Annotated in this window: 46 protein-coding genes, 1 tRNA gene and 2 pseudogenes; 20 read left to right on the forward strand and 29 right to left on the reverse strand. The window is 61.9% G+C overall.

What is annotated here, in order from left to right:
- A pseudogene (locus CKW40_RS36060) lies at window positions 1–127 on the forward strand (IS5/IS1182 family transposase); the annotation flags it as partial.
- A 197-nt stretch (window positions 128–324) separates the two neighbouring features.
- On the opposite strand, the gene CKW40_RS45800 reads toward CKW40_RS36060, so the two are convergent.
- The gene (locus CKW40_RS45800) at window positions 325–684 is read right to left on the reverse strand and encodes a DUF6634 family protein (protein WP_369333062.1); all 360 of its coding nucleotides are present in this window, start codon (window positions 682–684) and stop codon (window positions 325–327) included.
- 248 nt (window positions 685–932) lie between these two features.
- On the opposite strand from CKW40_RS45800, the gene CKW40_RS36065 reads away from it, so the two are divergent.
- Entirely contained in the window at window positions 933–1,226 is a 294-nt protein-coding gene (locus tag CKW40_RS36065) for a helix-turn-helix domain-containing protein (protein ID WP_095204466.1), read from the forward strand.
- Between the two features lie 139 nt (window positions 1,227–1,365).
- Here the strand turns inward: CKW40_RS36065 and CKW40_RS36070 are convergent, their stop codons facing one another.
- The 6 genes from CKW40_RS36070 to CKW40_RS36095 form a co-directional block, all read right to left on the reverse strand.
- A complete protein-coding gene (locus CKW40_RS36070; protein WP_244571423.1) occupies window positions 1,366–3,723 on the reverse strand; it encodes a hypothetical protein in 2,358 nt (785 codons plus the stop codon).
- Between the two features lie 381 nt (window positions 3,724–4,104).
- A complete protein-coding gene (locus tag CKW40_RS36075; protein ID WP_095204468.1) occupies window positions 4,105–7,878 on the reverse strand; it encodes a vitamin B12-dependent ribonucleotide reductase in 3,774 nt (1,257 codons plus the stop codon).
- 673 nt (window positions 7,879–8,551) lie between these two features.
- Entirely contained in the window at window positions 8,552–8,863 is a 312-nt protein-coding gene (locus tag CKW40_RS36080) for a PilZ domain-containing protein (protein ID WP_095204469.1), read from the reverse strand.
- Between the two features lie 114 nt (window positions 8,864–8,977).
- Complete coding sequence (locus tag CKW40_RS36085; protein ID WP_095204470.1) at window positions 8,978–9,466, reverse strand: NUDIX hydrolase; 489 nt, start codon at window positions 9,464–9,466, stop codon at window positions 8,978–8,980.
- Between the two features lie 211 nt (window positions 9,467–9,677).
- Window positions 9,678–10,178: a xanthine phosphoribosyltransferase gene (gene gpt / locus CKW40_RS36090; RefSeq protein ID WP_095204471.1), complete on the reverse strand. Its 501-nt coding sequence runs from the start codon at window positions 10,176–10,178 to the stop codon at window positions 9,678–9,680.
- Window positions 10,179–10,279: 101 nt separating this feature from the next.
- Complete coding sequence (locus CKW40_RS36095) at window positions 10,280–11,686, reverse strand: pyridoxal phosphate-dependent decarboxylase family protein (protein ID WP_095204472.1); 1,407 nt, start codon at window positions 11,684–11,686, stop codon at window positions 10,280–10,282.
- Window positions 11,687–11,859: 173 nt separating this feature from the next.
- Here CKW40_RS36095 and CKW40_RS36100 point away from each other — a divergent pair, with 173 nt between their 5' ends.
- Window positions 11,860–12,780: a LysR family transcriptional regulator gene (locus CKW40_RS36100; RefSeq protein ID WP_143748442.1), complete on the forward strand. Its 921-nt coding sequence runs from the start codon at window positions 11,860–11,862 to the stop codon at window positions 12,778–12,780.
- On the opposite strand, the gene CKW40_RS36105 is transcribed toward CKW40_RS36100, so the two are convergent.
- Both CKW40_RS36105 and CKW40_RS36110 read right to left on the reverse strand, forming a co-directional pair.
- The gene (locus CKW40_RS36105) at window positions 12,777–13,610 is read right to left on the reverse strand and encodes a universal stress protein (protein ID WP_095204474.1); all 834 of its coding nucleotides are present in this window, start codon (window positions 13,608–13,610) and stop codon (window positions 12,777–12,779) included. The genes CKW40_RS36100 and CKW40_RS36105 overlap by 4 nt on opposite strands.
- Window positions 13,611–13,752: 142 nt before the next feature.
- Window positions 13,753–14,496 (reverse strand): competence/damage-inducible protein A, encoded by a 744-nt coding sequence (locus tag CKW40_RS36110; protein ID WP_095204475.1) that lies wholly within the window; start codon window positions 14,494–14,496, stop codon window positions 13,753–13,755.
- A gap of 163 nt (window positions 14,497–14,659) precedes the next feature.
- Here CKW40_RS36110 and CKW40_RS36115 point away from each other — a divergent pair, with 163 nt between their 5' ends.
- Window positions 14,660–15,664 carry an alpha/beta fold hydrolase gene (locus CKW40_RS36115; RefSeq protein WP_095204476.1) on the forward strand — a complete coding sequence of 335 codons (1,005 nt, stop codon included), beginning with the start codon at window positions 14,660–14,662 and terminating at the stop codon, window positions 15,662–15,664.
- 54 nt (window positions 15,665–15,718) lie between these two features.
- Window positions 15,719–15,991 carry a hypothetical protein gene (locus CKW40_RS36120; RefSeq protein ID WP_095204477.1) on the forward strand — a complete coding sequence of 91 codons (273 nt, stop codon included), beginning with the start codon at window positions 15,719–15,721 and terminating at the stop codon, window positions 15,989–15,991.
- 204 nt (window positions 15,992–16,195) lie between these two features.
- On the opposite strand, the gene CKW40_RS36125 is transcribed toward CKW40_RS36120, so the two are convergent.
- The 4 genes from CKW40_RS36125 to CKW40_RS36140 form a co-directional block, all read right to left on the reverse strand.
- A complete protein-coding gene (locus CKW40_RS36125; protein ID WP_019857848.1) occupies window positions 16,196–16,435 on the reverse strand; it encodes a DUF2188 domain-containing protein in 240 nt (79 codons plus the stop codon).
- Between the two features lie 29 nt (window positions 16,436–16,464).
- The gene (locus tag CKW40_RS36130) at window positions 16,465–16,743 is read right to left on the reverse strand and encodes a DUF982 domain-containing protein (RefSeq protein WP_019857850.1); all 279 of its coding nucleotides are present in this window, start codon (window positions 16,741–16,743) and stop codon (window positions 16,465–16,467) included.
- 143 nt (window positions 16,744–16,886) lie between these two features.
- A complete protein-coding gene (locus tag CKW40_RS36135; RefSeq protein WP_095204478.1) occupies window positions 16,887–17,204 on the reverse strand; it encodes an SH3 domain-containing protein in 318 nt (105 codons plus the stop codon).
- Window positions 17,205–17,347: 143 nt separating this feature from the next.
- Window positions 17,348–18,451, reverse strand: coding sequence for an NADH:flavin oxidoreductase/NADH oxidase (locus tag CKW40_RS36140; RefSeq protein ID WP_095204479.1), 1,104 nt, complete (start codon window positions 18,449–18,451; stop codon window positions 17,348–17,350).
- A gap of 160 nt (window positions 18,452–18,611) precedes the next feature.
- On the opposite strand from CKW40_RS36140, the gene CKW40_RS36145 reads away from it, so the two are divergent.
- Window positions 18,612–19,190 carry an NUDIX domain-containing protein gene (locus CKW40_RS36145; RefSeq protein ID WP_095204480.1) on the forward strand — a complete coding sequence of 193 codons (579 nt, stop codon included), beginning with the start codon at window positions 18,612–18,614 and terminating at the stop codon, window positions 19,188–19,190.
- 27 nt (window positions 19,191–19,217) lie between these two features.
- Here CKW40_RS36145 and CKW40_RS36150 read toward each other — a convergent pair whose 3' ends face one another.
- On the reverse strand, window positions 19,218–20,717 hold the full coding sequence (locus tag CKW40_RS36150) for an HAL/PAL/TAL family ammonia-lyase (protein ID WP_095204481.1): 1,500 nt from the start codon (window positions 20,715–20,717) through the stop codon (window positions 19,218–19,220).
- 479 nt (window positions 20,718–21,196) lie between these two features.
- Here CKW40_RS36150 and CKW40_RS36155 point away from each other — a divergent pair, with 479 nt between their 5' ends.
- Window positions 21,197–21,508, forward strand: coding sequence for a hypothetical protein (locus CKW40_RS36155; RefSeq protein WP_095204482.1), 312 nt, complete (start codon window positions 21,197–21,199; stop codon window positions 21,506–21,508).
- Window positions 21,509–21,551: 43 nt separating this feature from the next.
- On the opposite strand, the gene CKW40_RS36160 is transcribed toward CKW40_RS36155, so the two are convergent.
- From CKW40_RS36160 to CKW40_RS36170, 3 genes are all read right to left on the reverse strand, one after another.
- Complete coding sequence (locus CKW40_RS36160) at window positions 21,552–21,845, reverse strand: hypothetical protein (RefSeq protein ID WP_095204483.1); 294 nt, start codon at window positions 21,843–21,845, stop codon at window positions 21,552–21,554.
- Window positions 21,846–22,077: 232 nt separating this feature from the next.
- Window positions 22,078–22,164, reverse strand: a tRNA-Leu gene (locus CKW40_RS36165).
- 791 nt (window positions 22,165–22,955) lie between these two features.
- Window positions 22,956–23,621, reverse strand: coding sequence for an outer membrane protein (locus CKW40_RS36170; protein ID WP_095204484.1), 666 nt, complete (start codon window positions 23,619–23,621; stop codon window positions 22,956–22,958).
- Window positions 23,622–23,808: 187 nt separating this feature from the next.
- On the opposite strand from CKW40_RS36170, the gene CKW40_RS36175 reads away from it, so the two are divergent.
- From CKW40_RS36175 to CKW40_RS36185, 3 genes are all read left to right on the forward strand, one after another.
- A complete protein-coding gene (locus tag CKW40_RS36175) occupies window positions 23,809–24,195 on the forward strand; it encodes a SecDF P1 head subdomain-containing protein (protein WP_095204485.1) in 387 nt (128 codons plus the stop codon).
- A gap of 80 nt (window positions 24,196–24,275) precedes the next feature.
- The gene (gene ade, locus CKW40_RS36180) at window positions 24,276–26,093 is read left to right on the forward strand and encodes an adenine deaminase (RefSeq protein ID WP_095204486.1); all 1,818 of its coding nucleotides are present in this window, start codon (window positions 24,276–24,278) and stop codon (window positions 26,091–26,093) included.
- A 56-nt stretch (window positions 26,094–26,149) separates the two neighbouring features.
- Window positions 26,150–26,755, forward strand: coding sequence for a TetR/AcrR family transcriptional regulator (locus CKW40_RS36185; protein WP_244571422.1), 606 nt, complete (start codon window positions 26,150–26,152; stop codon window positions 26,753–26,755).
- On the opposite strand, the gene CKW40_RS36190 is transcribed toward CKW40_RS36185, so the two are convergent.
- The 5 genes from CKW40_RS36190 to CKW40_RS36210 all read right to left on the reverse strand — a co-directional run bounded on the left by CKW40_RS36190 (window position 26,752) and on the right by CKW40_RS36210 (window position 32,804).
- Window positions 26,752–27,624, reverse strand: a complete 873-nt coding sequence (locus tag CKW40_RS36190) for an NAD(P)H-binding protein (protein WP_095204488.1) — start codon at window positions 27,622–27,624, stop codon at window positions 26,752–26,754. The genes CKW40_RS36185 and CKW40_RS36190 overlap by 4 nt on opposite strands.
- Window positions 27,621–28,454, reverse strand: coding sequence for an SGNH/GDSL hydrolase family protein (locus CKW40_RS36195; RefSeq protein WP_095204489.1), 834 nt, complete (start codon window positions 28,452–28,454; stop codon window positions 27,621–27,623). The genes CKW40_RS36190 and CKW40_RS36195 overlap by 4 nt, the downstream gene beginning before the upstream one ends.
- Before the next feature lie 469 nt (window positions 28,455–28,923).
- Window positions 28,924–30,084 carry an alpha/beta hydrolase gene (locus CKW40_RS36200; protein ID WP_095204490.1) on the reverse strand — a complete coding sequence of 387 codons (1,161 nt, stop codon included), beginning with the start codon at window positions 30,082–30,084 and terminating at the stop codon, window positions 28,924–28,926.
- Between the two features lie 142 nt (window positions 30,085–30,226).
- Entirely contained in the window at window positions 30,227–31,300 is a 1,074-nt protein-coding gene (locus CKW40_RS36205; RefSeq protein ID WP_095204491.1) for an alpha/beta hydrolase, read from the reverse strand.
- A 100-nt stretch (window positions 31,301–31,400) separates the two neighbouring features.
- Window positions 31,401–32,804 carry an aminopeptidase P family N-terminal domain-containing protein gene (locus CKW40_RS36210; protein WP_095204492.1) on the reverse strand — a complete coding sequence of 468 codons (1,404 nt, stop codon included), beginning with the start codon at window positions 32,802–32,804 and terminating at the stop codon, window positions 31,401–31,403.
- Between the two features lie 193 nt (window positions 32,805–32,997).
- Here CKW40_RS36210 and ilvA point away from each other — a divergent pair, with 193 nt between their 5' ends.
- Both ilvA and CKW40_RS36220 read left to right on the forward strand, forming a co-directional pair.
- The gene (gene ilvA / locus CKW40_RS36215) at window positions 32,998–34,254 is read left to right on the forward strand and encodes a threonine ammonia-lyase IlvA (protein ID WP_095204493.1); all 1,257 of its coding nucleotides are present in this window, start codon (window positions 32,998–33,000) and stop codon (window positions 34,252–34,254) included.
- Window positions 34,251–34,805, forward strand: a complete 555-nt coding sequence (locus CKW40_RS36220) for a DUF1697 domain-containing protein (RefSeq protein WP_095204494.1) — start codon at window positions 34,251–34,253, stop codon at window positions 34,803–34,805. The genes ilvA and CKW40_RS36220 overlap by 4 nt, the downstream gene beginning before the upstream one ends.
- 5 nt (window positions 34,806–34,810) lie before the next feature.
- On the opposite strand, the gene CKW40_RS36225 is transcribed toward CKW40_RS36220, so the two are convergent.
- Window positions 34,811–35,107, reverse strand: a complete 297-nt coding sequence (locus CKW40_RS36225; RefSeq protein ID WP_095204495.1) for a DUF2218 domain-containing protein — start codon at window positions 35,105–35,107, stop codon at window positions 34,811–34,813.
- A gap of 132 nt (window positions 35,108–35,239) precedes the next feature.
- Window positions 35,240–35,680 carry a VOC family protein gene (locus CKW40_RS36230; protein ID WP_095204496.1) on the reverse strand — a complete coding sequence of 147 codons (441 nt, stop codon included), beginning with the start codon at window positions 35,678–35,680 and terminating at the stop codon, window positions 35,240–35,242.
- A 217-nt stretch (window positions 35,681–35,897) separates the two neighbouring features.
- Here CKW40_RS36230 and CKW40_RS36235 point away from each other — a divergent pair, with 217 nt between their 5' ends.
- The 3 genes from CKW40_RS36235 to CKW40_RS36245 all read left to right on the forward strand — a co-directional run bounded on the left by CKW40_RS36235 (window position 35,898) and on the right by CKW40_RS36245 (window position 37,975).
- A complete protein-coding gene (locus tag CKW40_RS36235; protein WP_091578390.1) occupies window positions 35,898–36,494 on the forward strand; it encodes a cold-shock protein in 597 nt (198 codons plus the stop codon).
- A 129-nt stretch (window positions 36,495–36,623) separates the two neighbouring features.
- Complete coding sequence (locus tag CKW40_RS36240; RefSeq protein WP_095204497.1) at window positions 36,624–37,187, forward strand: DUF192 domain-containing protein; 564 nt, start codon at window positions 36,624–36,626, stop codon at window positions 37,185–37,187.
- A gap of 20 nt (window positions 37,188–37,207) precedes the next feature.
- The gene (locus tag CKW40_RS36245) at window positions 37,208–37,975 is read left to right on the forward strand and encodes an alpha/beta fold hydrolase (protein ID WP_095204498.1); all 768 of its coding nucleotides are present in this window, start codon (window positions 37,208–37,210) and stop codon (window positions 37,973–37,975) included.
- 22 nt (window positions 37,976–37,997) lie between these two features.
- Here CKW40_RS36245 and speB read toward each other — a convergent pair whose 3' ends face one another.
- Both speB and CKW40_RS36255 read right to left on the reverse strand, forming a co-directional pair.
- Entirely contained in the window at window positions 37,998–38,963 is a 966-nt protein-coding gene (speB, locus tag CKW40_RS36250; protein ID WP_095204499.1) for an agmatinase, read from the reverse strand.
- 47 nt (window positions 38,964–39,010) lie between these two features.
- On the reverse strand, window positions 39,011–39,616 hold the full coding sequence (locus CKW40_RS36255; RefSeq protein WP_095204500.1) for an HD domain-containing protein: 606 nt from the start codon (window positions 39,614–39,616) through the stop codon (window positions 39,011–39,013).
- A gap of 129 nt (window positions 39,617–39,745) precedes the next feature.
- Between CKW40_RS36255 and CKW40_RS36260 the strand changes: the two genes are divergently transcribed.
- The 3 genes from CKW40_RS36260 to CKW40_RS36270 all read left to right on the forward strand — a co-directional run bounded on the left by CKW40_RS36260 (window position 39,746) and on the right by CKW40_RS36270 (window position 41,866).
- On the forward strand, window positions 39,746–40,390 hold the full coding sequence (locus tag CKW40_RS36260) for a VOC family protein (protein WP_095204505.1): 645 nt from the start codon (window positions 39,746–39,748) through the stop codon (window positions 40,388–40,390).
- A 270-nt stretch (window positions 40,391–40,660) separates the two neighbouring features.
- Window positions 40,661–41,509: a serine O-acetyltransferase gene (cysE, locus tag CKW40_RS36265; RefSeq protein WP_095204501.1), complete on the forward strand. Its 849-nt coding sequence runs from the start codon at window positions 40,661–40,663 to the stop codon at window positions 41,507–41,509.
- 153 nt (window positions 41,510–41,662) lie between these two features.
- A complete protein-coding gene (locus CKW40_RS36270; protein ID WP_006200852.1) occupies window positions 41,663–41,866 on the forward strand; it encodes a DUF3126 family protein in 204 nt (67 codons plus the stop codon).
- 55 nt (window positions 41,867–41,921) lie between these two features.
- On the opposite strand, the gene CKW40_RS36275 is transcribed toward CKW40_RS36270, so the two are convergent.
- Window positions 41,922–42,653 carry a hypothetical protein gene (locus tag CKW40_RS36275; RefSeq protein WP_095204506.1) on the reverse strand — a complete coding sequence of 244 codons (732 nt, stop codon included), beginning with the start codon at window positions 42,651–42,653 and terminating at the stop codon, window positions 41,922–41,924.
- Window positions 42,654–42,770: 117 nt separating this feature from the next.
- Between CKW40_RS36275 and CKW40_RS36280 the strand changes: the two genes are divergently transcribed.
- A complete protein-coding gene (locus tag CKW40_RS36280) occupies window positions 42,771–43,106 on the forward strand; it encodes a DUF6949 family protein (RefSeq protein ID WP_095204502.1) in 336 nt (111 codons plus the stop codon).
- 19 nt (window positions 43,107–43,125) lie between these two features.
- Window positions 43,126–43,653: a gamma carbonic anhydrase family protein gene (locus CKW40_RS36285; protein ID WP_095204503.1), complete on the forward strand. Its 528-nt coding sequence runs from the start codon at window positions 43,126–43,128 to the stop codon at window positions 43,651–43,653.
- 52 nt (window positions 43,654–43,705) lie between these two features.
- Here CKW40_RS36285 and CKW40_RS36290 read toward each other — a convergent pair whose 3' ends face one another.
- Together CKW40_RS36290 and CKW40_RS36295 are read right to left on the reverse strand one after the other, a co-directional pair.
- Window positions 43,706–44,263 (reverse strand): ankyrin repeat domain-containing protein, encoded by a 558-nt coding sequence (locus CKW40_RS36290; RefSeq protein WP_095204504.1) that lies wholly within the window; start codon window positions 44,261–44,263, stop codon window positions 43,706–43,708.
- Window positions 44,264–44,293: 30 nt separating this feature from the next.
- Window positions 44,294–45,141 (reverse strand): annotated as a pseudogene (locus CKW40_RS36295) (NYN domain-containing protein).
- Window positions 45,142–45,289 lie beyond the last annotated feature (148 nt).

Consider the following 45,289-nt stretch of genomic DNA (forward strand, 5'->3'; position numbering starts at 1 on the left):
CTTCAATAAGGCCAAGCAGTTCCGCCGTATTGCCACCCGCTACGACAAGCTGGCTGAGAACTATCTTGCCGCCCTCAAGCTCGTTACAATCCGCATCTGGCTACGCGGTAATGAGTCTACGTCCTAGGATGCCACCGTGTTGCTGTGTCATTGCTTGCAGGCTCTTCCACGAGCTGGCTGCTCTTGAAGAGTCTTGGACTGCGGCATCGGGGGAATCCAAGGACTCCTGCTCGCGCCTGGCCTTGCGCTCTCGAGGCAAAGCGATGGGGGCGGCCGTGGGAAGAAATGAGGAGGACGGTGAGCCTCGTCTGAGAGTCGCCCATATCATGAGTCCTTCGGTGCATGGCAGGCTGGCTGCCCGAGTCGGAACCATCTGGACAGCGATCGAGCCAAACCGAGTTCCGTCGAGAAAAGCCAGAGATCCGAGGTCACGATCGGTCGTCGAGAGCCAGGGAGTAACGGGTGTCCTGTCGCGAAACCCTCGAGACACGGCATCGGGCGGACAACAAGCCTCCAGTCATCGATGAGTGGAGCACTGGCCATTGCACGGCTGTTGTAAATCCGACGACAATCAAAAGGGGACGAGACTACCCACAGATCGGCGACCAAGGCCTCTAGTCGGTCGATGTCTCGAGTGATGGCGTCGTAGTCGACGTCGCCTTTCGCACTTCCAAAACGGTGCATGACGGTTTCCTTATCTTAGCACGCCTACGTCCCTGTACCCTGACTGAGCTTCCCCCGGACACGACATCATCCATTCGGCCAACGCGTGATTCGAATCCTAGCGGGTCTCATTCCGATGTAACGACAAGGGTCATACCATTCTCGCGAGTGATTCGCGAGTCCTTACGGTAAAGTCGCTCGATATTGCGATTAATTCGCAAATTGTTGACAACCTAGCGCTCAAGGCAGCGGTCTCATAAAAATACGGGATGAATTTTCCGATCCAGCCGATCCCCATTCCCGCCTTGCGGGCGGCACGTGCTGCTCTCGGGCTTAAGCAGCACGAGTTGGCCAAGCTCGCAGGTGTCAGTCCCCGCACCATCTTCAAAATAGAGAAGGAGGGCGATGCCAGGATGGAGTCGGTTTTCCGGGTACAGCAGGCATTCGAGAAGCTCGGCGTGAACTTTTCGTGGAACAAGCGAACGCACAGAATGTCGATTGAGTTGCCGGCCGCTTTAGTGGGGTGGTCTCCATCTGGAGAAGACACGAAAGTTTCTAAATGATTTCGTGCCCAGAATGCGAAGACGGGGTTGAGGAGTATTGCGTTGGCGCAGTAGATTCGTCGACACGCTGACGGCCATTCTCACCATTGCCGTAACCTGGACGCGCCTCTCTCTCCATCGGGAAATGCAAGAGATGCGACTAGGCCACTGCTTCCCAGACTTGATTGAGAATCCGTGCCGCCAGCGCCGCCTTGTCCTGCGGCAGAAATCGACCGTAGTGCTTGGCGACCATTTCCGGAGTGTCTTGGATCGCGTAGCTCGCTTGCTCGTACGAGCCGGTCTTCTTGAGGATGTGGGTCGCAAGCACATCACGAATGTTGTGCGGGCCGTGAGGCAGAAGACCCTTGACGACGCCGCGTCCGGTGTAGGGATTGTAGATGCCATAGCGCTGGATGATTAGCCGCCATGCCTCAAAGAACGTGTTCTGGTCGTAGGCTGCCGATATGCTGGTGACCTTTACAGTCTTGACGAAGAAGGTTCCCGGATCGGGGGTACTCCTGAGAAGTCGGGCACGGTGGCGTTCGACGTAGGCGTCGATGTATAGGTAGAGGTTGCCGATGTTCGGCAGAATGAGCCGAAACGGCTTGTCGCCGAAGTAGGAAGAGTTCGCGTTCTTGAATGCAATGGAGGGTATGAACACCTCCCAGCCATGATCTCGTTCGCTCCAGCGTAGTTCCCCGACCTTCATGTCAGCCAGTTGTCGTTCGGACGTTGGCAGTTTCCCCTTCGGACAAACGAGCATCTGTCTGAGATTCTTCTGCCTCAAGCCGGTATGGAGTCCAAACCGAATGAGGAGGAATGAGCGCACTGCCTCTGCAGCGGCCGAGGGATAGCTCTGTTCATCCGGCATCGTGCTGATGATCTCGTCGGCAATCTTCCGGTATTCGCCGACTGGGCTGTCCGCTTCGAGGATCGGCATGATCGGTTCGAACGGATCGCGGTGGACCTTGGCCACTCGCTGGATTTCCTTCACGCGACCGGTGCAATGCTTATGGCAGATGTCGCAGGTTTCGTTCCAGTTCGCACGGGCCGCGACGATCTGCTCCTCGGTGACAAGGCCGCGAATAGGGTCAAGGTGCTCACTGAGCTCTGGGTGCTGCCTGAGCCAGCCTGTCTCAACGCGCGTCAACGCCAAAGCAATTCGCAGCATATCGACTTCCCACGCGGTATAGAAGCCGCGACGCCGCTCACGCCATCGCAGGTACCAATCCCACACCGACGGAAACACCAGCATGGCAAAGGTGAGTGACGTGCCTGGTACTCCCACACCTCTGATTGCGCTCTTCGGTGGAGCTGCCAGTGCACCGAACAGGAGTCCGAAGTGCTCGATCTTCTGGGCGGCGGTTTCTTCTCCCCAAACCCCAACGCGCTGGTATCCGAAGGCGGTCAGGGTAGCGGTTTTGAAGTCGAGAAGCTGGGCCATCTCTTTCCAAAGCCGCTTCGGAGAATCGATGGCTGTGTTGGTCGCGTCGATGAAGTCGTCTTCCTCCACGTCAACGACATAGTCCAACTGGTGCGCGGTACCTCGGAAGCTTGGCCCATCGAGAATGCCGGGAAAGCGAACGGCATAGCGATTTCGAAGCGCCAATGCCTGGAAACGGCGGTAGTCCGTCCCACCGGATACTATCACGCGCTGGACCCATTCCAAGATTTCCTCACGTTCCCTGGGAGAGCGGCGGTCGAAGTCGTCGGGCAGATGCCATGCAAGGCGGCGGCGTTGCGAAGGCGTTGTGTCGGAGGGTCGATGACCGGTGGCGGCACGTGCAGGGTGAGCTGATTTTGCCTTGAAGTAGCCTTCGGGCAGGCGATACCTTGTCTCTATCCGGCTGAGAATCTGGAAGCTTGAAACGGAGCGCGGGGCCTTTGTGCCTTGAAGCCAAGTGAGCAGGGTCCTGCGGTCGAAGTTCTCGTCAGCCCGCGCGATCGCTCGATACAGATGCCAACATGTATCACCATGGCGATCCATATGGAGCTTCAGCGCGTCCTTGAAGGCCTCAGGTTCCTCCCACATCGTCCAGAGCGGCTTCGGAAACTCGACGACCGGTTTCGGTTTCATTCCCCGCGTGCGTCGCGGTGCAGCGCCGGTAGAATAGGCGGCAGAAGCAGTTGGCTTGGGCGCGCGCCTATCATGTGTCTCAAGAGCCGCTAACGGTTTGGATTTCGTTTCGCCAGAAGCTAAACGGTGCCGTCGGGAGCTTGGGTTCGCTTTCTGATCACACCTGATATCACGCTTCGGCCTTTTCTTGCATTTCGTAGCCCTGGGCCCAACGAAGCGGGTTATGGCATCAATGCCAGGTCCGAGAATACCACTAGCACGCTCGAGCGCCTCCACAGCGATGCCGCATCCCTGCGCGATTTCCGACCAATCTGGTCGACCGTCAGATCTCGGAGGCAACCGGTGACTGGCAATAAGCGAATGAAAATATGCCCTAAGTCGTTCGAGTTCCCGCGGGGGGAATGCCTCGGCAACTCGTTGGCGGAGAAACTGATCGATCATGCGGGGAAACGATGCCCGCCCGGCACTGCTGGTCATTGCAATCTCTATTGGACACAACGACCCAGTGCCGCTGCCGGCCAACATCCCTAGCCGGCAATGACCTTGGCGTCACCGGCCAACATTACCGAAGTAGGTGCCCTGTGGAAAAGCTGGCCCCGAGATGTCGCTCTCAAGGCCCGGCCTGCGGCCAGGTCCAGGAGCGCTGCACCAACGGAATCCGCCAACCCATCTACGACATGCCACGCAGCCGCAGTCGGGGGCGGCTACGGCGCTATTGAATGGCGCGCCGCCCCCGACTGCTAACAGGCTGCATAATTTGCAGAGCTGGCCTGCGGCAGCAGCAAGCAAGCACGCCACATGCACACACGAGTAGCATTAGTATCAAGAGCACCCACTTGTACTTCCGCACGTATCGCACTTCTCACACGTCCCGTTCCGCACCATGGTGAAATTCTGGCACTCGGAGCAGGAATTGCCGGTGTAGCCTTGCAGCAGTGACTTGGCGCGGCGGTCGGCGGCGAGTTTCTTCGCTTCGGCCGCCTCATTGGCTGCGGCGTCGGTGAACAGCGCCGCCGTGGTGTCGGAAGCAGAGCCGGCCACTTCCTCGAAGGCGATGTCCTCGGCCAATTCCTTGGCCCGCTCCTCATAGTCGCGCTTGTAGGCGATCGCCTCGTCGCTGGACGGCTTCAGCGCCAGCACGTTGGAGCCGGAGAAGGCGGTCGGCGCCGAGCGGGCAGGGGTGCCGGCGCCGGCAAAGCCCTTCGGCTCGTTGCCAATTGCCCTCGACACCAGCTTCACCGGCGAACCACGGGTCAGGCCCTTGGAGACGGCGTCGGTCTTGCCTTCGCTGATGCCGCGGCCGAGCGCGGTGTTGGAGAAGTCCGACTGGTCGACATGCGCGAGGTCGTTGCGGCCGAGATAGGAGATGGCGAGTTCGCGGAACACGTAGTCGAGGATCGACGTCGCGCTCTTGATGGCGTCATTGCCGATCACCATGCCGGCCGGCTCGAACTTGGTGAAGGTGAAGGCATGCACATATTCGTCGAGCGGCACGCCGTACTGCAGGCCGAGCGAAATCGCGATGGCGAAGTTGTTGAGAAGACCACGCAGGGTGGCGCCTTCCTTGTTCATGTCGATGAAGATCTCGCCGAGGCGGCCATCATCATATTCGCCGGTGCGCAGGAAGATGGTGTTGCCACCGATCTTGGCCTTCTGGGTATAACCCTTGCGGCGGCCGGGCAGCTTTTCCTGCTCGCGCGACACGCGTTCGATGATGCGCTCGACGATCCGCTCGGTGATCTGCGCCGCGCGCGCTGCCGCCGGGGCCGCGATCAGCTGTTCGACCGCATCGTCCTCGTCCTCCTCGCCGTCGGCGAGCAGCGAGGCATTCAGCGGCTGCGACAGTTTTGAGCCATCGCGGTAAAGCGCGTTGGCCTTCAGCGCCAGCTTCCACGACAGCATGTAGGCGCCCTTGGCGTCTTCCACCGTCGCATCGTTGGGCATGTTGATGGTCTTGGAAATCGCGCCCGAGATGAAGGGCTGTGCCGCCGCCATCATCTGGATGTGGCTGTTGATCGAAAGCGAACGCTTGCCGATCTTGCCGCAGGGGCTGGCGCAATCGAACACGGCGAGATGTTCGGCCTTGAGGAAGGGCGCGCCTTCCAGCGTCATCGCACCGCAGACATGGATGTTGGCGGCCTCGATGTCCTTCCTGGAGAAGCCCATCGCCGGCAGCATCTCGAACGAGAAGTCGTTGAGCTGCTCGTCGGTGAAGCCGAAGGTTTCCTTCACCCAGTCGGCGCCGAGCGTCCACTGGTTGAAGACGAACTTGATGTCGAAGGCCGACTTCAGCGCCGCATTGAGCGCCGCGATCTTGTCGTCGCTGAAACCCTTGGCCTTGAGCGAGCCGGGATTGATGCCGGGCGCCTGGTTGAGGTTGCCGTGGCCGACGGCGTAAGCCTCGATCTCGGCGAGCTGGCTCTCGGAATAGCCGAGCGTGCGCAGCGCCTCCGGCACGGCGCGGTTGATGATCTTGAAGTAGCCACCGCCGGCGAGCTTCTTGAACTTCACCAGCGCGAAGTCGGGCTCGATGCCGGTGGTGTCGCAATCCATGACCAGGCCGATCGTGCCGGTCGGCGCGATCACGGTTGCCTGCGCATTGCGGTAGCCATGCTCCTCGCCAAGCTCGATGGCGCGGTCCCAGGCGGCTTTCGCATGTTCGGCAAGCGCCTGCTGCTTGAGGTCGGAGGCGACCAGCGGCACCGGGTTGACGGCGAGCTTCTCGTAGCCGTCCTTGTCGCCATAGGCGGCGCGGCGATGGTTGCGCATGACGCGCAGCATGTTCTGGGCGTTGCGGTCATAGTCCGGGAAGGCGCCGAGCTCGGAGGCCATTTCCGCCGAGGTGGCGTAGGCGACGCCGGTCATGATCGCGGTGAGTGCTGCGCAGATGGCGCGGCCCTCGTCGGAGTCATAGGGAATGCCCGAGGTCATCAGCAGGCCGCCAATATTGGCGTAGCCGAGGCCGAGCGTGCGGTATTCGTAGGAGAGCTTGGCGATCTCCTTCGACGGGAACTGCGCCATCATCACAGAGATTTCGAGGACGATGGTCCACAGCCGCACCGTATGCTCGTAAGCCGCGATATCGATCGTGCCGTCGGCATTGCGGTAGGGCAGCAGGTTGATCGAGGCGAGGTTGCAGGCCGTGTCGTCGAGGAACATGTATTCCGAGCACGGATTGGAGGCCCGGATCGCACCGGCCGAAGCGCAGGTGTGCCAGTCGTTCATCGTCGTGTTGAAATGCAGGCCCGGATCAGCCGACGCCCAGGCGGCGTAGCCGATCTTTTCCCAGAGATCCCTGGCCTTCAGCGTCTTCAGCACCTTGCCGTCCTTGCGGGCGGTCAGGTGCCAGTCGGCGTCGTCCTCGACGGCGCGCAGGAAATTGTCCTTCAGCGACACCGAATTGTTGGAGTTCTGGCCCGAAACGGTCAGGTAGGCATCCGAATCCCAGTCGGTGTCGTAGGTCTTGAACGACATCGAGGTGTAGCCCTGCTTGGCGAACTGGATGACGCGGTAGATGTAGTTCTCCGGCACGGCCGACTTTTTGGCCGCCTTGATCTCGCGCTTCAGCGCCGTGTTGATGGCCGGATCGAAGCAATCGTCGTCATGGCCTTCGCAGTTGACGCAGGCCTTCATGATGGCTTCGAGATGCTTCTTGACGATCTTGGAGCCGGTCACCAGCGAGGCGACCTTCTGCTCTTCATTGACCTTCCAGTCGATGAATTCCTCGATATCGGGATGGTCGGCGTCGACGATGACCATTTTCGCCGCACGGCGCGTCGTGCCGCCCGACTTGATGGCGCCGGCGGCGCGATCGCCGATCTTGAGGAAGCTCATCAGGCCGGACGAACGGCCGCCGCCCGACAGCTTTTCGCCTTCGCCGCGCAGCAGCGAGAAGTTCGAGCCTGTGCCGGAGCCATATTTGAACAGGCGGGCTTCACGCACCCACAGATCCATGATGCCGCCCTCGTTGACGAGGTCGTCCTGCACGCCCTGGATGAAGCAGGCATGCGGCTGCGGGTGCTCGTAGGAGGATTTCGACTTGGTCAGCTTGCCGGTGAAGGGGTCGACATAGAAGTGGCCCTGGCTCGGACCGTCAATGCCGTATGCCCAGTGCAACCCAGTGTTGAACCATTGCGGCGAATTGGGCGCGACGCGCTGCGTGGCCAGCATATAGGCGAGCTCGTCGCGGAAGGTGCGCGCGTCTTCCTCCGACTTGAAGTAGCCGCCCTTGTAGCCCCAATAGGTCCAGGTGCCGGCGAGGCGGTCAAAGACCTGACGGGCGTCGATCTCGGAGCCATAGCGCTCGGCTTCCGGCAGCTTGGCCAGTTCGGCTTCGTCGGCGACGGAGCGCCACAGGAAGGAGGGGACGTCGTTCTCCTCGACCTTCTTCAGCCGCGCAGGGACGCCGGCCTTGCGGAAATACTTCTGCGCCAGGATGTCGGCGGCGACCTGGCTGAACTGTGCCGGCACATCGATGTTGTCGAGACGGAACACCACCGAGCCATCCGGATTCTTGATCTCGGAAAGTGCCTTGCGGAATTCGATCTCCGCATAAGCAGATTGGCCTGGCTTGGTGAAGCGACGCTCGATGCGCATTGGTCCGGTCCCTTTTGTCTATATATAGCGCTTTCGTCAGGGGATTTCTGCCCCCCAGGGCGAAAAGCGCAGCCCGCCGTTTGCCGGCGTTCGAAAACGCCGGCTCTCCATTTCGCGGGTCCCGCCGGCCTCTGCTGGTCGAGCTCCTTGCGAAGCTTCAGTCCAGCGCGCCGACGAACCCCGCGGGTCCCTCAAATCTGAATTTTTTCCGAGTCCCTCACTCGAGGGAAATTCACACTATCTAGCGTCGAACCTACCTGCAAACACTAAATATAGTATTAACAGACAATTTATTCCAGTCCGACAATTCTCCCTTTCGTCGCCCCACCGCCCCACAATCCCAACGCTTCCGCCGGCCTCGTAAACAGGCGGAAATGCGGGAAAAAACGCACATAATCCGGGAAAAAGACCGGGCTCAGAACTTTCCGGTCGCACTCTCAACAGGAGCGCATGGCCTATAAAAGGCGACTCGTTTTGCGCCGTCAAGGATTCGTTTGCGTAGCTTTTGTGACCCCAACATCTTGTGTGTCACACATGTGGATAACGGGGATAGAAATGCGCCGCTGCGATTGCCAATTGCAGCAGCGGGTTTGCGCGCCGTTGACGTTCAGCAGGCGCCCGTCCGAGGTAATCTGGGTGGCAGCGAAAGCCTGTCAGGCCGATATGCCAGATATCAACCGTAGTGCAGCTTCGGCTTGGGCTCGGTGCCGGTGAACTGCACACCGACCCGATCGTTGCGGCGCCAGCGGACCTCGCAGCGATAGGCGACGCCGTCGAGCGGCACATAGAGAAGGAAACGATCGGGAACCCGCGCCTCGAGCGGAACTTTCAATTCGGCGCCACCCGCATGCTGGTTGCGCAGCGTAACGGCGACTTCCGAGTTCTGAATCCCGGTGATGACGGAACCGCCCTTGAGCACGCGTGGACGGTGCTCACGCTGCGGTTCGCCAGGATCTTGCCGAAGTGGGTCTACAGGATTTGCCATCGATCAAACGCCAGATTGGCCAATTTCTAGCGAAAAAAAATTAGCAAACCATTCACGCACCACGTCTCGGGGTTGTGAATCGGCAAGACGCCTACGGAGGAGACCGGTGGTGGCTCACGAGAATCTGCGTGGGTCGGCACAGAAATAGGCAATGATCTGGCAAAGGTCCGGTTCATTGACCATGCGCACCGCTTCGCTGGAACTGACCCATTTGCGGGTGCGGGAATGCTTTTCCTTCCAGCGGTCGGCGATCTTGTCGACATGCAGCGGAAACACCAGCACCTCGCAAGGCACTTCTTCGCCTGATGCCAGCACCTTGGCGTAGAAGTAACGGCCGGCTTCGAGATGGGAGACGCTTCCACGCAATCCGGCTTCCTCGCCAGCCTCACGTGCCGCCGCCTCGCAGAGCGGCTCCCTGGCCTCCGGCCAGCCCTTCGGCAACACCCAGCGGCCAGTATCACGGCTGGTGATCAGCATGATCTCGACGCCATTCCCGGTATCGCGCCAGGGCAGCGCGGCAACCTGCAGACGACACGGCGCGGTGCCGAAGAGCCGCCGGACCCTTTCAGCCAAATGGTTGTGCGTCGTTGGCCTTGTCAACATCGGAGAAGCTAGCCCCAGCCTCCAGAATCGTTTGCCGCCTCATGAATCTTACGGCTAATTGTGACCAATAAAAGTAAAAACTTTGATCAGGCTGGCCGATTTCCGCCAGCAAGGGTCGATTTCACAGGATAACGTGCCCCGCGGCCCCGCCCTCGGAAGCAAATATTGTCATTGGTGACGGCTTAACTGGAAAAAATCGACCTGTTGCGAATCAGCCGGCGTGGTCGTCGGCGATCGGCTTCTGATAGGTGAAGCCCATGTCCCAGGGGAAATAGATCCAGGTGTCCTGACTGACCTCGGTGACGAAAGTGTCAACCAGCGGGCGTCCTTTCGGCTTGGCGTAGACGGTGGCGAAATGCGCCTTGGGCATCATCGCGCGCACGATGCCGGCGGTCTTGCCGGTGTCGGTCAGGTCGTCGATGATCAGCACGCCGGCGCCGTCGTCGGCGAGCAGCGCGGGCGTGATTTCCTTCAGCACCTGCAACTGCCCCTGGCTGATGTAGTCGTGATAGGAGGCGACGCAGACCGTCTCGATGACACGGATGCCGAGCTCGCGCGCGATGATCGCCGCCGGAACCAGTCCGCCGCGGGTGATGCAGACGATCGCTCTCCATTGACCCTTGTTGGCGCCTGAAAGCCGCCAGGAAAGCGCGCGGGCGTCACGATGGAACTGGTCCCAGGAGACCGGGAAGGCTTTTTCGGGAAGGGACATTTTTCGCGCACTCCGCAGCACGCGAAGGCCGCGTGCAAGAAAACAGGGGAATGCGCGCGGAATTAACTGGAAAACCTTGGGCTTGGCAAGTGGCGGGACCTTCAGTCGACAGGCGTGGCTGCTTCCGACTTCAGCACGGAAGTCGCGGCCGCGATTGCCCGCTTGACGTCCTGGTCGCTGGTGCGCCAGTTGACCACGCTGACGCGCATGGCACGGCGGCTGCGCCATGTCGTGCCGGAGAAGAAGGCTTCGCCCGTGGCATTGATTCTTTGAATCGTCTCGTCGGTAAAGACATCGTTTTCGCCAGGTGATGCGCCTGGCCGAACGAAACGGAGCAGGCCCTGATTGAGCGTTGGCCTTGCCAGGATCTCGGCACCCGGCAGTTTACCTATCCCCTCGACGATGCTGGCGCAATGCGCACAGCAGCGATCCACCAGAGCCTCTACGCCGTTGCGGCCAAGTTCCTTGAGCGCGGCGTAGACGGGAACGCCGCGTGCCCGGCGAGAGTATTCCGGATTCCAGTCCAGTTGGTCCCGCGCGATTGTTACCGGCGCGACATAGGAGGCGTTCGATGTCATCGCAGTCCGATGCGCGTTGCGATCCGCGACGACAGCGATACCGCAGTCGAAGGGAACGTTCAGCCATTTGTGGCCGTCGGTCGCCCAGCTGTCAGCCGTTTCCACGCCGTCGAGCAGGTGGCGGTACGTTCGGCTCGCGCGTGCGAAGAGACCGAAGGCGCCGTCGATGTGAACCCAGGCACCGGCCGAATGTGCCATTGGGATCAAGTCCTTGAACGGGTCGCATGCGCCGATGTTCAAGTCGGCGGCATTGAGCACGAGTATGGTCGGCGTGGAGTTTTCGGAAAGCGCACCGTCGAGAACCGCAGGAGAGACTCGCCCGTCCCCGTCCGTTTTCAATTGTTCAATGGCATTGTGGCCGATCCCCAGAAAGCGCACCGCGCGGTCTATGGTGACGTGCCGCTGGTCACTCGTGAGGACTCTGATTTCAGGGGCTCCAAACAGCCCGTCCTCTTCCACACTCCAGCCGACGCGCTTGAGGAGCGCGGCTCGCGCAGCCGCAAGGCTCGTCATGTGCGCCATCTGGCAGCCGCTGGTGAAAGCAAAGGAGGCGTCCCGCGGCAGATCGAGCAGTTCCTTGATCCATTCGCCAGCTGTCTCTTCGATTACCGCGGATGCAGGACTGGCCGAATAGAGCGCTGCGTTCTGATCCCAGGTGGCAACGAGCCAGTCGGCCGCGAGTGCGGATTCCAGCCCACCGCCAATCACCCAGGCGAAGAAGCGTCCACCCGCGCTGCCATGCATGCCTGCATCGGCGTCTCGGACAAGTGCACGGATCACGTCCTGCGCACTGCTGCCATCGGGCGGCAATGGACCGGCGAAGCATTGCTTGAGGTCCGATAGGCCGGCCGTGGCGGCCACCGAACGATCGTCCAGTCCGTCGATCCATGCTCGTGCAGCGTGGTATGCAAGATTGAGCGCCGTATTCATTGAATGGACCTCTCCAAGCAATAGCGATGCACGGGCGCCGATAGCCGCCCACCTGTCCGTCGAGCCGGATCGGTCCGGTTGGATCACTCAGTTTGGCCGATGCTGATTGCTCCGAGAAACGAAAAGGATTTACATTCATCGTCAGCTAAATTGGCGAATTGGGGCTGCCACTCATGTCGAACAACGCACGGCCGGACGCGGGTGTTCTGTTAGCGCTGGACAATGTGCTCCTGCGTACTCTGATGGCAGTTGTCGACACCGGCAGCTTCGTCGGCGCTGCCCGAATAGTGCATCGCACGCCGTCGGCCGTCAGCATGCAAATGAAGCGACTCGAGGCGCAGATCGGACAGCAGGTCTTCGTGCATCAGGGGCGATCCATAGCGCTGACACCAGCAGGAGAAGCGCTTCTGACCTACGCGCGGCGCGTCCTTGGGATCGCTGAAGAAGCGGTGGCGCGGTTCAACCGCCTGTCGCAGGGGCGCGCAGTGCGACTGGGAATGACGGAAGAATATGCCGTTGCGTTCCTTCCCTCGGTTCTCGCCAGCTATGCGACCGCGTACCCCCTGGCGGAAATCAACGTGACCTGCCGCGTGAGCAGCTTGGTGTCGCGGATGCTGGATGAAGGCGAACTGGATGTTGCGCTCGTGACCGCCGGCGCGACAGGTCGAACTGGATCACCCGAGACGGCTATCCACAGAGACCGGCTTGTATGGACCGGCCTTGCGCATGGGAGTGCCCACTTGCGTCGTCCGCTGGCAGTCGCCGCAGGTCCGACGAGTTGCGTGTGGCGCAAGGTAGCCATCGACGCGCTCGACGCAGCCGGCATCTCTTATCACATCGTTTGTACAAGCGAGAACCTTACTGGTCAGCTCGCCCCGGTGCTGGCTGGGTTGGCGGTCGCGCCGCTGCCGATTGCGGCCTTGTCGGGCGAACTGGCGCCGTTCGGGCCGGAGCATGGTCTTCCATCCATCGGTTACTACGATGTCGCTTTGCGACGCAGCCCTCACGCGGCAGATGACCTGACGTCCGCCGTTATCGACCATGTCGGGGCGTACTTCGCCGCGCGCCAGAGATCCTCGAACCACGCAACCTAACGCGACAGGAAGGCCGCCACCTGTGCCGTGCGCAGCACCGTGCGCGTCACCCCGCCGAACAGCAGCTGGCGCAGCCAGGAATGGCTGTAGGCACCAAGCACCAGGAGATCGGCACCGCTCTCGGCGACCCGGTTCTGGATCATGTCATCGACCGAGGTGCCGCCCGATTGCTGCACCGAGACGCTGACATTGGCGCCGTGGCGCGACAGCGCCGATGCGATTTCGGCGCCGGCGGCCTCCGGGCTTTCCTCTAGCGTGTCGGGCGGATCGATGACCAATATGTCGGTTTTCTCGGCCTCGATGATGAAGGGCAGGGCGTCGAAGGCGGCGCGCGCGGCCTCCTTGCTGCCGTTCCAGGCTAGCAGTACCCGCTTGAAAGTGGTGACCAGCGGACCCGCGCTCGGCACCACCAGCACCGGGCGGCCGGCATCATAGACCAGCGTGTCGACATCGGCGCTCGGGTCGCCACCGGTCTCGCGCTGGGCGGCGATGATGAGATCGGCGGCGCGCACGCTGGAAATGCCGGTCAGCGCGCTGTCGCCGGAAAAGCTCTCCAGGCTGCGCCACTCGAAGGAGAGTCCGGAATCCTCGATGCGCCGGAGAAAGACGGCCTGCAGCTTGTCGGCCCGCTCCCGGTTCATGTCGGCCGACACCTGCAGGAACTCGGTGTCCGGGAAGCCGGTCGCCGATGTGTAGGGCACCGGAAGCGCCTCGGCATGGATGCCGATCAGATGGCTCTCGAAGCGGCCGGCGAGCGGAATGGCGCAGTCGAGCACGCGTTCGGCGTCCTGCTCGTTCTGCAGAATGGCAACGATGGTCTTGAAGCGCATGATGATCCCTCAATCTGGCGAGCCTTGGAGCCCGCGTGCAGGGAAACGTTGCGGCGCCGTGCTTGGTTCCGGGTAGAGCAATTCCAGGAAAAGTGTGAAGCGGTTTTCCGTCCGGAATTGCGTCAACTGCTCTAGGAGCGGCTCAACTCGCCTTGGCGGCGAAACCCGCCACCATCGCCTCGACGTCGGCGCGCGCGGCGTCAAGCGCCTCCTGGCTGCGGGCGCGAACGACCAGTTCGGTCCAGAACTTGCCGTCGCCATATTTCGGATAGGAGCCGATGATCGTGTCCGGATGCGCCTTCTGGATCTCACCCAGAGGTCCGCCGACGAGGCCTTCGCCGAACGGACAGTGCACCGTCGCCGACAGCATCTTCGTGCCGGTCTTCAGCGTCGGCACGACATTGTCGAGCATGGCCTGGAAAATCGAGGGCACACCGGCCATGACATGGACATTGCCGATGCGAAAACCGGGCGCCACGGATACCGGGTTGTCGATATGGTCGGCGCCGCGCGGCATCCGCGCCATGCGCTTGCGCGCCTCGGTGTATTCGATGCCGCGCGCCGCATAGCTCTCGCCCAGCATCGCATAGGCCTTGGCATCGTATTCGCAGGGAACGCCGAACGCCTTGGCAATCGAATCGGCGGTGATGTCGTCATGGGTCGGACCGATGCCGCCGGTGGTGAACACATAGCTGTAGCGTGCGCGCACGGCATTCACCGCAGCTATGATCTCGTCTTCCTCGTCGGGAACGATGCGCACTTCCTTCAGGTCGATGCCTACAGCGGTCATTATGTCGGCGAGATGGCCGATATTCTTATCCTTGGTGCGGCCGGAGAGAATCTCATCGCCGATGACGAGCATGGCGGCGGTAACGATTTCAGGCATGGGAGGCTCCGGCAGGACGGGTCGCCTGAGATAGCGCGGCGCGTGGCTGTCGGCAATGCCGTCCGGGTGGTGAGCATTTGCACTTGGCCCCGCCCGTTGCTATGCGAGGTTGCAGCGCAAACGGATGCGGGTAAGCTCAAACCGGTTCTGGTCCGGGTGAACAATGCTGATATCGATCCTGTCGTGGCTGCTGGCCCTGTTGTTGCTGCTGGCGGTCCTGGGGATCGCCTGCCTTGTGCTGGCAACGCTGTGGATCGCGGCGAAGGCACAAAGGCTGGTGCCGCCGGTTGGTAAATTCGTCGAGATCGACGGCAACCGCATCCATTATGTCGATGTCGGCGAGGGCAGACCGATCGTCTTCCTGCACGGGCTTGGTGCGCAACTCCATCACTTCCGGCACACTTTGTTCGGACATTTCGGCCCGGGCTACCGGCTGATCGCGCTCGATCGTCCGGGATCGGGCTATTCGGTGCGCGCGAACGGTGCCACCGGCCGGTTGCCCGAACAGGCAGAATTGGTACGCCGCTTCATCGAAAGATTGGGGCTGGAAAGGCCGCTGGTGGTGGGCCACTCGCTGGGTGGCGCCATCACGCTGACCCTGGCCGTGGAACATCCCGAGGTGATTTCGGGCATCGTCTTGCTGGCGCCGTTGACGCATCTGGAAACCAGGGCACGCCAGCGGTTTGACCTGCTCTACATTCCCTCGCGCCTGAAGCGCTGGATCATGGCCTACACCGTGGCGATACCCCTGAGCCTGCGCTATGCGCGGCAGACAATGGAATTCATCTTCGCGCCGCAGGCTTTTCAGGCGGACTACATGGTTGACGGCGGCGGCTGGCTCGGGCTGCGGCCTGGCCATTTCCAGGCGACATCAGCCGATGTCGTGGCCGTCGAACAGGATCTCGGCCGTATTGAGCAGCGCTATGGCGAGATTGCCATGCCCGTCGGGATCCTCTTCGGCACCGCCGACCGCGTCATCGACATCCGCACCCATGGCGAGCCGATGCAAGGCAAGATCGCGGGGCTCGATTTCGACCCTGTCGACGGCGTCGGCCATATGCCGCAGTTCGTCGAGCCCAAACGGGTGATGGGTTTCATCGAGCGGATTGCCGCCCGCGCGTTTCTATCACCACAGCCTCACGACAATTTCAATGAACCATCCGGCTGACTGCCGGGTTTACCCCGTGTCGCACCCAAGGCGACCAAGACACGGAGTAATGCAATGTACAGGAAATTTCTCGCGGCATCGGTTCTGACGATCGGTCTCGCCACGTCGGCGATGGCCCAGTCATCCGACGGCACATATTCCAACCGTCACAGCTGGTGGCCGTTCGGCAACGAACAGTCTTCAAGCGTCGACCAGAACACGACCGGAAGCATCAATGGCGACACCGCTGGCAATCCCGGTGGCCCGGCAGGACCTTGTGCCTATAGCTCGGCCGGTCCTGATGCGAACCATCAGGGAAATGTGAACGACCAGTATTGCGGTAAATAGTCGACCGCGAGGGCTCGCAACTGGCCACGAGACGCCCCTCTCTCCAGACGTCCGTGGCCTGCGGCCTTTTTTAGCAATTCCAGGAAAAGTGTGTGCGGTTTTCCAGGGCAAAGCGCATAGTGCTTTGCCCTTGGGAATTGCGTTAAAACAAAGAGTTAGAGCAGTTCGCCGTTTCCGTGAAACGGTGAAATGATCGGCGGTAAGTTAGTCAGAGACCTCGGTCTGTGGCCGGTCGCGACCATCGGCCAATTCCTCGTGCCATTTGCCGTCGGCGTCCTCATACTGGATGCCGTCCGTCGCGCCCGCCACCTGCTGCTCGGCCGATGCGATCTCGGCGGCGCGCAACGCGTCCTGATGGGTGGGAAATGTCTCCGAGAAGGTCGAACCGACCTTGTAGGCCCAGCCGCCGTCATGCTCGACGATCTTGTAAGTCAGCTTCGCCATCAAAACCTCCGGTTGAAAGGTCCGCCTGCTCAATGCAGCCGGTCGTCGGAAAGCCTGTCGTCGGGCACCAGCACTTCCGATTCCCTGGCGGCCTCGATCAATGCCCGTCGCGCTTCCGCTGTCGAACGATAACCTTCCAGCACTTTGAGGCAAGTGTCGAGGGCATCTCGATGGCGCGGGCCGCGATTGAGCGGCCACACCGTCATGAGGCACTCCGCCGCTTCCTGGGTGCTGCGGATATGGCGATATTTGCCGACATGGCCGAGTTCGACCACCACCGGCGTTTCAAAGGGTTTGTTGTCCATCATGGCCGCAACGCAAAACAGCCAATTTGGTTGCAAAAGTGGCGCGGAACCTGCGCCCAAAAGTCGCGTCGCGTCTGCGACACGCTTTCGGCCTTTTTTGTTAGATGCATGTCGTTGTCCGCTTTTGGGTGACATGCATCGGCGTCTCAGTAGTCGCAATCGTTGCGCAGCCAGCGGGCGTTCGCCCAGCCGGTCGTACCGCCGATTTCGACCTGATACCAGTTGCCGCGCCGGTCGAAGATTTCGACGTGATCGCCGTTGAACAGCTGGCCGATCATCCGCGACGACGAGTTCGGCCGTGTCCGGACGGCAAGAAAGCCGCTGCCGGTGGCCAGATTGTAACGGCCGGACAGGCCGTGCACCGTCCCCTCGCAATATTGCGCGACGCTCGGCGTCGACGCACCGAGCCAAAACCCGGCCACGGCCATAATAGCTGCAGCCGGCAAGAATGCCCTGAACGACATGATCTCCTCCCAAGCCCGGCCGCGCCCGCCGCAGCCTCACCCAGCGTAACAGTTTGCGGCCGAAATTGAAGCGGGCTGTTGCAAACGGGCTGGGCAGGATCGCGCCGAAATCGGGAGGCCCCGGTATTAGGAGAATGGCCTGATCAGCCCGCCGCCTTCATCCAGTGCTCCATCGTCGTCACCGAGCGGGCAAGCTGCGGCGCCGGATGGATCTTTTCGCTGAATGTGGCCGCCGCACGCCAGCCCCAGCGCGGATCGGCGAGAAAGGCACGCGCCAGCGCCACCATGTCGGCGCGGCCTTCCGCGATAACAGCCTCGGCCTGCTTGGGATCGTCGATCAGGCCGACCGCGCGGGTCGGGATGCCGGCGCCCTTGCGCACGGCTTCCGCCAGATGCACCTGATAGCCGGGGCCGGTGGGCAGTTTCTGCAAAGGCGAATTGCCGCCGCTGGAGCAGCAGAGATAGGCGACGCCTTCGGCCTTCAGTGCTTTCGCCACCTCGATCGCATCCTCGACGTCGAAGCCGCCGTCGACCCAGTCCTTCACCGACAGCCGCGTGCCGAGCATCAGCTTCGGCACCGCTTGTCTCACCGCCCTGGCGATTTCGACGACAAGGCGCATCCGGTTTTCCAGCGAGCCGCCCCAGCGGTCCGTGCGCTGGTTGGACAGCGGCGACAGGAACTGGAAGATCAAATAGCCGTGCGCGGCGTGCAGTTCGATGAAATCGAAGCCGGCGCGTTCGGCCCGCCTTGCGGCTTCGGCGAACCGTTCGATAACCTGCAGGATTTCTTCCTCATTGAGCGCGCGCGGCACGTTCCAGCCGGTGTCGTAGGCGATGGCCGAGGCCGAGACGGTCTGCCAGGGGTCTTCGTTTGGCTGCAGTGGCCCGCCGCCCTCCCAAGGCTTGCGGTTCGAGGCCTTGCGGCCGGCGTGCGCGAGCTGTGTGCCGAATTTCGTACCTGGTGCTGCGACGCGTCGTGCCGCGTCCAGTGTGCGGCGTGCAGCGGCTTCGTTGTCGTCGGAGTAAAGCCCGAGGCAGCCATGGGTGATACGCCCGCGCCGCTCGACATCGGTCATCTCCACCGTGACCATGCCGGCGCCGGACATGGCCAGGTTCATCCAGTGGTAAAGATGCCAGTCGCTAGCCGACCCGTCCTCGGCGGAATACTGGCACATCGGCGCGACGGCGATACGGTTGGGAAAGCTCAAGCCGTCGAGGGTGATCGGCTGGAAAAGCGATGCGGTCATGAAGAGGCTCCGGGAGAGGGAACGCGTTATCTAGGTGACGGATATCTTGCATACCACACACGAGAGAGTGAAACGCTTGCTGGACCAATCGCTGCCCCAATTGCGCCGGCGCCGGTTCGCGGCTACGCCTGCGCCGGGCAGCAAATACCCGAGGTATCCAATGGAAGATCGCATTCGCATCCGCTCCGAAGAGGTTCTTTCCGACGACTGGGCCGTGCTGAAAAAGACCGTGCTCGACTATCGCCGGCGCGACGGCCAGTGGGAGACGCAGATCCGCCAGACCTATGATCGCGGCGACGGCGCGGTGATCCTGCCCTACGACCCCACGCGTTCGACGGTGCTCTTGGTGCGCCAGTTCCGCTATCCCGCCTATGTGACCGGCCACCGCGAGCCGCTGATCGAGGCCTGTGCCGGGCTGCTCGACGAAAACGATCCGGAGACCGCCATCCGCAAGGAAGCCGAGGAAGAACTCGGCTACCGGCTGAAGGATATTGAGCGGCTGTTTTCACCTTATATGAGCCCGGGCAGCGTCACCGAGCGGCTGTGGTTCTTCGTTGCCCGCTATTCGCCCGCCGACCGCATCTCGGCAGGCGGCGGCACGCCGGAAGAGGGCGAGGACATCGAGGTTCTGGAAATGCCGCTCGACGAAGCGCTGGCCGGTATCGCCGACGGCCGCATCGTCGATGCCAAGACCATCATCCTGATCCAGCATCTGAAATTGTACCCGATGAAGGCCTAATCTCTCGAGGCTCGCCGGGCATTTGCCTTACGGCTGCGGACAGGCCGGCACGTCCATTTCGCGGATGAAGTTGCGCAATGTCTCCATGTCCCGGGACAGAGGCCGATCGTCGGAATAGTGGGCGATTTTTTCCCGGATCATTTGGTAGATGGCATCGGTACCGGGCGCACGTGTACCGCGCTGTGCCAGAAAATCATGGGCCTGCGCGGCTGCCATGAGTTCGATCGCCAGAATGTATTCGGCGTTGTCGATAACCGCCAGCAGCTTGTTGGCCGCGACGGTTGGATGAGCAAGAAAATCCTCTTGCAGGCCGGATGTGACGCCGCCGTCGGTCGCCGCCGGGGCGGCCAAACGCCGATTGACGTTGCTGAGCGACGTGGCCGTGTATTGGGCGATCATGAAGCCGGAATTGGCTCCGTCCTCATCGGCAAGGAAGGCCGGCAGATTGTTGACAAGTGGATTGACCAGACGATCGATCCGACGCTCGCTCATTCCAGCCACCTGCGCCAAGGCGATGGTCAGGCCGTCGGCCGCCTGGCCGAGGGCGGGCGCTACCGCATGCGCCTCTGAAACGACCTGAGGATCGTTCAAAGACCCGAATACCGCGGGATTGTCGGTGACGGCAGCCAATTCGCGGTCGACCAACTCGGCGGACCGGTCCAGCACCTCCCGGGCGGCGCCATGAACATGGGGCACGGCGCGAAGACTGAGGGCGTCTTGCGTGCGACTGCCGTGGGCCAGCGCGATAAGTTCGCTGCCATGAAGCCAGCCACGCAGCGATTTGCCCACCTCCTGAATGCCGGGTGAGGGCCTCATCGCCAGGATTTGCTCACCAAAGGCCGGCATTTGCGCGCCGGCGGCTTCAAGCGTCAAAGCCGCCGCCGCATCAGCCCATCCCAGCAAACGCTCCGCGCGCTGCACGGCGATGCTTGTCAGGCCGGTTGCGCACGCGGTGCCATTGACCAGGCTCAAGCCTTCCTTGGCGCCAAGCTCCAAGGGCTCCAGACCCATTTCAGCCAGGGCCTCGAGCCCACTCATCGAGCGGCCTGCCACGGTTGCACTGCCTTCGCCGATCAAGACCAGTGCCACATGCGCGTTGTGCGTCAAATATCCGGCCGATCCCCGGGACGGCACGTCGGGAACGCAATCGCGCTCGATAAAGGTGAGCAAATTACGAACGATCGCAGGGCTCACGCCCGAATGGCCATGCGCGAAATTCGCCACTTGAGCGGCAATGATGGCGCGCACGCCGCGTCCCGGCACGAGGTCACCGACGCCGCAGGCGTGACTGCGAATGATGTTGCGCGACAGTTTCTTTTGCAGGGCAGGCGCCACGATCTTGCTTGCCAAGGCGCCGACCCCGGTATTGACGCCATAGGCGCGGATGCCTTTTTCGACGATGGCCGCTACGATCTGGTGCGCAAAAGCGATCCTCTCCCACGCTGCCTGGCTAAGCGCCAGAGGCTCGCCCTCGCTCACCCGCGCGATATCGCGCCAGCTGGCGTTTCTATCTATCGTTATTGTCATTGCCCGTTCCGAAATAGCTTTGCAAATGCGCAGGCGCTGTTGGCTCGCCCGAAAGGCGGCGTGAGAACCTTGCTTCGGCTCCTTACCGCACAATCGCGGGCATAATGGCGATGGAATTGCCGACTGATGCGACTGCAGCGACGTCGTCGGCAATAAAAGACACGCCGCCTGCGATCCGACGCTGGAAATCCGGCGCCCCGTTTGAAGTCACTTTCGAGGGTGATCTCGAAGACCTATAGGACTAGCAGCCCACGGCATATGCGGCTATCCCGTGCGGGCAGTTTAACGGAGGGCCTTGGAGCGGAGGGTCGCTACGATCCCATGGAGGCCAAGACGCTTCCGGGAATCGTATATTAGCAATAAACAATATATTAATAGCTATAATGCAGCCTTGGCTCAGGGACGGAAATACCCTCCCATCGACGTTCCGACACGCGCCCTGGAGCGCCGGAACGCTTGACCAATGCGGAGCAAAACGCATGAGTGTCGGAGCCGCTCTCGAACAATTGCTGCGGCTGATTTATCGCCGAGCCATGAAATTGGCGATGTTGCCGGAGGATGAAAGGGATTCGCACTACGATCACATCCGCCTGTCATGTTGCGCGGCCGCCGAGCACATTGGGCAAGATCCCGACAGGGCAGCCATCACGGCGAACGATATGGTCGAGTTTGTTCGCGCGCTGGTCGGAATCATTGAGATGGGCTCTGGACCAGACCATGAGCCAGGTGCCGATCAGCGGCCGCCGGTACCACATTTAGGCGGCCAAGGGACTGGGACGACGCGCATCTAGCAGACAGGGAAGAACGCCACCGTTGGCAGTGGCAACGAGGCGGCTATCGCTGGCGCTGTACGATGTAGCTGCTGGTGCTGGCATCGGCGCCGAGGCCGCGAGTAACCAAAACCGTTGTGTAACCGATCGGGAGGGAGCCCGTGTTGGTCGCATCGACCGGACGGCATCGCCCGATGGTTTCGCCGTTCGGGGACCTTGCGAGCTTGTCTTTCAGCGAAGCCATGCACAGATCAAGCGACGCATACATTGCAGGCTCCATCTCGACGGGTTTGCAGACGGAGGCCTCGCCAGGGGTGCACGAGAGCAAAACCATCATCGCCGCGGTTGCCGGATCCATTCTGAAATCTCCGTCGTTTCGACGGACCTCAACGTGGAAATGCCGCCTTTGTTTCGCTTCCGCCAAGAAATCAATTCGGATGGCCGTTTGCGGGACGGCTATCCAGCCAGGCTTCTGCAAGGTGGTGGCCAGCGCCAGTCAGCCAAACTCTGCTTTGATTTCAATCTGGTGCGGACGACGGGAATCGAACCCGTATGATCAGAGATCGAGGGATTTTAAGTCTCATTTGCGGTGGTGCGGGCGACGGGGGTCGAACCCGTAAGTCACTGAGGACGCAGGATTTTAAGTCCTGTGCGGTTACCAGTTTCGCCACGCCCGCAAGTTCACCGTGCCACCGGTATGTCACAGCCCATGTCACAAGTTCAAGCTCGACGCGGGTGCCAATGATTGCAGCGCCAAATATTTCCTGCGACTGCCGATAGGATGATCCGAATGCATGGTTGACCTCAGTGACCCCGCGTGGAGCCAAAGGCGGATCAAGGGTCACCTAACGTTCGTTTAACCATCCTGCACGAGCCCATGCCCAGCGCGGGTGGTTGGTTTCATCGCTTCGAGTAAATGTGCAAAATCATAAAAAACATCGCAACTAACGATGCCGCAACGCTTAGGAACAGCCTTCTCTTTTCTTTTGGATCAGACGGTATCTTCCACAGTCCTCCTTTATACGGTTTAAATATTTCTGCAATTGGAATAGAAAACCCGATTGCGAACGCAATGATGAGGAAAATGTTATCGCGAACTTCAATTAGTAAACTGCTCTGCATCTTTCGATGCCCCCTTCAGTTGTCAGAGTGATTCAAGTCCCTTGCGTCTACCAATTCCGCCACGTCCGCAGGCCAGCCCTTTTCAGATGCCAGATACAGGCCGTCAAGTCGTGTTCTTGAGCTGTCCGAACGCGCACCCCCGAGGAGGGGGCGCGGCGATACTGGCGTGATCGCGGAATTTAGCGCGCGGCGCGCAGTGCGTAGGGTGTTTGCACGGCGGACTTGATCCGCCGAGGCCGGCGTCTACCAGGCCCAACCCATTCCCCCGCCCACTGGGGGCGCCGGCCGCCCCTCTCATCGAAATTGCTGGTCACGTCAGTCGCTCGCCGATCGCTGTCGGCGGCGTTCAGAACTTGTAGCTCAGATTGACGCCGACGGTGTTCAGTTTCGTGTCCTGGTCGCGGCCGACAAAGTCGCTGGACCCGTCATAGTGCTCGGAGCCGAAATCGTAATAGCGATACTGGGCGCCGACGACGAACTTGTCGGTCAGCGCATAGTCGACGCCGGCACCCAGGGTCCAGCCGACATTCGTGTGTGTTTCGGAGAAGGTGGAGCCTGCTGATTGCGATGTCTCGATACCGGCGAAGGCGACGCCGCCTATGCCGTAGACCAGCACGCGATCCATCGCATATCCGGCCTTGGCATTGACCGAACCGAACCACTTGATGTCGGTGCCGAAATTGTTTCCGGGTTCCGCTTCGGCCGTGCCGTCGATCGAGGAATAGTTGAGCTCGGCCTCGGCGCCGATCACCGCCTGGTCGAACTGCCACAGTCCGGCGACGTGCCCGCCGACGAAACCGCCGTCTATGTCGGGCGAGACGGAAAACGGTCCGCCGTCATTTCCTGAGATATCGGACCGGCCCCAGCCATAGCCCGCCTGCAGGCCGGCATAGTATCCTGTCCAGTCGAAGCCGGGCGCGGTCATCGGCACATCGACCGTCGGGTCGGCTGCAAGAGCCGGCATGGACAGGACGGCAAGAAGACCGGCACTTGCGACCACAAGGCGATACATCGAACTCCCCGAGCGAAGAGTCGGAAAATCTTGGGAGCCAAGGTAGACCGTTTTGCGACGAAACGGAAACCTGTTTCCGGCTGCGGTCGTGCGCCGCTCGCCGAACGGCGGCCAGCAAGCCGACGACAGCTGACATTGCCGGGCGAATGTCAGCGTGCAAGATGAGCGTCTCGCAGGGAAAATCCTGATGAACAGCCCGGCTCGTCTCATCGCTGCAGTAGCCATCGTGCTGCTCGCCTGCGGCCTCGCCATGGCCGAGCCATTGACGCTCGCCATCGCCAAGGCCGCGGTCGTATCCGATCAAGCGTCGGGACAGAAGGCGCTCAACCTCAAGATGACAGCGGACAGCGCAAAGGCGTTCGCCGACCTCACCAAGGCGAATGTCGGCAAGGTGGTCGATCTCAGTGTCGACGGTGCCGTGGTGGCGTCGCCGCGCCTGGTCGAACCCATCCTCGGCGGCGAAGTGAAGCTCAGCGGCAGCTTCACTGCCGGCGAACTCCAGCGCCTGGCGGAACGGATTTCGGCGGGCGGCGCGAAAGTCACGGTCGAGGTCAAGGCAGAACAGCCTTTGTGAAGGCTGGTAGGCCTATCCGCTGTTTGGCGCTGGTCAAAACCGGGCAGGCTTGGCACAGTCGCGCAAACAGGAGTCCCTTCATGGCAAAGAAGCCGGCGGCGCATGCGACGAAACCAAAACCCTGGACCGAGATGGCGACGCATCTGGTCGACGTCGCCATGGGCCGCAAGCCTGCCGATCTCGTCATTCGCAATGGCCGCTGGGTCAACGTTCACTCAGGCGAGATCATCGCCGGCACCGATATCGCCATTGCCGGCGGCCGCTTTGCCTATTGCGGGCCGAATGCCAGCCACGCCATCGGCCAGGGCACCAAGGTGGTTGATGCCGGCGGGCGCTACCTGGTGCCCGGCCTCTGCGACGCGCACATGCATGTCGAGAGCGGCATGGTGACGGTGACCGAATTCTGCCGTGCCGTCATCCCGCATGGCACCACGTCGATGTTCATCGATCCGCACGAGATCGCCAATGTGCTGGGCTTGCCGGGCGTGCGGCTGATGCATGACGAGGCGGTGGCAATGCCGATCAATGTGCATGTGCAGATGCCGTCCTGCGTGCCTTCGGCGCCTGGGCTGGAACATGCCGGCGCCGAGCTCACGGTCGCCGATGTCGCGGAAGCGATGACATGGGAAAACATCATCGGGCTCGGCGAAGTGATGAATTTCCCCGGCGTCGCCGCCAACAATCCGGTGATGTCGGGCGAGATCGCCGCGACGGTCAAAGCCGGCAAGACGGTCGGCGGCCACTATGCCTCGCGCGACCTCGGCCTGCCGTTCCATGGCTACGTCGCCGGCGGGCCTGAGGACGATCACGAAGGCACGCGCGCGGAAGATGCCATCGCCCGCGTGCGCCAGGGCATGAAGGCGATGCTGCGGCTGGGCTCGGCCTGGTATGACGTTGCCTCGCAGATCAAGGCGGTGACGGAAGGCGGCATCGATCCGCGCAACTTCATCCTGTGCACCGACGACAGTCATTCCGGCACGCTGGTGCATGAAGGTCACATGGACCGGGTGGTGCGCCACGCCATCCAACAAGGGCTGAAGCCGGTGACGGCGATCCAGATGGCGACGATCAACACCGCCCAGCATTTCAGGCTGGAACGCGAAATCGGCTCGATCGCGCCGGGGCGGTTGGCCGACCTGCTGATTGTCTCCGATCTCGCCGCAATGACCATCGATGAGGTCTATGCGCGCGGCGTCAGGCTGGCCAAGGGCGGCAAGCTCGACATCGACATTCCGGCCTATGACTACCCGAAGACGGCGAAGAACACCGTCAAGCTGGGCAAGAAGCTGAAGGCGGCAGATTTCGACATCGCGGCCCCCAAGGGCGCCAATGAGGTGCGGGTGCGCGTCATCGGCGTCATCGAGAACCAGGCACCGACGCGGGCGCTGGAGGCCGATCTGCCGGTCGAGGACGGGCTGGTCGCCATGGATCGCCGCAACGATGTCTGCCAGATCGCGCTGGTCGAGCGGCACCGGGGCACGGGCGGCGTCACCAACGCCTTCGTCTCCGGCTTTGGCTATATGGGCGATTGCGCCATGGCGTCGAGCGTGGCGCATGATGCCCACCACATCATCTGCGTCGGCACCAACAAGCAGGACATGGCGCTGGCGGTCAACCGGCTGGGCGAAGTCGGCGGCGGCGTCGTGCTGTTCTCCAAGGGCAAGGAACTGGCGCTGGTCGAAATGCCGATCGCCGGGCTGATGTCGGACGAGCGCGCCGAGATCGTTGCCGCCAAGGCGGAAAAACTCACCGAAGCGATGCGCAAGATGGGCTGTTCGCTGAACAATGCCTACATGCAGCACTCGCTGCTGGCGCTGGTCGTCATTCCGGAGTTGAGGATTTCCGATGTCGGCTTGATCGACGTGACGACGTTCCAGAAGGTCGATCTGTTCGTCTGAGGTATGTCGATATACGGATGATGTCGGCCTGCGAAATACATACGGCGAGGCAGAGCATGACCACGGCCAAAAGAACCTCTACGCGGCGCGAGCCGAAGCAGCAACGCTCGCGGCAGACCGTGGACTGCGTGCTCGAGGCGGTCCAACTTGTGGTGAAGCGTCACGGGACCCAGGCCATCACCACCAATCGCATCGCGGAGGCCGCCGGCGTCAGCGTCGGGTCGCTTTATCAGTACTTCCCCGACAAGCGCGCAATCTTCACCGCCCTTCATGACCGGCACGTCGACGATGTGCGGCAGATCATCGGGCAGACGACGGCTGCCTACGCCTCGGCGCCGCTGCAGGAATTCACCGGCGAACTCGTCCGAGGTCTGGTGAACGTGCATGTGGATGCTGCGGAACTGCACGAGATTGTTTCGTCCGCCGTTCCGGAGGGCGCTCTTGGCTTCAGGAATGCGCTGCATCACACGTTTGGGCGCGTGCTGTCGCGCGCCGACCAAAAGCGATACAGCCTCGACGAGACGGAGCGAATGCTTTTTGTCCTTCCACGCATGGTGGAATCCCTCGTGCACGGAGCGGTCCATCAGGTGCGCACCCTCTCGCGCGATGTCGTTAGGAGCGAGGCGATCCGTACCGTACAGGTCTACGTGAATTCTTTTTAGGGCACCGCACCGAAACACGACTGAAACGACGCGGCGTTCTCGGCGGCCCACTGAGCGAACGGGATTGGTTCCCGCCCAGTCACTCGTTTTACCCCGTCCGTCACCGTGTCAAGTCGGCCCTCGCGCACCGCGCGCCAGATGTCCACGAGGGCATCGACGTAGGGGCCTTTCCCGGCCCATCCGACGGCGTCGGTGTACGCCTGCCGGTCGGATATTTCCTCGAAGCCGACGGGCTTGCCGATGGCTCTGCCTATCGTGGCCGCCATCTCCCCATAGGACAGCGCCTTACGGCCGGTGATCACCAGTGCCTGGCCGTCGTGGTCGCGCGTGGTCAGGGCGGCCGTCGCGACGGCAGCGATGTCGTCTGGATGGATGAATGCGATCTTGCCCCAACCCGTAGACGAGCGCAGCACACCCTCGCGGCGGATGGATTGCGACCAACCGAGCGCGTTGGACATGAATCCGGCCGCCTGAATGAACGTGAACGCCACCCCGCTTCCCCGAATGGCATCCTCGCCGCGTGCATGCCACGGACCGGTACCAATCCCGGTTCGCACGTCCAAGGTGGAGAGCTTGACGACGTGTCGTACGCCTGCGTGGCGGGCAGCGAAGGAGACCGCGCGATCTCGCCTCTCGAGATCCGGTCCATCAGTCAGGAGGAATATGCTGTCGACCCCAGCCAGCCCAGCAGTAAGCGAGGCGCCTGGCTTTTCGAGGTCTCCGGTATGGATATCGACATGGTCACCGAAAAGGGCTCTGGCCTTATTCGCGCTGCGCACGAAAACGGACGGGCGTGCTCCAGTATCAACGAGGCACTGGGTTACCCGAGAGCCGATGTTTCCCGTGGCGCCGATGATGAGATGTTTCACTGGAGCTTGCTCCAGCCACGGATCACCTCGAATGCCATTCGCTTCTGGCCCGCCAGGGTGAAATGTAGACCGTCGTCCATGAGCAGGTCGGAAGAAGGCGGACTCCCCAGCGTTGAGAAGGCGTCGATAACCGGCCCGTCGCCCTCGCGGACGATCTTCGCGACTCGCGCCAGGTCTTCGTTGCGGAACCGGACCCCGAACCTGGCCAGGCCCCGATGAGCCGCTACCTGCGCCTCATTGACCGCAGGCGGAGTAATCCAAACGCAGTTCGCCGTGGTCTCTTTGGAAATGCGCTCCCGCAGCTCGGCAATGTTGCGCGCGGTCTCCTCATGATGGACGAGCGTCTTCGTGGGGTGCGGGCCTTGCGTGCGGGCGTCATTCGTACCGACGAGGAAGAGTATCCAGTCGGGCTGGGAATTGATGACATTTGCGACCCGCACGAGACCGTGCGTGGTCGTCTCGCCTGCGACCGCGCTGATGGTCAGCGAAATCCTGTCGGTACCGCGGCGCCTCGCCAGCATTTCCCCAAGAACGACCGCCCAGGATTGAGGATCGGACGTCAAGCTGTCGCCGAACGCCACGACCTTGGCCCCTTTCCTAAGGGGAAGGCGATCGACCATCGATGCCACGGCTGGGTCGGCAAGCAATCCGACGGCTGCTTCCGAGACCTCCTTTTGCATGCGGTCGAGTTCGGTCGCGTAGATCTCAACCGGCAGGCCGAGGAGCCCGGCATGCGCTTCCCGATCTAGGCTGGCGCCTCCGGGGAGGGAGGCCAAGGTCCCCTCGGGCTGGCTGACCTTCAAAAGCCAGCGCAGTTGCTCGTCCGACATGGGTTTCACCTCGCGGTTGGATCCGTTTGCAGCGCGAAAAGTAGTCGCACCTCGGGGACGTCGCTACTCGCGTTTGCTGGTTGATTAAGTTATTGTAATTGCTTTAAAATCTTGCGACCTCCAGAGCCTTCATCAGGTTCAAGGGCCGTCTGAGAACCACCTTCACGTTCGGCACCGAGAGTCCGCATTTGGCCGATGGACCATTTCCTCAACCTCGGGGGCACGCGATCGGCGCTGAGGCCGTTCTACAGCCACATCGGTCGCCCCTCGATCGACCCTAAGCTGATTGATGGTGCGGATACTTATCGTCGGCCACTGCATGGGCGGAGCGGCTCTATCGCCCAGAAAACAAAGCCGTTCAGGATACTTCACGGGCGACTAAGTGCGCTCCGTTCCGGTTCTCGCAAGCAGCCATTCTCGGCTCAGCCTGACGCAAATCTCAACATGTCCTTGCGCGTGTTGGTGATGCTCACCCGCCGGTGGCAATGGTCAGCACCTTGAACGGCGTGGTGATGACGACCTCGGCGACAGAGCCGACGGCCTTGCCAAGTCCTTGGCCGAGATTGTTGAGCTGTGCGGGGTCCTCATCGGCAGCCAGGCCAGCCGGCGTGCGCAGGCGGTCGCCGAGCAACTGCACCAGGAACGGGTTGTCGGCGAATTTCGCGTGGTTGAGGCCACCGTCGCCGCCCTTGGTCTTGGTCAGGTCGACCACGGCCACGCCGTAGCTGGCGAGATCGGCCGCATTGCCATAGTCGCCGACACGCGGTTTGTCGCCGGAGATAAGTGAAGACAATTTGAGCGCCCGGTCATCGCCTGAAAGCAGCACCGCAAACGGCTTGTTCGGCCTGCCGTAACGCATCATCTGCTTCTTGAACACGTCGACATCGATGTCGGGCGAAGCCAGGATGACATAGCCGAGTTTACCGCCGAGATCGCGGTCGCCGGCGATGGCGAGCTGGCGCAGTGCCTCCATCGTCAACCAGGTCCCCATCGAATGAGCGATGATGTCGATGCTCTTGACCCGCGTCTTGGCGAGCATCCGGAGCGTTGCCTCGAGATCGTCACGCGCGGCGGTGGAGCTGTCCTTGTCGTAGATGTAGCCCGTCGTCTTGGCGCTCGACGCCCAGGAAAACAGCACCGGCGTACCCGGATATTTCGTATCGTGGGCGATCTGCGTCAGCCGGTAGATGCCGTCGTCGAAGCCGTTGTTGAAGCCGTGCACGAAGACCAGCGCGCGATCGCCGCGCATGGCGATGTCGGCGCCGACCGCCTTGGCGAATTGCGGGGCATCGCCATAATGGACGACATTGGTGGCGGTGAATTGCTTGGCCGGGTTCGAGTTGGCCGAACCCTTGGCCCGCTCGATGGCGCCGACCTGGTGGACTTTCGGCACGGTGACGTCGACACGGGCGTAGCTGGTGGTCAACGAGCGATCGCCATCAAATACCTGACGCGGATCCTTGGTCGCCTGCAGGCGGGTGGTGGCGACGAAAATTTCGTGCGTGGCCGCGATGTCGGAAGCTGGTACCGAGACCGTCGTCTTGTTGAGCAGATCATGCGTGTTCTGGCCGGCGCAGCCAGCAACAGCGAGCGCCAACGCGACGACGAAACTCTTCAAACGCACGGTCACGCGTCGGCTCCCGTAAAGGGGGACGTCAAAAGCATGACGTCACCAATCATTCCGATAAGGCCAGAGACGGGCTCGGTCCAGTTCAAAGTGGGCCAAGGCCTCCGCAAGGCTGGATTGGCATGGCAAACCCGCGGCGGCGCACCTACTGTCCGAGCAGGCCGATGCGGTCGGTCACTTCACGGTCGCTGGCAAAGCCGTCATCCTCGCGCAGCCGCTGACCGATCATCTTCACCAGTTCCGGATTGTCGGCGAATTTCGTGTGGTTGAAGCTGTCGCTGCCTTTGACCTTGGAGAGATCGACCACGGTCACGCCATAGGAGGCAAGATCGGCGGCGTCCTTGTAATCGCCGACGCGTGGCCGCGAACCGGCGATCAGGCCGGACAGCCTCAGCGCGCGGTCGTCGTCGGACAACAGCAGGATGAACGGCTTGTCGGGCTTGCCGTAGCGGCGCATCTGGCTCTTGAACACATCGACATCGATGTCGGGCGAGGCCAGTACCACGTCGCCAAGCTTGCCGCCGAGATCACGGTCGCCGCTGATGGCCATCTGGCGCAGCGTTTCCATGGTCACCCAGGTTCCCATCGAATGCGCGACAATGTCGATGCGCCGCGCGCCGGACTGCTGCAGCATGCGCAATGTCACTTCGAGCTGGTCGCGTGCGGCGCTGGCACTTTCCTTGTCATAGACATAGTCGGTGGTCTTGGCGCCCGATGCCCAGGAAAACAGCACCGGCGTGCCGGGGTAGCCGGAATCGTGAACGAGCTGGGTCAGGCGATAGACCGCGTCGTCGAAGCCGGTGTTGTAACCATGCACGAAGACCATGACGCGGCCGCCGCGCGCCGCGATATCGGCGTTGAGCGCGCTGGAAAATTTCGGCTGCGTGTCGTAGCCGACAACTTCGGAAGCCATGAAATATTTGGCCGGATCATCCGACTTGCCGCGCGAGCGCCGTTCGATCTGGCCGGTCTGGTGGATGCCGGGAACGGTGACGTTGACGCGGGCGTAGTTCAGCGTCGCCGAACGCTCGCCGTCGAAAACCTTGTTGGGATCGTCGGATTTCTTGCGGGTCGTGGCGATGAAGATCGAGTGGTTGCCGGCGATCTCCGTCACCGGCGCGGCGACGATGGCGCTGCCAAGCAATTCCTGCGTTTGCGGGCCGGCGCAGCCGGCGACGAGCAAGGCGAGACAAACAGTAACGATCTTCTTCAAAGGCACTTCTGAAATTCCACTCCGGCCAAAAGGCCCATCCACCCCCGCGACACCTCCCGGACAGGGAGAGTGCGGCAGAACTAAGTCGTGTCCAGTCGAAATGTGGTCAGCGACTGGTTACAGCCATCGCACTGTTGCGCGAAAGCCAAAATGGCGGAAGGAACGCCGGAATGTTGGAGAAAGGCAGCACCTCCGGTTTGAGGCGGATGCCGAGCACATCCGCCATGAAGGCGCGGCGCGCTTCGATGCGGCTCCAGGCTTCGGGATGGCGCGCCGCGATCTCCTCGCGCAGCGCCTCGTCGGCGAGCGCGATGCCGTCCTCGATGTTGGTGGTGAAATAGTCGCTGCCGGTCGCCGGGATAATGTCGACCTGCAACGCCATGCCGGATCGCAATTTGATGTCGGAGCCGGAAAACACCGGCGAATGCATCCACTCGTCGATATGGACGAGATGGCCGGGATTAAGCGAGACGCCAAAGAACGGATCGCCGATGCGGTCATGCACCGCCTTCCACAAAGCGCCGCCCGTCGTGCCGATGCCGATCGCTTCGTACCAGTCGACAACCGCCGCGAAATACGGCGCGACCAGCTTCTCGACGTAGTCGCGGATGGCAGGAGGCAACTCGGAGGCATCCTCGGCCAGGAAGCCGGCGCGGGCGTTGAGCGCGCCCTGGATGCCATAGGCCATGGTGATCGGGTCGCCGCGCCGGATGATGTCGAGGCGAGGGCTGGGCAGGCCATAGGCGGCGCGCTTTCCCGCCGACAGCATCGGGTGACAACAATGCGGCAGGCCATTCATGCCCATCAGCCGCGCCGCCTGCAGTTCGCTCATGCCGGGCTCGATGCCTTGCAGCACATTGCGCAACCCTTGCGAGGTGAAGGTCGCGGCAAACTCGAAGGCGGCCAACTGGTCGGCCTCGCTGATCGCGCGCAGGCCGTCGATGGGGTTCATCAAAAGATTGGAGGCATTCACGACCGCGCCTTTGTCGCCGACAAGCGTGCGCAGCGTATCGGCAATGAAGGACGGCAGGTCGAGCGTCGTCTCATCGAACCCGGCATCGCCGGCGCCAAAAGGCTTCCAGCCGATGGCGCCGATCCTTTGGCCGGGCTTCAGGCCGCAACCGGCAAGGATGTCGGGCAGCGCATCCGAGCGGTCGCGCGGCTGCGCCGGCAGCGAGAAGGTCTGGTAGAGCACGCGCTCATAGGGTCCATCGCAGATTTCGGCATAGCCCCAGCCCTCATTGCCGACGAGAAGTCTTGGCGGCTTGCCGGGAACGACGACCAGCAATGTCTCCTCGAAGCGCGGATCGTAGCCTGAGAGATAGGCGACATTGGCGGCGTGTTCGCGGTCGCCATAGACTGTGAAGGCATCGAAGCCGGCCTTGGCGCCGCGCGCGATCAGCGCTTCGATGCGCGCTTCATAGGTGCTTCGCGCAACCAGCGGCATCACCGTCGGTTCGCCGAATTCCGGCAGCGACATGGATTTCAGACCGACCGATGCGACTGGCATGAACAAACGTCCCCAAGTGCTTGCAAGGATTTTGCGAATGCCCTTTGCGAAGTGGCATGAAGGGTCGGACAATGGCGTTGCCGGCCCGGATATGCAATAGGCAGGATCGGCTGCGCCGGATCACGATAGACGCTTTGCGGCCAGGTTGATGACAGGGGTCCGCGAAAAACATGCGGCACAAGGTGGCTTTCCGATGACCAGTTTTTCCTCCCGCGTCGCTACCGCAGCCGCCGCGATCCGCCAGATCTTTCCGGAAACGCCGCTGCAGGAAAACGACTATCTGTCGAAAAAGACCGGCGCGCGGGTGCTGCTGAAGCGAGAGGATCTGAGCCCGGTACGCTCCTACAAGATCCGCGGTGCTTTCAACTTCTTCCGCAAGGCGCTTGCTGCCGGCAATCAGGCGGAACTGTTCGTCTGCGCCTCGGCCGGCAATCATGCGCAGGGTTTCGCCTTCGTCTGCCGTCATTTCGGCAAAAAGGGCGTGGTGTTCATGCCGGTGACGACGCCGCAGCAGAAGATCGACAAGACCCGGCTGTTCGGCGGCGAATTCGTCGAGATCAGGCTGGTCGGCGACTTTTTCGACGATTGTTACCGCGCCGCCTTCGAATTCACCGAAAGCTCGGGCGCCCACATGGTGCCACCCTTCGACCACAAGGACATCATCGAGGGGCAGGCGACGGTCGCCTATGAGATCGCGGACCAGATGCCAGGCGCACGCATGCCCGACATCATCATGCTGCCGGTCGGCGGCGGCGGGCTCGCTGCTGGCGTGACGCACTATTTCGCCGATCAGGGTCGGGAGGCGCGTTTCGTCTTCTGCGAGCCGGCCGGCGCGCCGAGCCTGCATGACAGCCTCGCGGCCGGAAAACGGCTGAAGCTTGCCAAGGTCGACAACTTCGTCGATGGCGCGGCGGTCGCCGAGATCGGCCGTGAACCCCTGCGGTACCTCAAGGAGTTCGCCGCCGACACTGTGCGGCTGATCCCGGAGAACAGGCTCTGCGCGACCATGATCGAGATGCTCAACGTCGAAGGCGTCGTGCTCGAGCCGGCCGGCGCTTTGGCGATCGACGCGCTGAAGGATTTTTCCAGGAAGGAAATCCGCGGCAAGACCATTGTCGCCGTGGTTTCAGGTGGCAATTTCGATTTCGAGCGGCTGCCGGATGTCAAGGAGCGGGCGCTGCGCTACGAGGGCCTGAAGAAATACTTCATCATCCGCTTCCCGCAGCGGCCGGGCTCGCTGCGCGATTTCCTCGAAATGCTGGGTCCGGACGACGACATTGCGCGCTTCGAATATCTGAAGAAGTCGGCGCGCAATTTCGGCTCGGTTCTGATCGGCATCGAAACCAAGGACCGGCGCAATTTCGACCTGTTGAAGGCAAACTTCGAGGCCGAGGGCGTCCAGTATCAGGACATCACCGACAACGAGACATTGGCGGGGTTCATCATATGAGCGCTAAGGTCTTCATCGCGCTGTTTTCCGGCATCAATGTCGGCGGCAACCGCATTGTCAAGATGGCGGAGCTGCGCTCGTTCTTCGAGGATCTCGGCTTTTCCGATGTCGCCACCTATGTGCAGAGCGGCAATGTGGTGTTCAGGGCCGGCAAAGGCGACGCGACCGCGCTGACCAAGCAGATCGAAGCGGCCTTCGAGCAGAAATGGGGTTTTCATTCGCGCATCATGGTGCGCGATCTCTCCTGGTTCGAACGGCTGGTGAGCGAAAATCCCTATCCGGAAGCTGCCGCCGACCACACCAAGCTGCACGCCTATGCGCTGGAGCGTGAGCCGACCGCCGATGAGGTGGCGCGGCTTGCCGAGAAATGCACCGGCCCCGAGCGCTTCGAAGTCAAGGGAGACGTGCTTTACCTCAGCGCGCCGGATGGGCTCGGCAAGTCAGTCTTTGCCAACCTCATTCCGCACGTTCTGAAGGTGCCGGGCACCGCGCGCAACTGGCGCTCGGTGTTGGCGCTGCTGGACATGGCCGGGCAGGCCGGCGAAAACTAGCCTGATCACGCCGCCGGAGCGGGCTTCCAGTCGAAGGCCAGTTCCTCGCGGAAGGCAAAGCGCTTGATGTGGTCGGCCACCACGCTTTCCAGGCGCTCGAGCGATCCGGCTTCTTCCGTCGACACCGTGATGTGCAGCGTGCTCGCATCGGCATCCATGACGGTGCGTCCCAGCGATGTCAGGTCGATGGTGCCGTGGGTCGGATTGAACTCGACGGGGAATTTGTGCGCCCAGTGTTTGCACAGCTGCTGCAGGTAGCGGCTGGCGTGCTCGGTGGCGACGTCGGCATGGCTGGATGGCATGAATGATTTCTCCTGGTCTGGGCGCTGGCCTGCCGGCCAGGCGTGATGACCGGTCGGATAGGTGGCGTGGCGCGAAACGGCAAAGGCGGCCGGCTTTTACCCAGGCCGCCTCGCTTCAAGATGGCGTGATTGCTACCAGCTTCCGGTGTTCGGCATCGAAGCCCAGGGCTCTGCCTTGGCTTTCGGTGGGCCCTTCTGCAGAAGCTCGAAGGAGATGCCGTCCGGCGAGCGGATGAAGGCCATGTTGCCGTCGCGCGGCGGCCGGTTGATGATGACGCCATTGTCCATCAGATGCTGGCAGGTGGCGTAGATGTCGTCGACCTCATAGGCGAGGTGGCCGAAATTGCGCCCGCCCTTATAATCTTCCGGATCCCAGTTGTAGGTCAATTCGAGCAGCGGTGCCTTGTCGTTGACGCCGCTCTGCTCGTCTTCGGAGGCGGCGAGGAAGATCAGCGTGAAGCGGCCTTGCTCGTTTTCGTAGCGGCGAACTTCTTTCAGCCCGAGCTTGTTGCAGTAGAAGTCGAGCGAGGCATCGACATCGGCGACGCGGACCATTGTGTGCAGATAGCGCATGAGTTTTCCTCGATCTGTTGGGGTGCGGCGCAACATAGGGTCGGCCCGGCGAAAGGGCAATCTCCCGCGGCCGGCGATGCCGGCAAAGAACAAATCCGGTATTCCCGCAATGAACCGTGAAAAAAGGCAGGGAAGGTCTTGCACACACCGGAAGCCGCGGTGTTAATCTGGTGTCAAGAATCAGTTGCGGTGTTCTTGCAAAAAAGGGGGCATTCTTATGGGGGAAAAGGCCTCTTTGACGGGGCGGGCCGGAACCCTTGGCGACGCCTTGAGGCGCGACGAAGGCGGCGATGCCGCTGACCTGACCGAAATTGCCGGCGCCATCAAGTGGTTCGATGTGGCCAAGGGCTACGGGTTCATCCTTCCCGATGACGGTGTTTCGGGCGATATCCTCCTCCATGTGACATGTCTTCGGCGGGACGGCTTCCAGACAGCCTTGGAAGGCGCGCGCGTGGTCTGCCTTGTCAAGCAGGGCGATCGTGGGCTGCAGGCCTTCCGTGTGCTTTCCATGGATGTCACCACCGCCGTCCATCCCGCCGAAATGCAGGAACAGCGCACCCATGTCGCGGTGACGCCGGAGAGCGGGCTCGAACGCGCCTTGGTCAAGTGGTTCAACCGCACAAAGGGCTTCGGCTTCCTGACGCGCGGCGAGGGCACCGAGGACATTTTCGTCCATATGGAGACCTTGCGCCGCTACGGCATCACCGAGCTTCGGCCGGGGCAGGTCGTGCTTGTCCGTTTCGGCCGCGGCGACAAAGGCCTTATGGCCGCCGAAATTCACCCCGATATGGGCACCTTGCCGGTTTCGCACTAGAACCGGCCCGTCCCGATAAATCGAGATGGTTCAGGTTCTACCTCCTCTTTGTTTGACCATGATCTTGTCCGAAACCGGTTCCACTTTTCGGGATCATGGTCTAGGACGATTTCCGGTCGAGGATTTTGGATGGCTCACAGGAACTGGCTGACGGCGGGCGTGCTTTGCGCCATTGTTGCCGTGATCGCGGCCTCGGGCGCTTTCTTCTATTCAGAGCGTCCGACTTCGGCCGACAGCCGGGCGATGATTCTTCCGGTCGACCCGACGCCGCTGATCGTGGTGACGAAAGATGGAAATCGCTCCTTTTCGATCGAAATCGCCGACACCGATACAGAGCGCGAGGCCGGCTTGATGTATCGCCAGGACATGGCGGACGATCACGGCATGCTGTTCGTCTTCGAGATACAGCAGCAGGTCAGTTTCTGGATGCAGAACACGCCGATGCCGCTTGACCTGATCTTTGTCGGCCAGGATGGCAAGATCCGGGCCGTCAAGCATGGCGAGCCGCAATCCCAAGCCATCATCTCACCCGGCGTACCCGTGCGCTTCGTGCTTGAGCTCAAGGCTGGCACCGCCGCCAAATACGGCATCGAATATGGCGACCTGTTGCGCCACCCGGCCGTCGGCACAATATCTGGCCCTGGCATACCACCGTCGGACAAGGGCGATTCCCCGAACGTCGATTCCAACTGAGCGCCGGGGATAGCCTTCCGATGCAGTTTTTTTCCCATGACGGGTTCGATCTTGCCTTCCTCGACCGCCAGCCGGCCTCGGGCGAGGGCGATCCCGTGCTCATGATCCACGGCTTCGCCTCGAGCCTCTATGTCAACTGGGTATCACCCGGCTGGTTCAAGACGCTCAACGATGCTGGGTATCGTGCCATCGCCTTCGACAATCGCGGCCACGGTTCGTCATCGAAGAGCTATGACGAGGCCGATTATACCCCGGCAAAGATGGCGTCGGATGCCGCCGCCTTGCTCGACCATCTCGGCATCGAACGGGTCCATGTCATGGGCTATTCGATGGGCGCTCGCATAGCCGCGTTCCTGGCGCTGTCCGATCCGGACAAGGTGGCGACGCTGGTCTTTGGCGGGCTCGGCATCGGCATGATCGACGGCGTCGGCGATTGGGATCCGATTGCCGCGGCGCTGCTTGCCGACGATCCGACTGCCACCACTCATCCGCGCGGCCGCTCTTTCCGCGCCTTCGCCGACCAGACCCGCAGCGATCGCCGGGCGCTCGCTGCCTGCATCGCCAAATCGCGGGAGTTGCTGAGCGAGGACGATATTGCCCGCATCGCCCAGCCGACGCTGGTGGCGGTCGGCACCACGGATGACATTGGCGGTTCTCCGGACGAGCTTGCCGCCTTGATGCCGAACGCCAGGGGGTTCCACATCGAGGGCAGGGACCATATGCTGGCGGTCGGGGACAAGACCTTCAAGCAACGCGTGCTGGAGTTTTATGCTGAATATCCGCTTTGACCTGGCACGCTGACACGTAGGGTCAGCCTGGCGCTCTCGCCGCTTGAACCGACTTCGCCAGAACGCACAGCAATTCGAACATCATCGTCGCGCCCGCCAGCGCCGTCATGCCGCCGAGATCGAACGGCGGCGCCACTTCCACGACATCGGCGCCGACAATGTTCAATCCGTCGAGCAGGCGCACCATTTCCTGCGCCTCGCGGGTGGTGAAGCCGCCGAGCTCGGGCGTGCCTGTTCCCGGCGCCATCGACGGGTCGATGCAGTCGATGTCGAAGGTCACATAGGTCGGGCCGGTTCCGGCGATGGCGCGCGCTTCTTCCATGACGCTGGCAGCACCCCGCCTGACGAACTCCTCCATGTAGATGATGCGAATGCCCTGGGCTACCGCCCAGTCATGCTCGCCGGGCTCGTAGATCGAGCCGCGAATGCCGATCTGCACGACCCGCCTGGGGTCAAGCAGGCCCTCTTCGATCGCGCGGCGGAAGGGCGTGCCGTGCGTATAAGGGTTGTCGCCGAAATAGCGGTCATTGGTGTCGGAATGTGCATCGAAATGGATCATGCCGACTGGGCGATTCCTGGCGACGGCGCGCAGCACCGGCAGCGTCGTCAGATGATCGCCGCCGGCGGCCAGCGGAATGGCACCTGCCGCCACGATTGCCGCGATGCCGTCCTCGATGCGCTTCAACCCGTCAATGAGATTGATCGGATTGACCGAGAGATCGCCGACATCGGCGACATTGGCGATGCTGAATGGTTCGGTCCCCGAGACATGGTGGACGCGCCGCATCAGGCTCGACTGGTTGCGGATCTCGCGCGGGCCGTGCCGCGCCCCAGCGCGGTTGGTCGTGCCGCCATCCCACGGTATGCCGACCAGTGCGATGTCTAGTCCCTCGGCGCTCGCCACCGCCGGCAGCCGCATGAAGGTCGAGAGCCCGGCAAAGCGGGGAACGGCCGAGGCGTCGACCGGTTGGAAGAAATTGCTGCTCATAATGTCGGCACCTCAGAAAATTCACGTTTGTCGAAGCCTCGCGAAAATTACGAGGGCTTTTGCAGGGTTTCCAGCGACCGAGCCATGTTCAGCCTGGCCTGCGGCTCGAAACGCTGGCGGAATTCCTCCGTGTGGAAGATGTGCGGGCGGGCCAGGAAATCCTTGAGCACGGCACCCCGTCCGGCACGCCACATCGGCTCCGCTACCCATTCATATTCGCGGCGGACCGCGTGTTCATAGGCGTCGAACGCATCCGGCGCGGCGCCCAGGATCGACAGGTCCATGTCGAGGAACAGGCTGGCGTCGCGCGTGGCCGCCGCGTCGTCGAACCGAGGCAGTTGATGCGTGGCGGTGGCGACGATCATCGCGCTGATGCGGCCCAGGCGCCCGGCACCGGTGCGGTCAGCGAGCTTTTCCTCTGCAAGGGCAGCACTTCTGGCCTCATTGTCCTTGGCTTTGCTGTCGTAGATAGCGTCGTGGAACCAGATCGCCGCTTCGACGGCTTCCGCGTCGCCGAGCTGCGCTCGATAGTCGCCGGCCAGCGCCAGCATCGCCTCGATATGGGCGAGGTTGTGGTAATGGCGATCTCCGGCGCCATAGAGCGCCGAAAGCTCGGCTTTCAGGGCCGTGTCGATCAACGGCTGGTCTTTCATTTTTATCATCCGTCCAGTTAATCGGTCTCAGCCCCTCGGAGTCAAAGAACCAATCACTGCGAACCTTGCATGGGCCGGAGCTCTGAGGAATGCTGCCAGTCCAAGAAATATCCAACCCAGGAGGCTGACATGACCAACACGCCCAGCAGCGAGACTCCGAGACCGGGGACGATCGACATGAAGCTGGAGGCCGTCATCATTGCCGTTGCGGATGCCGATCGGTCCAAGCGTTTTTATGGCGGCCTCGGTTGGCGGCTCGACGCCGACTTCGTCGTCGGCGATGCGTTTCGGGTCGTGCAATTCACGCCGCCCGGTTCGCCGTGTTCGATCCATTTCGGCAAAGGCCTGACATCAGCCACGCCAGGCTCGGCGAAGGGGCTTTATCTCGTGGTGTCCGATATCGAGGCGGCGCATGCCGAACTCGTGGCGCGCGGCGTCGAGGCGAGCGAGGTGTTTCATCGCACGGGGCCTGGGCAGCCGCCGATCAGCGGCCGGCATCCGGAAGGGCGCAGCTATTCATCCTACGTCACGTTCAGCGATCCGGACGGCAACAGCTTCATACTGCAGGAAATCACCCAGCGATTGCCTGGACGCGTGGATGCCAGCGACACGATTTTTACGTCGTCCGGCGAGCTTGCGGCGGCGCTGCGGCGTGCGGCGGCCGCACATGGCGAACACGAGAAACGGACGGGCGGACAGCACGATGTGAACTGGCCCGACTGGTATGCCGAATATATGGTGGCTGAACAGGCCGGCACGCCGCTGCCGACTTGAACCGCGTCCATTGCAGCGCGGCGTCATCGGCGCCGCGCTGACCTTGAGCCCGCCACCCGATCGCTCTACGCCTTCCCCGCAGCCAGGCACGGAAGGCCGCTTTTCGGCGGTCCGGCGATCAAGGGTTCGTTTTCCATGGCGGCTTGAATTCCCGCGAACCAAATCCATTTGACACAGCACTAAGGAAAATTGAGTTCAATCATGCTATGATCTGGCTTATATGTGCGGCCGGAAAACAGGCAAGCCAGCAGGACGCAGGACGAGACGTCGATGAACAGCATCAGCATTTCCCGCCACAGCGCGTTGCAGCCGGTCGATCCGATCTGGCGTTCGATCCGTGACGAAGCGATGGACGCGGTCAACCGCGACCCGTTGCTCGCCGCCTTCCTTTATTCGACGATCCTCAACCAGGAGAGCCTGGAAGAGGCGGTCATCCACCGGATCGCCGAGCGGCTTGCGCATCAGGATATCGGCTCCGATCTCATCCGCCAGACCTTCAAATCGATGCTGGCCGACGACAAGGAATGGCCGACGACCGTGCGTGTCGACATCCAGGCCTATTACGACCGCGACCCGGCCTGCGACCGCTTCATCATGCCTGTGCTCTATTTCAAGGGCTTTCACGCCATCCAGACCCATCGGCTGGCGCACTGGCTGTGGAACCAGGGCCGCAAGGATTTCGCCCTCTATCTGCAGAGCCGTTCCTCGTCGGTCTTCCAGACCGACATCAACCCGGCTGCGCGCATCGGCAAGGGCATCTTCATCGATCACGCCACAGGCTTGGTCGTCGGCGAGACCGCGGTCATCGAGGACGATGTGTCGATCCTGCACGGCGTGACGCTGGGCGGCACCGGCAAGGCCGGTGGCGACCGCCATCCCAAGATCCGCCGCGGCGTGCTGATCGGCGCCGGCGCCAAGATCCTCGGCAACATCGAGATCGGCCATTGCTCCAAGGTCGCCGCCGGATCGGTGGTGCTGTCGCCCGTGCCGCACAACAAGACGGTTGCCGGTGTGCCGGCCCGTGTCGTCGGCGAGACCGGCTGCGACCAGCCTTCCCGCCAGATGGACCAGCTCCTGCCGTCGCAGTCGATGGACCAGGTGGTCAGCTTCGATATCTGATTTACGCGCCGGCGCGTCGTCCGGCGTCATTGCGATTTTGCCCGGCGGCGCCGCCGCTTCCGGTGCAATACGGCCGGCTTGCCTTTACATCGCCATTGTCGACGTGCCAGAAGCGCCCTTCAAACCAGCAAGCCCGATGATCGGAGAAGACTGTTGAAGCCGGACGAAATCAGAAAGCTGGACGCCTATTTCAAGCGCGTCTTCCAGAACCCCAAGCTTGAGGTCAAGGCACGGCCGCGCAAGGAAGATTCCGCCGAAGTCTATGTCGGCGACGAGTTCCTCGGCATCGTCTTCAAGGACGAGGACGACGGCGACTACAATTTCTCGATGGCGATCCTCGACATCGATCTGGCCTGAGCCTGTGAGCCGATGGCGGGCCGCGCCGAGCGCGGCCGGCCTCGGCATCTGCCGGTCAATGTCCGGGCTTCAGGATTCGCCCGGCCTCTGCCGTCATCGCCGCGTCGAGTGCCTGCCAATCGTCAAGGAATTCCTTTGGAAAACGATAGGTGAGGCTGAGATCGTCGCCGACATGGATGTCCCGCTCGCAGGGCGCCAGCGATTGACCGGCACTCGGCCCGCTCAGGCAGCGAGCCACGAAAGGGTCCTTGCCCGCGCGCTTGCCGACCACCAGCACCTCGTTCAGATAGCCTGACTTCTCATTGAAGCCGTAGACCGTCGTGCCGCCAGGTCCCGGAATGCCGGGCTGGACGATCAGCGCGCTGTAAATCGGCGCGAACCGGCCGCTCATGTCGCGCGACATCATCTGCTGCTCGAAGGACAGGAAGATGATGCTCCTGTTGACTTCCGAGTGATTGAAATCGTCGCGCGCCGCTTCGCTGTAGCCGTCCATCTGGGGATAGCGCAGATAAAGGTCGAGGCGTGAGGCGATGCCGTCGCGCCGGGCCTGGTCGAAACGGATGAAATTGGCCGGCACGGAAATCACATTGTTGCCAATCACCACCCGGCGCACTGTCGTGTCGTCGGTATATCCAGCCATGGCGATGGTATGGCCGAACCACTTGCCGCCAAGGCTGATCGCCACCGACAGCAAGGCAAGTGCGGCGAACGCATAGAAGACCCGCTTCATCAGCGTGGAGTCGACCACGGTGAGTTCGGGGCCGTCGGCGATCGCTGCCTGCTTCATCTCGGTCCTCATCACCAACCGCCCGTCTCGTGTCCCTAGGCGGCACACATCGCGCGGCACGGCCCTTGCAGCCTTCCTGAAACGACTGTGCGATTTCATGGTAAATGGATGGTTAAGATGGCTGAGATGGAACTCTTCCTGTTTGCTTTTCTCGTCGGCCTGACGGTTTGCGGGCTGACGGGCTCGACGATGGAGCTGGTCTCGGGCCGCAAGGTGGCCTTCGCCGAGCCCTATGTGTCGCCCGCGCATGTGCTGCGCTCGCTGGCGGCCACCGCTGGCGCCGGACCGTTCATGCTGGTCAACGATGCGCTCGATGCCCGGCGCGAAAACCGCATTTCGACGATGGCGCTCTTGTCGTGCGGCTGCACGGCGATTGCCTGGTCCCTGGCGCTCGGCATCGTCGTGCTTGCCATTGCCTCATGGACGATCGGTCTCTTAGGGTCCGGCATCTGAGACGATTCGGAGGCCGACAATGCCGCTTTATGCGATCGACGGAACAGAGCCCAGCTTCGCGGATGCGGATACAAACTGGATCGCGCCCGATGCGACGCTGATCGGCGATATCAGGGTCGGCCGCAATGCTGGCTTCTGGTTTGGCGTCGTCATTCGCGGCGACAACGAACCTATTGTCATCGGCGCCGACACCAATGTGCAGGAACACACGGTCATGCACACAGACCCGGGCTTTCCGCTGACCATCGGCGAAAGCTGCACGATCGGCCACCGGGCCATGCTGCATGGCTGCACGATCGGCGACAACAGCCTGATCGGCATGGGCGCCATCGTGCTGAACGGCGCCCGGATCGGCAGGAATTCGCTGGTCGGCGCCGGCGCGCTGGTCACCGAAGGCAAGGAATTTCCGGACAATTCGCTGATCGTCGGCTCACCGGCCAAGGCGATCCGGATGCTGGACGACGCGGCCGTCGAAAGATTGCGCGGCTCGGCCGCGCACTACGTCGCCAACGGCAAACGCTTCAAGGCGGGGTTGAAGAAGGTCTGAGGCCAACTTTGGCCGATCCCGGTCGCCGGCTGTCTCATCGCGGGCCTAGCCGTTATCTATTGGAGCCGCGCTTGGCCATCGCATCACGCAGCAATGAAGCGCCGGCTTCAAAGCCGGCTTTGTCGGCGTCCTCGATGGCCGTGCTGTAGTCATCGATGCGGGTTGCGAGCGCAGGATCAGCGCCCGCCGCCAAAAGCATGCGGATCGCGTCAGCACTGCGAATGGCCACCGAATAGTGAAGCGGCGTCCAGTCGTTCACGCCCCGCATGTTGGGATCGGCGCCAGCCTCGATCAACAGCTGGACGATTTTCAGTCGGTCAGCCCGGTCAGTGGACAGCGCCGCAATGATGGCCGGAAACCCACCGTGATCCCCGTAATTCGGATCCGAGCCCGCATCCAGCAAGGTCGAGATGAAGCGGACGGGGCTCCAATAGACCGCATATTCCAGCGGATGCCCGAGGCCGAGTTCGAACGGCATGCGTTCGTCGAACCAACGGGGCGAACCGCCCAAGGCTTTGCCAAGTCCATCGAAGTCACCGGCCTTGAAGGCATCGTCGATCGCCTTGAACAGACGATGGCGCTCGCATCGATCTTCGGGGATTTCCAACATCGCCGTGATCCAGAGGACGAAACCAACAGCCTATAATGCCTCGATCCGCCACCCACGCAAAGGAGCTGTGAGATGGTCGGATGCACGTGGCGGTCGTGCCCCGCTGGAGGCCGAGCGCTTCTCGCTAGGCGGCTTTGTTTTTTCCCTTTTTCCCGGCGGCAGGCCTGATGCGAATGCGCATGGCTCCTCCTTTGGGCGCCTCGATTTCGAATTCAGCTGTACTCCTCACCAGGTCACTCAGTTTACCGAAACCATAGGTGCGAGGGTCAAAATCGGAGAAGAGGTTTGAGAGCTGCTTTCCGAATGTGCCGAGCAGCACCCAGCCATCTTCGCTGTCCATCTGGCCAATGACTTTCTTGAGTACGGGCAGCGCAGCGCTGGATGATTGAAGCGGCTTGGCTGCAGGCGCGGTATCCGGGATGTTCGCCGGGCTGCGAAGAAGGTTTTCGGTGTAGATGAACCGCCGGCAAGCCTGCCGAAAGCTCTCCGGGGTCTTCTGCTCGCCGAACCCGAACACATCCACGCCCTGTTCACGAATGCGCGCAGCAAGCCGCGTGAAATCGCTGTCGGAAGAAACCAGACAGAAACCGTCGAAACGGCCGCTATGGAGCAGATCCATCGCATCGATCACCAGTGTGATATCGGAAGCATTCTTCCCAGTGGTATAAGCGAACTGCTGCTGCGGAATAGATTGCGTGCTTCGCCAGTATGTCTGCCCAGCCCTTGGACCGGGTGCTGGAGAAGTCGCCATATATGCGGCGCACGCTGGCCTCACCGATCTTCGCGATCTCCTCGAACAGGCCGTCGGCAATCTTGGCGGAGGTGTTGTCCGCGTCGATAAGAACCGCAAGACGTGGTGATCGAGCTTCGGTCGGCATAGGACCTCCTGCGGCTTATATCCTGGCGGCGCGAATACACCATGCCAGCGAAATTGGATCAATTTTAGCAGCTGCCCCCAGAAATGGCGGAGCCGGCCCGGGGACAGGGCCGGCTCCTTAGACCCGGTCGTTGGGGACGGGGAGGGTG

The organism is Mesorhizobium carmichaelinearum (assembly GCF_900199455.1).
Classification (GTDB): Bacteria; Pseudomonadota; Alphaproteobacteria; order Rhizobiales; family Rhizobiaceae; genus Mesorhizobium; species Mesorhizobium carmichaelinearum.

What these genes read in the sequence shown, in the direction of transcription:
- CKW40_RS45800 (WP_369333062.1), bottom strand. Translation starts at nt 684, where the DNA reads ATGCACCGTTTTGGAAGTGCGAAAGGCGACGTCGACTACGACGCCATC.
- CKW40_RS36065 (WP_095204466.1), top strand. Translation starts at nt 933, where the DNA reads ATGAATTTTCCGATCCAGCCGATCCCCATTCCCGCCTTGCGGGCGGCA.
- CKW40_RS36070 (WP_244571423.1), bottom strand. Translation starts at nt 3,723, where the DNA reads ATGATCGATCAGTTTCTCCGCCAACGAGTTGCCGAGGCATTCCCCCCG.
- CKW40_RS36075 (WP_095204468.1), bottom strand. Translation starts at nt 7,878, where the DNA reads ATGCGCATCGAGCGTCGCTTCACCAAGCCAGGCCAATCTGCTTATGCG.
- CKW40_RS36080 (WP_095204469.1), bottom strand. Translation starts at nt 8,863, where the DNA reads ATGGCAAATCCTGTAGACCCACTTCGGCAAGATCCTGGCGAACCGCAG.
- CKW40_RS36085 (WP_095204470.1), bottom strand. Translation starts at nt 9,466, where the DNA reads ATGTTGACAAGGCCAACGACGCACAACCATTTGGCTGAAAGGGTCCGG.
- gpt (WP_095204471.1), bottom strand. Translation starts at nt 10,178, where the DNA reads ATGTCCCTTCCCGAAAAAGCCTTCCCGGTCTCCTGGGACCAGTTCCAT.
- CKW40_RS36095 (WP_095204472.1), bottom strand. Translation starts at nt 11,686, where the DNA reads ATGAATACGGCGCTCAATCTTGCATACCACGCTGCACGAGCATGGATC.
- CKW40_RS36100 (WP_143748442.1), top strand. Translation starts at nt 11,860, where the DNA reads ATGTCGAACAACGCACGGCCGGACGCGGGTGTTCTGTTAGCGCTGGAC.
- CKW40_RS36105 (WP_095204474.1), bottom strand. Translation starts at nt 13,610, where the DNA reads ATGCGCTTCAAGACCATCGTTGCCATTCTGCAGAACGAGCAGGACGCC.
- CKW40_RS36110 (WP_095204475.1), bottom strand. Translation starts at nt 14,496, where the DNA reads ATGCCTGAAATCGTTACCGCCGCCATGCTCGTCATCGGCGATGAGATT.
- CKW40_RS36115 (WP_095204476.1), top strand. Translation starts at nt 14,660, where the DNA reads ATGCTGATATCGATCCTGTCGTGGCTGCTGGCCCTGTTGTTGCTGCTG.
- CKW40_RS36120 (WP_095204477.1), top strand. Translation starts at nt 15,719, where the DNA reads ATGTACAGGAAATTTCTCGCGGCATCGGTTCTGACGATCGGTCTCGCC.
- CKW40_RS36125 (WP_019857848.1), bottom strand. Translation starts at nt 16,435, where the DNA reads ATGGCGAAGCTGACTTACAAGATCGTCGAGCATGACGGCGGCTGGGCC.
- CKW40_RS36130 (WP_019857850.1), bottom strand. Translation starts at nt 16,743, where the DNA reads ATGATGGACAACAAACCCTTTGAAACGCCGGTGGTGGTCGAACTCGGC.
- CKW40_RS36135 (WP_095204478.1), bottom strand. Translation starts at nt 17,204, where the DNA reads ATGTCGTTCAGGGCATTCTTGCCGGCTGCAGCTATTATGGCCGTGGCC.
- CKW40_RS36140 (WP_095204479.1), bottom strand. Translation starts at nt 18,451, where the DNA reads ATGACCGCATCGCTTTTCCAGCCGATCACCCTCGACGGCTTGAGCTTT.
- CKW40_RS36145 (WP_095204480.1), top strand. Translation starts at nt 18,612, where the DNA reads ATGGAAGATCGCATTCGCATCCGCTCCGAAGAGGTTCTTTCCGACGAC.
- CKW40_RS36150 (WP_095204481.1), bottom strand. Translation starts at nt 20,717, where the DNA reads ATGACAATAACGATAGATAGAAACGCCAGCTGGCGCGATATCGCGCGG.
- CKW40_RS36155 (WP_095204482.1), top strand. Translation starts at nt 21,197, where the DNA reads ATGAGTGTCGGAGCCGCTCTCGAACAATTGCTGCGGCTGATTTATCGC.
- CKW40_RS36160 (WP_095204483.1), bottom strand. Translation starts at nt 21,845, where the DNA reads ATGGATCCGGCAACCGCGGCGATGATGGTTTTGCTCTCGTGCACCCCT.
- CKW40_RS36170 (WP_095204484.1), bottom strand. Translation starts at nt 23,621, where the DNA reads ATGTATCGCCTTGTGGTCGCAAGTGCCGGTCTTCTTGCCGTCCTGTCC.
- CKW40_RS36175 (WP_095204485.1), top strand. Translation starts at nt 23,809, where the DNA reads ATGAACAGCCCGGCTCGTCTCATCGCTGCAGTAGCCATCGTGCTGCTC.
- ade (WP_095204486.1), top strand. Translation starts at nt 24,276, where the DNA reads ATGGCAAAGAAGCCGGCGGCGCATGCGACGAAACCAAAACCCTGGACC.
- CKW40_RS36185 (WP_244571422.1), top strand. Translation starts at nt 26,150, where the DNA reads ATGACCACGGCCAAAAGAACCTCTACGCGGCGCGAGCCGAAGCAGCAA.
- CKW40_RS36195 (WP_095204489.1), bottom strand. Translation starts at nt 28,454, where the DNA reads ATGTCGGACGAGCAACTGCGCTGGCTTTTGAAGGTCAGCCAGCCCGAG.
- CKW40_RS36210 (WP_095204492.1), bottom strand. Translation starts at nt 32,804, where the DNA reads ATGCCAGTCGCATCGGTCGGTCTGAAATCCATGTCGCTGCCGGAATTC.
- ilvA (WP_095204493.1), top strand. Translation starts at nt 32,998, where the DNA reads ATGACCAGTTTTTCCTCCCGCGTCGCTACCGCAGCCGCCGCGATCCGC.
- CKW40_RS36220 (WP_095204494.1), top strand. Translation starts at nt 34,251, where the DNA reads ATGAGCGCTAAGGTCTTCATCGCGCTGTTTTCCGGCATCAATGTCGGC.
- CKW40_RS36225 (WP_095204495.1), bottom strand. Translation starts at nt 35,107, where the DNA reads ATGCCATCCAGCCATGCCGACGTCGCCACCGAGCACGCCAGCCGCTAC.
- CKW40_RS36230 (WP_095204496.1), bottom strand. Translation starts at nt 35,680, where the DNA reads ATGCGCTATCTGCACACAATGGTCCGCGTCGCCGATGTCGATGCCTCG.
- CKW40_RS36235 (WP_091578390.1), top strand. Translation starts at nt 35,898, where the DNA reads ATGGGGGAAAAGGCCTCTTTGACGGGGCGGGCCGGAACCCTTGGCGAC.
- CKW40_RS36240 (WP_095204497.1), top strand. Translation starts at nt 36,624, where the DNA reads ATGGCTCACAGGAACTGGCTGACGGCGGGCGTGCTTTGCGCCATTGTT.
- CKW40_RS36245 (WP_095204498.1), top strand. Translation starts at nt 37,208, where the DNA reads ATGCAGTTTTTTTCCCATGACGGGTTCGATCTTGCCTTCCTCGACCGC.
- speB (WP_095204499.1), bottom strand. Translation starts at nt 38,963, where the DNA reads ATGAGCAGCAATTTCTTCCAACCGGTCGACGCCTCGGCCGTTCCCCGC.
- CKW40_RS36255 (WP_095204500.1), bottom strand. Translation starts at nt 39,616, where the DNA reads ATGAAAGACCAGCCGTTGATCGACACGGCCCTGAAAGCCGAGCTTTCG.
- CKW40_RS36260 (WP_095204505.1), top strand. Translation starts at nt 39,746, where the DNA reads ATGACCAACACGCCCAGCAGCGAGACTCCGAGACCGGGGACGATCGAC.
- cysE (WP_095204501.1), top strand. Translation starts at nt 40,661, where the DNA reads ATGAACAGCATCAGCATTTCCCGCCACAGCGCGTTGCAGCCGGTCGAT.
- CKW40_RS36275 (WP_095204506.1), bottom strand. Translation starts at nt 42,653, where the DNA reads ATGAAGCAGGCAGCGATCGCCGACGGCCCCGAACTCACCGTGGTCGAC.
- CKW40_RS36280 (WP_095204502.1), top strand. Translation starts at nt 42,771, where the DNA reads ATGGCTGAGATGGAACTCTTCCTGTTTGCTTTTCTCGTCGGCCTGACG.
- CKW40_RS36285 (WP_095204503.1), top strand. Translation starts at nt 43,126, where the DNA reads ATGCCGCTTTATGCGATCGACGGAACAGAGCCCAGCTTCGCGGATGCG.
- CKW40_RS36290 (WP_095204504.1), bottom strand. Translation starts at nt 44,263, where the DNA reads ATGTTGGAAATCCCCGAAGATCGATGCGAGCGCCATCGTCTGTTCAAG.